At 46.4% G+C, this 57,671-nt stretch carries 53 protein-coding genes (1 of these 53 running past the window's edge); 25 read left to right on the top strand and 28 right to left on the bottom strand.

The genetic code is table 11. From position 1 onward, the window contains the following. The 11 genes from A4U59_RS02485 to A4U59_RS02435 form a co-directional block, all read left to right on the top strand. A protein-coding gene (locus A4U59_RS02485; protein WP_211274892.1) for an FAD-dependent oxidoreductase crosses the window boundary here: on the top strand, positions 1 to 1,187 show its 3' portion. 607 nt of this gene lie to the left of the window's left edge; 1,187 of the gene's 1,794 nt are visible here — the last part of the coding sequence; the start codon falls outside the window, past its left edge; it ends in the stop codon at positions 1,185 to 1,187. 2 nt (positions 1,188 to 1,189) lie between these two features. After that, on the top strand, positions 1,190 to 1,960 hold the full coding sequence (locus A4U59_RS02480) for a heterodisulfide reductase-related iron-sulfur binding cluster (RefSeq protein WP_070119618.1): 771 nt from the start codon (positions 1,190 to 1,192) through the stop codon (positions 1,958 to 1,960). Between the two features lie 56 nt (positions 1,961 to 2,016). Then, complete coding sequence (locus A4U59_RS02475; protein WP_070119617.1) at positions 2,017 to 3,003, top strand: sulfurtransferase; 987 nt, start codon at positions 2,017 to 2,019, stop codon at positions 3,001 to 3,003. Between the two features lie 17 nt (positions 3,004 to 3,020). Continuing rightward, positions 3,021 to 3,725, top strand: coding sequence for a TVP38/TMEM64 family protein (locus A4U59_RS02470; protein WP_070119616.1), 705 nt, complete (start codon positions 3,021 to 3,023; stop codon positions 3,723 to 3,725). A 388-nt stretch (positions 3,726 to 4,113) separates the two neighbouring features. Beyond that, complete coding sequence (locus A4U59_RS02465; RefSeq protein ID WP_070119615.1) at positions 4,114 to 5,337, top strand: ABC transporter substrate-binding protein; 1,224 nt, start codon at positions 4,114 to 4,116, stop codon at positions 5,335 to 5,337. Next, positions 5,318 to 6,187, top strand: coding sequence for an ABC transporter permease (locus A4U59_RS02460; protein WP_070119614.1), 870 nt, complete (start codon positions 5,318 to 5,320; stop codon positions 6,185 to 6,187). The genes A4U59_RS02465 and A4U59_RS02460 overlap by 20 nt, the downstream gene beginning before the upstream one ends. Further along, the gene (locus A4U59_RS02455; protein ID WP_245680476.1) at positions 6,184 to 6,981 is read left to right on the top strand and encodes an ABC transporter permease; all 798 of its coding nucleotides are present in this window, start codon (positions 6,184 to 6,186) and stop codon (positions 6,979 to 6,981) included. The genes A4U59_RS02460 and A4U59_RS02455 overlap by 4 nt, the downstream gene beginning before the upstream one ends. 14 nt (positions 6,982 to 6,995) lie before the next feature. Continuing rightward, complete coding sequence (locus A4U59_RS02450; protein ID WP_070119613.1) at positions 6,996 to 8,048, top strand: ABC transporter ATP-binding protein; 1,053 nt, start codon at positions 6,996 to 6,998, stop codon at positions 8,046 to 8,048. After that, positions 8,005 to 8,589 carry a CDP-alcohol phosphatidyltransferase family protein gene (locus tag A4U59_RS02445; protein ID WP_070119612.1) on the top strand — a complete coding sequence of 195 codons (585 nt, stop codon included), beginning with the start codon at positions 8,005 to 8,007 and terminating at the stop codon, positions 8,587 to 8,589. The genes A4U59_RS02450 and A4U59_RS02445 overlap by 44 nt, the downstream gene beginning before the upstream one ends. Before the next feature lie 9 nt (positions 8,590 to 8,598). After that, positions 8,599 to 10,032: a dihydrolipoyl dehydrogenase family protein gene (locus A4U59_RS02440; RefSeq protein WP_070119660.1), complete on the top strand. Its 1,434-nt coding sequence runs from the start codon at positions 8,599 to 8,601 to the stop codon at positions 10,030 to 10,032. A 261-nt stretch (positions 10,033 to 10,293) separates the two neighbouring features. Beyond that, positions 10,294 to 10,626 carry a KGG domain-containing protein gene (locus tag A4U59_RS02435; RefSeq protein ID WP_070119611.1) on the top strand — a complete coding sequence of 111 codons (333 nt, stop codon included), beginning with the start codon at positions 10,294 to 10,296 and terminating at the stop codon, positions 10,624 to 10,626. Between the two features lie 520 nt (positions 10,627 to 11,146). Here the strand turns inward: A4U59_RS02435 and A4U59_RS02430 are convergent. Then, positions 11,147 to 11,872: a phosphatase PAP2 family protein gene (locus tag A4U59_RS02430; protein ID WP_070119610.1), complete on the bottom strand. Its 726-nt coding sequence runs from the start codon at positions 11,870 to 11,872 to the stop codon at positions 11,147 to 11,149. 331 nt (positions 11,873 to 12,203) lie between these two features. On the opposite strand from A4U59_RS02430, the gene A4U59_RS02425 reads away from it, so the two are divergent. Continuing rightward, entirely contained in the window at positions 12,204 to 14,669 is a 2,466-nt protein-coding gene (locus A4U59_RS02425; protein ID WP_070119609.1) for a CoA-disulfide reductase, read from the top strand. 660 nt (positions 14,670 to 15,329) lie between these two features. Here the strand turns inward: A4U59_RS02425 and A4U59_RS02420 are convergent. The 3 genes from A4U59_RS02420 to A4U59_RS02405 form a co-directional block, all read right to left on the bottom strand. Next, positions 15,330 to 15,509: a hypothetical protein gene (locus A4U59_RS02420; protein ID WP_070119608.1), complete on the bottom strand. Its 180-nt coding sequence runs from the start codon at positions 15,507 to 15,509 to the stop codon at positions 15,330 to 15,332. Positions 15,510 to 15,665: 156 nt separating this feature from the next. Then, positions 15,666 to 16,331 carry a nucleoside deaminase gene (locus A4U59_RS02415; protein ID WP_157888117.1) on the bottom strand — a complete coding sequence of 222 codons (666 nt, stop codon included), beginning with the start codon at positions 16,329 to 16,331 and terminating at the stop codon, positions 15,666 to 15,668. Positions 16,332 to 16,925: 594 nt separating this feature from the next. Then, positions 16,926 to 17,444: a ribonuclease H-like YkuK family protein gene (locus A4U59_RS02405; protein ID WP_070119605.1), complete on the bottom strand. Its 519-nt coding sequence runs from the start codon at positions 17,442 to 17,444 to the stop codon at positions 16,926 to 16,928. 163 nt (positions 17,445 to 17,607) lie between these two features. Between A4U59_RS02405 and A4U59_RS02400 the strand changes: the two genes are divergently transcribed. Continuing rightward, entirely contained in the window at positions 17,608 to 18,708 is a 1,101-nt protein-coding gene (locus tag A4U59_RS02400) for a PQQ-dependent sugar dehydrogenase (protein WP_070119604.1), read from the top strand. Between the two features lie 480 nt (positions 18,709 to 19,188). Here A4U59_RS02400 and A4U59_RS22320 read toward each other — a convergent pair whose 3' ends face one another. The 4 genes from A4U59_RS22320 to A4U59_RS02385 all read right to left on the bottom strand — a co-directional run bounded on the left by A4U59_RS22320 (position 19,189) and on the right by A4U59_RS02385 (position 21,947). Next, on the bottom strand, positions 19,189 to 19,314 hold the full coding sequence (locus A4U59_RS22320; RefSeq protein WP_281183304.1) for a hypothetical protein: 126 nt from the start codon (positions 19,312 to 19,314) through the stop codon (positions 19,189 to 19,191). Between the two features lie 193 nt (positions 19,315 to 19,507). Next, positions 19,508 to 19,696, bottom strand: a complete 189-nt coding sequence (locus tag A4U59_RS02395; RefSeq protein ID WP_070119603.1) for a FeoB-associated Cys-rich membrane protein — start codon at positions 19,694 to 19,696, stop codon at positions 19,508 to 19,510. 15 nt (positions 19,697 to 19,711) lie between these two features. Next, a complete protein-coding gene (gene feoB, locus A4U59_RS02390) occupies positions 19,712 to 21,721 on the bottom strand; it encodes a ferrous iron transport protein B (RefSeq protein ID WP_070119602.1) in 2,010 nt (669 codons plus the stop codon). Position 21,722: 1 nt separating this feature from the next. Further along, positions 21,723 to 21,947, bottom strand: coding sequence for a FeoA family protein (locus A4U59_RS02385; RefSeq protein WP_070119601.1), 225 nt, complete (start codon positions 21,945 to 21,947; stop codon positions 21,723 to 21,725). A 175-nt stretch (positions 21,948 to 22,122) separates the two neighbouring features. Between A4U59_RS02385 and A4U59_RS02380 the strand changes: the two genes are divergently transcribed. Together A4U59_RS02380 and A4U59_RS21220 are read left to right on the top strand one after the other, a co-directional pair. Next, complete coding sequence (locus tag A4U59_RS02380) at positions 22,123 to 22,770, top strand: MOSC domain-containing protein (RefSeq protein WP_070119600.1); 648 nt, start codon at positions 22,123 to 22,125, stop codon at positions 22,768 to 22,770. 157 nt (positions 22,771 to 22,927) lie between these two features. After that, a complete protein-coding gene (locus A4U59_RS21220) occupies positions 22,928 to 23,068 on the top strand; it encodes a hypothetical protein (RefSeq protein WP_157888116.1) in 141 nt (46 codons plus the stop codon). 74 nt (positions 23,069 to 23,142) lie between these two features. On the opposite strand, the gene A4U59_RS02375 is transcribed toward A4U59_RS21220, so the two are convergent. The 3 genes from A4U59_RS02375 to A4U59_RS02365 all read right to left on the bottom strand — a co-directional run bounded on the left by A4U59_RS02375 (position 23,143) and on the right by A4U59_RS02365 (position 25,292). After that, complete coding sequence (locus A4U59_RS02375) at positions 23,143 to 23,364, bottom strand: hypothetical protein (RefSeq protein ID WP_070119599.1); 222 nt, start codon at positions 23,362 to 23,364, stop codon at positions 23,143 to 23,145. 145 nt (positions 23,365 to 23,509) lie between these two features. Continuing rightward, positions 23,510 to 23,692: a hypothetical protein gene (locus A4U59_RS02370; RefSeq protein ID WP_070119598.1), complete on the bottom strand. Its 183-nt coding sequence runs from the start codon at positions 23,690 to 23,692 to the stop codon at positions 23,510 to 23,512. A 295-nt stretch (positions 23,693 to 23,987) separates the two neighbouring features. Beyond that, positions 23,988 to 25,292 (bottom strand): Glu/Leu/Phe/Val family dehydrogenase, encoded by a 1,305-nt coding sequence (locus tag A4U59_RS02365; RefSeq protein WP_070119597.1) that lies wholly within the window; start codon positions 25,290 to 25,292, stop codon positions 23,988 to 23,990. A gap of 780 nt (positions 25,293 to 26,072) precedes the next feature. Here A4U59_RS02365 and A4U59_RS02360 point away from each other — a divergent pair. Together A4U59_RS02360 and ggt are read left to right on the top strand one after the other, a co-directional pair. Continuing rightward, positions 26,073 to 27,227: a M20 family metallopeptidase gene (locus A4U59_RS02360; RefSeq protein ID WP_083270608.1), complete on the top strand. Its 1,155-nt coding sequence runs from the start codon at positions 26,073 to 26,075 to the stop codon at positions 27,225 to 27,227. Between the two features lie 308 nt (positions 27,228 to 27,535). Then, complete coding sequence (ggt, locus tag A4U59_RS02355) at positions 27,536 to 29,218, top strand: gamma-glutamyltransferase (RefSeq protein WP_245680475.1); 1,683 nt, start codon at positions 27,536 to 27,538, stop codon at positions 29,216 to 29,218. Between the two features lie 209 nt (positions 29,219 to 29,427). On the opposite strand, the gene A4U59_RS21215 is transcribed toward ggt, so the two are convergent. The 4 genes from A4U59_RS21215 to A4U59_RS02340 are packed head-to-tail and all read right to left on the bottom strand — an operon-like array spanning position 29,428 to position 33,437. Next, positions 29,428 to 29,592, bottom strand: coding sequence for a hypothetical protein (locus A4U59_RS21215; RefSeq protein ID WP_157888115.1), 165 nt, complete (start codon positions 29,590 to 29,592; stop codon positions 29,428 to 29,430). Between the two features lie 9 nt (positions 29,593 to 29,601). Further along, positions 29,602 to 30,843, bottom strand: coding sequence for a Ger(x)C family spore germination protein (locus tag A4U59_RS02350; RefSeq protein ID WP_070119596.1), 1,242 nt, complete (start codon positions 30,841 to 30,843; stop codon positions 29,602 to 29,604). Next, positions 30,840 to 31,937 carry a GerAB/ArcD/ProY family transporter gene (locus A4U59_RS02345; RefSeq protein ID WP_070119595.1) on the bottom strand — a complete coding sequence of 366 codons (1,098 nt, stop codon included), beginning with the start codon at positions 31,935 to 31,937 and terminating at the stop codon, positions 30,840 to 30,842. Before A4U59_RS02345 ends, A4U59_RS02350 begins: the two co-directional genes overlap by 4 nt. 6 nt (positions 31,938 to 31,943) lie before the next feature. Beyond that, the gene (locus A4U59_RS02340) at positions 31,944 to 33,437 is read right to left on the bottom strand and encodes a spore germination protein (RefSeq protein WP_070119594.1); all 1,494 of its coding nucleotides are present in this window, start codon (positions 33,435 to 33,437) and stop codon (positions 31,944 to 31,946) included. A 164-nt stretch (positions 33,438 to 33,601) separates the two neighbouring features. Between A4U59_RS02340 and A4U59_RS02335 the strand changes: the two genes are divergently transcribed. After that, entirely contained in the window at positions 33,602 to 34,936 is a 1,335-nt protein-coding gene (locus tag A4U59_RS02335; RefSeq protein ID WP_070119593.1) for an amino acid permease, read from the top strand. Between the two features lie 42 nt (positions 34,937 to 34,978). On the opposite strand, the gene A4U59_RS02330 is transcribed toward A4U59_RS02335, so the two are convergent. From A4U59_RS02330 to A4U59_RS02315, 4 genes are all read right to left on the bottom strand, one after another. After that, positions 34,979 to 35,605 (bottom strand): LysE family transporter, encoded by a 627-nt coding sequence (locus A4U59_RS02330; protein WP_070119592.1) that lies wholly within the window; start codon positions 35,603 to 35,605, stop codon positions 34,979 to 34,981. Between the two features lie 171 nt (positions 35,606 to 35,776). Then, positions 35,777 to 36,745, bottom strand: coding sequence for a cation diffusion facilitator family transporter (locus A4U59_RS02325; protein ID WP_070119591.1), 969 nt, complete (start codon positions 36,743 to 36,745; stop codon positions 35,777 to 35,779). A gap of 198 nt (positions 36,746 to 36,943) precedes the next feature. After that, positions 36,944 to 37,939, bottom strand: coding sequence for a DUF4003 family protein (locus tag A4U59_RS02320; RefSeq protein ID WP_070119590.1), 996 nt, complete (start codon positions 37,937 to 37,939; stop codon positions 36,944 to 36,946). A 179-nt stretch (positions 37,940 to 38,118) separates the two neighbouring features. Beyond that, the gene (locus tag A4U59_RS02315; RefSeq protein WP_070119589.1) at positions 38,119 to 38,280 is read right to left on the bottom strand and encodes a YqaE/Pmp3 family membrane protein; all 162 of its coding nucleotides are present in this window, start codon (positions 38,278 to 38,280) and stop codon (positions 38,119 to 38,121) included. Between the two features lie 417 nt (positions 38,281 to 38,697). Here A4U59_RS02315 and A4U59_RS02310 point away from each other — a divergent pair, with 417 nt between their 5' ends. Next, complete coding sequence (locus A4U59_RS02310) at positions 38,698 to 39,249, top strand: GNAT family N-acetyltransferase (RefSeq protein WP_070119588.1); 552 nt, start codon at positions 38,698 to 38,700, stop codon at positions 39,247 to 39,249. A 65-nt stretch (positions 39,250 to 39,314) separates the two neighbouring features. On the opposite strand, the gene A4U59_RS02305 is transcribed toward A4U59_RS02310, so the two are convergent. Together A4U59_RS02305 and A4U59_RS02300 are read right to left on the bottom strand one after the other, a co-directional pair. Next, complete coding sequence (locus tag A4U59_RS02305) at positions 39,315 to 39,881, bottom strand: HAD-IA family hydrolase (RefSeq protein ID WP_070119587.1); 567 nt, start codon at positions 39,879 to 39,881, stop codon at positions 39,315 to 39,317. A gap of 247 nt (positions 39,882 to 40,128) precedes the next feature. Beyond that, positions 40,129 to 41,439: an acetamidase/formamidase family protein gene (locus tag A4U59_RS02300; RefSeq protein ID WP_070119586.1), complete on the bottom strand. Its 1,311-nt coding sequence runs from the start codon at positions 41,437 to 41,439 to the stop codon at positions 40,129 to 40,131. Between the two features lie 468 nt (positions 41,440 to 41,907). Between A4U59_RS02300 and A4U59_RS02290 the strand changes: the two genes are divergently transcribed. Continuing rightward, entirely contained in the window at positions 41,908 to 42,876 is a 969-nt protein-coding gene (locus tag A4U59_RS02290; RefSeq protein ID WP_245680474.1) for a helix-turn-helix transcriptional regulator, read from the top strand. Between the two features lie 108 nt (positions 42,877 to 42,984). Here the strand turns inward: A4U59_RS02290 and A4U59_RS02285 are convergent, their stop codons facing one another. Together A4U59_RS02285 and A4U59_RS02280 are read right to left on the bottom strand one after the other, a co-directional pair. Next, entirely contained in the window at positions 42,985 to 43,887 is a 903-nt protein-coding gene (locus tag A4U59_RS02285) for a pseudouridine-5'-phosphate glycosidase (protein ID WP_425388867.1), read from the bottom strand. Between the two features lie 2 nt (positions 43,888 to 43,889). After that, positions 43,890 to 45,002: a carbohydrate kinase gene (locus A4U59_RS02280; RefSeq protein WP_070119582.1), complete on the bottom strand. Its 1,113-nt coding sequence runs from the start codon at positions 45,000 to 45,002 to the stop codon at positions 43,890 to 43,892. 237 nt (positions 45,003 to 45,239) lie between these two features. Here A4U59_RS02280 and A4U59_RS02275 point away from each other — a divergent pair, with 237 nt between their 5' ends. Continuing rightward, positions 45,240 to 47,273, top strand: a complete 2,034-nt coding sequence (locus A4U59_RS02275; protein ID WP_070119581.1) for a putative bifunctional diguanylate cyclase/phosphodiesterase — start codon at positions 45,240 to 45,242, stop codon at positions 47,271 to 47,273. A 588-nt stretch (positions 47,274 to 47,861) separates the two neighbouring features. Here A4U59_RS02275 and A4U59_RS02265 read toward each other — a convergent pair. From A4U59_RS02265 to A4U59_RS02255, 3 genes are all read right to left on the bottom strand, one after another. Then, the gene (locus A4U59_RS02265; protein ID WP_070119579.1) at positions 47,862 to 48,812 is read right to left on the bottom strand and encodes a CorA family divalent cation transporter; all 951 of its coding nucleotides are present in this window, start codon (positions 48,810 to 48,812) and stop codon (positions 47,862 to 47,864) included. Positions 48,813 to 49,585: 773 nt separating this feature from the next. Then, entirely contained in the window at positions 49,586 to 50,107 is a 522-nt protein-coding gene (locus A4U59_RS02260) for a GNAT family N-acetyltransferase (protein WP_070119578.1), read from the bottom strand. A gap of 211 nt (positions 50,108 to 50,318) precedes the next feature. Continuing rightward, a complete protein-coding gene (locus A4U59_RS02255) occupies positions 50,319 to 50,408 on the bottom strand; it encodes a YjcZ family sporulation protein (protein WP_070119577.1) in 90 nt (29 codons plus the stop codon). Positions 50,409 to 50,720: 312 nt separating this feature from the next. Here A4U59_RS02255 and A4U59_RS02245 point away from each other — a divergent pair, with 312 nt between their 5' ends. Next, positions 50,721 to 51,902: an FxLYD domain-containing protein gene (locus A4U59_RS02245; protein WP_070119575.1), complete on the top strand. Its 1,182-nt coding sequence runs from the start codon at positions 50,721 to 50,723 to the stop codon at positions 51,900 to 51,902. A gap of 197 nt (positions 51,903 to 52,099) precedes the next feature. On the opposite strand, the gene A4U59_RS21210 is transcribed toward A4U59_RS02245, so the two are convergent. Next, a complete protein-coding gene (locus A4U59_RS21210; RefSeq protein WP_157888114.1) occupies positions 52,100 to 52,270 on the bottom strand; it encodes a hypothetical protein in 171 nt (56 codons plus the stop codon). 202 nt (positions 52,271 to 52,472) lie between these two features. Here A4U59_RS21210 and A4U59_RS02240 point away from each other — a divergent pair, with 202 nt between their 5' ends. Continuing rightward, positions 52,473 to 52,910, top strand: coding sequence for a CBS domain-containing protein (locus A4U59_RS02240; protein WP_169823893.1), 438 nt, complete (start codon positions 52,473 to 52,475; stop codon positions 52,908 to 52,910). Between the two features lie 213 nt (positions 52,911 to 53,123). Here A4U59_RS02240 and A4U59_RS02235 read toward each other — a convergent pair whose 3' ends face one another. Continuing rightward, on the bottom strand, positions 53,124 to 54,704 hold the full coding sequence (locus tag A4U59_RS02235) for a sigma-54 interaction domain-containing protein (RefSeq protein ID WP_070119573.1): 1,581 nt from the start codon (positions 54,702 to 54,704) through the stop codon (positions 53,124 to 53,126). A gap of 186 nt (positions 54,705 to 54,890) precedes the next feature. On the opposite strand from A4U59_RS02235, the gene A4U59_RS02230 reads away from it, so the two are divergent. Further along, positions 54,891 to 55,805: a proline dehydrogenase family protein gene (locus tag A4U59_RS02230; protein ID WP_070119572.1), complete on the top strand. Its 915-nt coding sequence runs from the start codon at positions 54,891 to 54,893 to the stop codon at positions 55,803 to 55,805. 187 nt (positions 55,806 to 55,992) lie between these two features. Further along, the gene (gene pruA, locus A4U59_RS02225) at positions 55,993 to 57,540 is read left to right on the top strand and encodes an L-glutamate gamma-semialdehyde dehydrogenase (protein ID WP_070119571.1); all 1,548 of its coding nucleotides are present in this window, start codon (positions 55,993 to 55,995) and stop codon (positions 57,538 to 57,540) included. Positions 57,541 to 57,671: the final 131 nt, after the last annotated feature.

The raw sequence follows: 57,671 nt of genomic DNA, 5'->3' as shown, positions 1-57,671 counted from the left end.
CAGTCATTGTCGCACATGGCGCCCATAAAGGCACAAAGCCTCCAGTTCCTGGTGTTGAAAATGACGGAGTCTTCCATGCGGTTGAATACTTAAAAGAAATCAGTCTTACTCATCAATTTCCGAAGGCCGGCAAAAAAGTCGCTGTCATCGGCGGTGGAGATGTGGCAATGGACTGCGCACGTTCCTCCTGGAGAATCGGTGCAGAGGAAGTATACTTAATCAGCCTTGAAGAAGAAGAGAACCTGCCTGCAAGCAAATTTGAACAGGAAGAGGCACTTGAAGAAGGGGTCGCATTCCTGAACGGTTGGGGAACACAGGAAATCATCGCTGAAAATGGAAGAGTGTCTTCCATTAAGACCAGGAAAGTCAAATCCATGTTTGATGCGGAAGGAAGATTCAATCCTTCATACACAGATGAAGAAAAAACGATCGAAGTCGATACTGTCGTTTTTGCAACAGGCCAGCTCGTTGAAGACATTTCGGGAGGGGTGCTGGAACAAACCCGCGGCGGACGCTATGTGGTCGACCAGGAAACACTGGCAACAAGCGAGCCGAACGTATTCGTTGCCGGTGATGCAAGCGGCGGCGCAATCGTTGTCCAGGCGATGGCACTTGGAAGAAAAGCGGCAAAATCAGCCGGACTTTATCTTCAAGGAAAAGATCTTAAAACAAACCGGATTTTTGAAAAAGAATATTCCTACACAACAAGACTTGATATTCCGCTTCCAAAAGGAACAGAAGACCTGCCAAGGACATCCGGCAACTTACGGCCAGCGGAAGAACGGAAATTGGACTTCATCCAGGCCGACCTCGGCTATACAGATGAACAAGCGGTGAAAGAAGCATCCCGCTGTCTGCAGTGTGAATGCAAGCTCTGCATGTCGGAATGTGTCATGATGAATGACTTCGGCGAGTGCCCGCAGGATATTTTCAAAGACTTCCTGGAGTCAGGCGGCATCGATCCGGTCATTCCATATTCCTGTAACATGTGCGGCGGCTGTACGCATGTATGTCCACAAGACTTCCCGATCGGAGACGTATTCATGGGCATGAGGAAAGACTTCATTTTACAAAACAACGGCAAGTCACCGATGAAAGGCCATAAGGCGATTGAAATGCACCAGATGCTCGGTTTCTCGAAAATCTTTACAACAAAAGCAAAAACAAAAGCAAAAGGAGTGAAGTGATTATGGCACAGAAAATGGGGTTTATGCCGGGCTGCTCACTTCCTTCATATTCACCTGAAGGCGTGCGCAAAACGATGGAATATTTAAAGGAACTGTATCCGGACCTTGCCGGAGTTCAGAAATGCTGCGGAAAAGGCACGAAAGCCCTTGGACAGGAGGATAAGTTCCACGAGCGATTTGACGGCCTGCAAAAGGATATGGATGATGTCGGCATTGAGAATATGATCGTCGCCTGCCAGAACTGCTACAAAACGATTCAGGGAAGCAGCGATACAGACGTCACTTCACTCTGGACATTGCTTCCGAAAGTCGGCCTTCCTGAACATATCCGGGGCAAAGCGAAAGATAGCGATGTTGAATTCGGCATCCATGATTCCTGTTCAACCCGCTATGAAACCGAACTGCAGGATGGCATACGCTGGATCTTGAAGGAACTGGGCTACAAAGTGAAGGAAAGCGAATATTCAAGGGAAAACACGCGCTGCTGCGGATTTGGCGGAATGATTGTTCCGGCCAACCCTGATCTGGCGATGCGGGTCATGGAACGCCGCGGAAACGACTTTGAAACCGATTATGTTGTTGTATACTGTGCGGCATGCCGTTCATCTATGATGAAAGCCGGTAAAAAGTCGTTCCATATCCTTGATTTAATCTGGGGACCTGTCGTATACAAGGACGATGACGCACCGGAAGATGTACTTTCCAATGCGGCGAAGTCATGGATCAACCGTTATAAATCGAAGCAGGTTGTGAAATCGGTTGTTAAATCTTAATCACACTCGGTAATCCTACAATTTTTATAATAATCATTTAAACGGGGGTTCTCAAAATGAACAAAAAACTGGTTGCAAGTGTATCAGTTGTCGCTCTCCTGATTGTCGGGTTCTTTGTTTACCAAAATGTCACTGCTGTCAAAAGCAAGGAAGTGAACCTTTCCGCCCAGCAGGAAAAGATCACTGAATATGCGAACCCGAAAGCACTGATCACGGCTGAAGCGCTGAAAGAGTTGCTTGATGAAAATAAAGAAGACGTTGTAGTCATCGGCACGATGGAATCAAAAGAGGCCATTCCGGATTCATTCGTTGTATGGCGTCCTGATTACTCGGGAACAGAGGCATTCGATTACGACGGCATGGCCAACACGAAAGAAGAAATGGAAAAGCTGCTGAGTGATTTCGGGGTGAAAGAAGACACAACAATCGTCACGTATGCTGGCAACGATCAGCATGACTCAGCCCGCGTGTTCTGGCAGCTGAAAATGCTTGGCCATGATGATGTGCGCATGCTTGATGGAGGTATGCCGGTATGGCTCGGTGCAGGCTATGAAACTGCGGAGCCGGCTAAAATCGGCGACCGTGAAACAACAGACTACAAAGCTCCTGATTACAATCCAGATGCATTCAATGCAAGCCTTGAATTGGTAACTAAAGCAGTCGATAACGACGATTATATCATTATCGATACGCGCGGTGAGGATGAAGAAACAGGCAGCGACACGAAGAAAGGTGCATTCGGCCCTGGCAAAATTAAAGGGGCCAAATGGCTTCAGTACTCTGCTGCAACAACCGAAGAAGGTACATTCAAGTCAAAAGAAGAACTTGAAGAAATCTACAAAGAGTATACTGATTCCGGCAAGCAGCTTATCCCTTATTGCCAGTCTGGTGTACGTTCCGCTTACACATGGTTCGTCTTGACACAGATCCTTGGCTACGAAGATGCACTAAACTATGATGGATCATGGATTGAATGGAGCTACCAGGCTTACGAAAAAGGCAACCAGGACATCATCGACCGTACTGAAAACGGTGAATTCTAAAATAGGAGTCGATTATAATGGCAAATACAGCAAAGGCAAAAAAAGGCAGCCCGCTTAAGCTTCTGGCCGTAATCGGAGCAATCGCCGCCGTATTCCTGATTGCCTGGCAGACGGGAATCCTCGAACAGTTGAAGGATGTAAAAGCGATGCAGGCCTGGTTTGAAGGCTTTGGGGTCTTCGGATATATTGTATTCTTGCTCGTATTCGTAGCAGTAGCGGTATTCATGCTTCCGGCATCACTCTTGACCATTGTGGCCGGCATCACGTTTGGTTCAATCAAAGGCGGCTTGCTCGCCTTGATCGGCGCAACAATCGGCGCAATGGCCGCTTTCTTGATTGCGAAGTACGTGGCAAGAGGTATAATCGTCAATAAGTTTAAAGACAATGCGGTTTTCAAAAAGATTGACCAGGGCGTTGAGAAAAATGGTGAAAGCTTCTTGATTCTGACCCGCCTGGTACCGGTATTCCCGTACAACGTCCAGAACTATGCGTACGGCGTAACGAGCCTATCCTTTGTTAAATTTTCTATCGTTTCATTGATCACCATGGCTCCTGGCGCATTCATTTACGCATACATGGCCGGCCAAATCGTAGCTGAAGGTTTCTCTACTAAACTTCTGCTTGAATTTGCGGCAGCTGGCACCATCCTGTTCCTTGTATCTTTGATTCCAAAGTATATCGCCAAGAAAAAAGGAATCAATATGGAAGAACTTAAACAGTAGCAATAAAAAGCGGCTTTCCACTTTGCCGTATTTATCCAGGGCGTCCTGGTAATGAGAGATTCGGCAGATTAAAGTTTCGCGGGGCGCTCGGCTTTTTGCCGGGCGCTTTTCATTTGAAGGGAGTAGCCGATCTAGAAGTTTTTCAATGGCTTATAGTGACAAACTTCACAAAAAAATCAATTGAACCTGATAAAAAGCGATATTTATCTGTAAGTTTTTTGTATAATGAGCGATGGAGGCAACTCCCGGCACTATTTCAATTGTTTTTAACATTCATAGATTGATATTGAGGATGCTATTTCTTGATTGGAAATTATAGAGGGCAACTGCGGCCTGGGGCGATGGAAGGCTTGTACACCTATACGAAAAACAAAAAAGGGGCACAGAAATGAAGAAACTACTATTAATGATACTCATTTTGGCAATGCTGCTCGCAGCGTGCAGTTCGGCTGAAGAAAAAGACGAATCACAATCAAAACCGGACCTGCTTGAAGCGGATTGGGAAGAGATAACCGAAGAGGCGAGCGGGTCTGAAGTCCACATTTTCATGTGGGGTGGAGATGACGGCATCAACACTTATATAGATGAATGGGTCGCACCGCGCTTGAAAGATGAACACAATATCACGCTGAAAAGGCATCCGATGGACACCGCAGACTTTCTTTCCAAGTTGATGACAGAGAAAAAAGCGGGGAAAGATGATGGAACGATGGATATCATCTGGATCAACGGCGAGAATTTCAAGACGGCGAAAGAGAACAGCCTGTTATACGGAGCCTTCGCTCCAAAATTGCCGAATCTCCAGGACTATATCGGCGAAGACAAGCCATATGTCAACAATGATATGGGGACCAGCATTGATGGCCTGGAAGCGCCGTGGGGCAAAGTCCAGTTTGTGCTCAACTATGATGCGGCAAAAGTAAGCGATCCTCCTGCTGACTTTACGGCACTCAAGCAATGGATTGAAGATAATCCCGGCCGGTTCACATATCCGAATGTATCGGATTTTACCGGAAATGCGTTTGTGCGCCATCTTTTATATGACATTCAAGGCAAAGAAGATGTCCTTCAAAATGGCTATGAAGAAAAATGGCTTAAGGAAAACGGCGCAGAGGCGTGGGATAGGCTCAACGAAATGGAAGGTTCGCTATGGCGGGACGGAAAGACCTACCCGGAAACACTTGCGAAGCTGGATCAATTGTATGCAAACGGGGAAGTGGATTTTACAATGGGGTTCAATGAGCGCCGCACAGCAAGTTTGATTGAGGACGGCGTATTTCCGGAGACAACGGAAACGCTTGTGATCGACCCGGGGTCAATCGGAAACACCCATTATTTGAGCATCCCGTTCAACAGTCCAAATGAAGCAGCAGCCATGACGGCAATCAACTTCATGCTTTCGCCGGAAGCGCAAATCGCCAAGCTTGCCCCGGCTATGTGGGGAGAAGGTTCAGTCATCGATCCGGGAAAATTGATGGATGAACAACTTCAGCGAATGGAAGAACTGGGCGGCGAAACGACCGTGACAGCTGAAGATATCCTGCCTGAACTTGATGCCAGATATGCTGACTGGATTAAGGAGCATTGGGAGAATGAAGTCGTACAGCCATAAAAAATCCAAACCGTACCTGTATGTTGCACCCGCTTTATTATTTGTACTATTAATAGTAGGATACGGATTGTTCATGGCGGGAGCGGAGAGTCTTTCTCCCTCTTCGCCGCTTGCCAATTACAATGCCTTGTTTGAAGACAGGGAATTCATTGACTCCCTTTTGATCAGTTTGCAAGTGGCCTTCATATCGACGGCCCTTTCCATCGTTGTCGGCGTGCTGCTGACAAGGATGATGTTCAAATTGTTCAGCAAAGATTTTTGGAAGTTCATGGCCTGGTTTCCGATGCTTATTCCCCACTTTGTGGCGGCTTATCTTGTTTTTGTGCTTTTTGCACCGAGCGGTTGGTTTTCATCCGTTTTATTTGAAGTCGGCATAATATCTGATATGGGTGGATTCCCGATTCTGGTTAACGACCCATACTATATAGGAGTCATTTTAACTTATATGTGGAAGGAAATCCCGTTTGTTATTCTTATGCTATTGCCCGGCTATCAGGAGCTTGACTTCCGATATGAAGATGTTGTCAGGACGCTCGGCGGCAGCGGCTGGAAAGTATGGAGGACGGTGGAGTTCCCATGGATGTGGCCTGTTCTTCTTGAAATTGGACTTATTTTATTTTCGTTTATTATGGGAGCATTCGAGGTGCCGGCTTTACTTGGCGTCACCTATCCAAAAATGCTGCCGATCCTCGCTTTCCAGTGGTTTTATGAGGGCAGCTGGATAAACCGTCCGATTGCACAGGCACTTATGATCTGTTTGTCGATTGTTACGGTGGCTGGCAGTGTTTTATTGCTCAGCCTGACGCATAAATGGCGCAAAAGGTGGAGCAGGGAGGAGGCACGCAGTTGAATAGGATAAACGGGAAACAATTTGCGATGCTACTTGTTTTCTTCCTGGTTTTTGTGGCACCTTTCCTGCTGCTGCTCATTAAAAGCATCAGTTTTGGATGGGCATGGCCGCAATGGAAACCTGACAAGATTGATTTCAGAGCCTGGCATATTATATTTACAGATCCGGACATTGTTGACTCCATCAAGACGACCATCATAATCGGTACAGCAGTCGTTGTGTTGAATTTTTTGCTCGCCATTCCGGCCGCCGGTGCATTGAGCAGGTATAACTTCAAAGGAAAAACGTTTATTGAATCGGTATTGCTCATGCCCATCCTGATACCTGTTTTGGCGATTGCGATGGGGATGCATTTGACGATGATCAGGCTGGGGCTCGCCGATAGGATGGCTGGAGTCATCCTGATCCATCTGCTTCCGACTCTCCCATACGCCATCAGGATGCTTAAAGCCGGATTTGACAGGTTAAGCATTGAATGGAATGAACAGGCGGCGACATTGGGGGCGCAAAAAGGGGCCGCATTTTGGACCGTCACGTTCCCGTTATTGCTCCCGAGCATCAGAAGCACGGCTTTGCTCGTCTTTGTCATTTCACTGAGCCAGTATGTTCTCACTGCCATAATCGGCGGCGGGCAGGTGACGACGCTGCCGATGATTTATTACCCTTACTTCAACAGCGCTGATGAAGCGGTCATCGCAGGTTTTTCCGCCGTTTTCGCATTGCTGCCTATATTATTTCTCACCATTTTTGAAGGAGCCATTCAAGTTTACTTACAGCTGGTAAAAAGACCATAGAAAGGAAGAGGCAAATGTTTGTCAAAATCAAAGGCTTAACAAAAAAATATTCACATCAGCCGGTCTTTTCATCTCTGGACCTTGAAATCGCCAAAGGGTCCATTATCAGCCTTGTCGGCCCTTCAGGATGCGGGAAATCGACTTTCCTCAGATGCCTGGCCGGACTGGAAGAGGCGACTTCCGGTTCCATTTCCCTTGATGGAAAGGACATCACAGGAGTCAGCACCGAAAAACGTCCGGTCGTCATGATGTTCCAGCAGCCGCTGTTGTTTCCGCATATGAACGTCCTTGAAAACGTCACATACGGATTAAAACACGGGAAAAACCGGGCTTTGAAAAAGGAACGGATGACACGCGGGATGGCGATGCTTGAAAAAGTGGAGCTTGCCGAACTCGCCAAACGGTATCCGAGTCAATTGTCAGGGGGTCAGCAGCAGCGGGTCGCACTGGCAAGGGCGTTGATCATGAATCCATCCTTGCTGCTCCTTGATGAACCGTTCAGCAGTCTCGATCCCACCCTTCGTATCTCCTTGAGGCAATGGGTCAGGAACGTCCTCAAGGAAGAAGGCGTGACCGCCTTATTCGTCACACATGACCGGGAGGAAGCCATGACGATGGGAGACCGCATCGCCATCATGAGTGAGGGGGCGTTCCAGCAGGTCGGCCTGCCCGAGGAAGTGTGCCGTCAGCCGGCAAGCAGCGTCGTAGCTGAAATGTTTGCGGAAGGCCTGAAGCTGGAAACAGGGTTTGTACCTGCAGATCAGCTGGTCCTATCAGATGATGAAGCAACTGGAACGGCCGGCAGAAGGGCTTATCCGGCCCGTGTGGAAAACCGCATTTTTAAGTTCGGACAGCCGTTTTACCATATCATTGTCAATCAACTCAATCAGGAAGTCATGGTTCATTCCAAACAGGAATTTGATACGGGAAGCAACGTTTACATCACTTTTAAAAACAGTGACGTTCAGCATTTCTATGTAAAGAAAGCACATAAACATCAGGAAATTAAAGGAAGTGAGCGGAATGTTAGATACAAGAGCACGCCATCTAGTTCAACCGGCTATTGAGAAAACGGGCAGGGGGCTGTTGAATCTCGGTCTCAGTGCAAACCAGGTGACAACAATCGCATTTATTATCGGGGCATCATCCGGGTTGTTCATTTATTTGGGCCAGCCGCTCTGGGCAGTGGCCGTTTTGTGGCTATCAGGTTTTCTGGATGCGGTAGACGGCACGATGGCAAGGCTGACGAAGCCATCCACGTTTGGCACGGTTCTTGATGTAAGTTATGACCGGCTTGTGGAAATCAGTGTGATCCTGGGTCTGGCTTTCCGATATCCTGAAGCGATGTGGGCATTGCTCCTATTGAGTGTAGCCATCATTTACGCCATGACTATTTTTCTGACGGTGGGTGCCGTAACCGAAAAAAGCGGCATGAAATCTTTCTATTATCAGCCTGGTCTTGCTGAACGGACAGAAGGGTTCGTCCTGTTCACACTCATGATTCTTTTTCCTGAGTTCCTTGTAACCATCACACTTATGTTTCTGGCGGTTGAAGTCTTCACATCGCTGCAGCGGCTGATGGAAGCGAAACGGATTTTAAAAGGATAAGACATGGATATGAAAGAATATCAGGTGATCGTAATCGGAGGCGGTGCCGGGGGCCTGACGGTTGCTGCCGGGGCAGCGAGCCTCGGGGCGACTGTCGCTGTAGTTGAAAAGAGCAAGAACCCGGGTGGTGATTGTCTTCACTCGGGCTGCGTCCCGTCAAAAGCGCTTATAGAAGCAGCCCGGTCCGTTTATGACATCGGAAGGGCAGCAGTTGAATTCGGTTTGGAAATGGACGGAAAACCGTCTTTTCAGGCGGCGATGGAACGGGTTAAAGCTTCCATTGCTAAAATCCAGACTCATGACAGTATAGAGCGGTTTGCCGCGTTGGGCGTCGATTTTTATGAGGGAAGTGCCTGCTTTGCGGATGAACATATAATTGAAATTCACGGAAAAGAGCAGCATCACATCAGGGGGCGGCGGATTATCATTGCAACAGGTTCAAGGCCGTTCATTCCACAAATCCCGGGACTTGACTCCATTCATTATATTACGAATGAAACCGTGTTTTCACTCGAAAGACTGCCCGAACGGATCGTGACTGTAGGGGCCGGGCCGACAGGGCTTGAGGTTTCGCAGGCCCTGGCCCGCCTCGGGGCCCGTGTCACGGTTCTTGAAATCGGGAAGAACTTGCTGCCGGGGGAAGACAGGGGTGTGGTCCAGTGCGTGAAAGGCCGACTTGAGAAAGAGCTGTCTATCAGGCTCGGATGTAATATTATCCATGTGAAAGGGGAGAACGGCGAAACGGTTCTGACCGTCGAGCAGAATGGTGTAACGGATGAAATAAGGGCAGAGGCACTTTTCCTGGCAGCAGGGCGGCTTCCGAATACAGATGGCCTGTGTCTGGAAAAAGCGGGCGTTAAAACGGAAAACGGATATGTGAAAGTGGATCGCTGCATGCGGACCTCAAACAAGCATATATACGCGGTCGGCGACGTAACCGGCAAGTATATGTTTACACATGCCGCCGGTATGGAGGGTAAAATAGCCGTAAGCAATGCAGTGTTCGGTTTAAGCAGGAAAGTGCGCTACGACAGTTTGCCGTGGGTAACGTATACAGACCCGGAAATCTATCACCTTGGACTGACGGAGAAAGAAGCGCGGCTTAAGTACGGCAGCAGTATTGAGGTGTATAAAGCAGCAGCTGGGGATGTGGACCGGTTTATCACAGCAAGAGAAAAAGAAGGCCTCTTGAAAGTAATCACCGATAAAAAAGGAAACATACTAGGAGCCCATGCCGCCGGGAAGGACGCCAGCACATGGATGCAGCAGCTCGTATACGCAAAACACCACAACCGCAAAATCGGAACCATCTCCAGCGTCATCCACCCCTACCCGACCCGGGGAGCCATCATCCAGCAAGCAGCCGACCAATACTGGCGCCAAAAACTGTTCAACGGCCCACTGAACCGGATCTTGAAAAACTACGTGAAATGGATGTTGTGAAAAAAGTGCCTGGCAATTGCGTCGCAATTGCCAGGCACTTTTTGTTGCAGTTTTTTTTCGAGATTTTCAATTATTATTCAAATGCCCAAATATCCCCACCTGATGTTTGAAATCATTATCACGAGGTACACATAGTACCAAGTTGATTCTGCTGGATCTTCTAAGTCTCAGCAGCATGCAGATGTTTAGGAGATTCCAATAAGTGGTAAACACTTACTGTAGGATCAACTAGAAACTATACAAAAAGGAGTGTATTTCATCATGGCAAACAGAAAAGACGATAACCGTGACATGACACTTGAAGAAGCTGGACGTAAGGGCGGAGAAACTACTTCTCGCACTCACGATAAAGAATTCTATCAGGAAATCGGTAAAAAAGGCGGAGAAGCGACATCCGAAAGCCATGACAAAGACTTCTACAAAGAGATTGGTGAAAAAGGCGGAGAAGCAACTGCTGAAAGCCACGACAAAGAATTTTATCAGGAAATTGGCGAGAAGGGCGGAGAAGCCACTTCCCGTAACCATGACCGCGAATTTTACGAAGAAATCGGCGAAAAAGGCGGAAATGCCCGCGCCAACAATGACAATAAATAATATAACCCTTTTGACATGACAATAAATGTAAGAAGCCCCGGTTCCGAATGGACCGGGGTTTTTTTACGGTTGACGGCATTCCTTCAAGGATAATTGTTCTGAAAAGGGCGGAAGGACGAGAGGGACTCCGGGGAAAAGGCTAGAAGTGGACTGGAAAGAAACGGGAAAGCAGACTCCAAATGACGGCAGTAACGCTGGAAATTCATAAAAACTTCTGGCCTCATGCACTTCGTTAAAGACCTAAGACCGAAAACAACCACGCTTTCCGGGACGGGCAGTAAGTCTCATCATAGCTAACGCCCCTGCAGATTCGGGTCTCACCTGTCCATCAGTTCCCACCAGAGTCTCGCAAACCCGAACCGGCCAATATCCAAAACATAATTAAATAACAATCATGTAGAAGAGATCATTCAAAACCACTCAATTTAAGACTGAATCTGAACTATCAATTGATTGATAATATTGATTTTTCCTTCGCACAATATGTAAAACAAAACGGTTCCACCCGGGAACCGTATCCTTAAATCAAATCACTCAATAAATTCCGCAAAGCGCGGACAGGACGAATGTTATTCCGAGTATGCCATTCCACATACTCAAGGGCGAGAACGGCCATAGCAAGCCAGATCAGCCCCGCCGAATAACCGGCAGCAACATCACTCGGATAATGGGCACCGAGATAGATCCGGCTGATGCCAATCAAAATGATGAGAACCCCCGAAGTGATGGATCCGAGCCATTTAGCTGTGCGGGACAACCGGCTGCGCACAATAAAATAAATAGCAAAACCGTAAAACACAAGCGATCCCATCGCATGTCCGCTTGGAAAGCTGTAACCTACAGCATCAATATCGGGATTAATGCCAGGCCTGCTCCGTTCATACGTGCTCTTAAGTATTTTGGTCAGGATTCCGCCGCCGGCCACTCCTATAGCAAAAAACAAAATGCCCCATTTATCCCGATACCTAACCCAGAGAAAAGCGAGGACCATGAGTGACAGTGCAGTCAAAAACCAAACCGACCCGAGCTCTGTAATCAGAATCATCGCCTGGTCGAGCGGCTCACTGCTAATCGATACGAAAAGGCCGACCACTGCCGCGTCAAATCGGATGGTTTCAGATGCCAGGATATCTTCAGCCAGTTCTGAAAAGATAAAGAGGGACAGGCCAGCGGCACCGAGGCCAATCAGCAGCAAGAGCAGCGGAAAACCCGCTTCTTTGAGTTTTTCTTCATGTTGCTGATCCAAAACGTTCACATCCTTTGGCTATACAAATTATTCCGTTGCTATAATGATACTTCCCCGCTCAGAGCTCTCTAAACAGCCAGCCTGAAGCGGGGTGCGAATTTCACTATATAATACCTTCTGCATAGACCTTATCCAATATTCCATGAACTTTTCCATTCGAATTTTCTTCCTGAAATAGCCAACTATATGAATAGATTGTGACAAGTTACACAAACTCTACCGCTCGGTGAGTCATTGTGATATGATTCACAAAGTAAAGATGCTATTTACCCTTACCCGTACCCCATACCAAAAAGAAGAATGAGAAGAATGTGAGAGGAGAACATACATCATGAATAATAAAATCGTAATTGTTGGCGGAGTAGCAGGAGGAGCCACAACGGCAGCACGCCTTCGCCGGCTTGATGAACAGGCGGAAATCATTATGTTTGAACGGGGAGAATATATATCGTTTGCCAACTGCGGACTTCCATACTACATCGGCGGCACAATCCAGGATCGCGATGCTCTATTGGTGCAAACCGTGGAGGGCATGTCAAAAAAATTCAATCTTGATATTAGAAATTTAAGTGAAGTAGTGAGCATAAACAGGGAAAGAAAAATGGTAACTGTCAGAAAAGTTGTGACGGGCGAAACGTACGAAGAAAGTTATGACAAGCTTGTCCTTTCCCCGGGTGCTAAACCGATCAAGCCGAATATTCCAGGAATTGAAGATGCCAAAGAGCTGTTTACACTCCGCAATGTCCCTGATACTGATAAAATCAAGTCATATATTGAAGAGAAAAAGCCGGGCAAAGCTGTTGTTGTCGGGGGAGGTTTCATAGGGGTCGAAATGGCTGAGAATCTCCATGACCTTGGCCTTGATGTCACACTTGTTGAAATGGCAGATCAAATCATGGCACCCCTCGATTACGAAATGGCTGCGATTCTTCACCAGCATTTTGCGGATAAAGGCGTCAATCTGATTCTTGATGATGGGGTCGAACGCTTTGCAAATGAAGGAAAAACAATCCATTTGAACAGCGGACAGAAGCTGCAGACCGACATGATCATCCTTGCAATAGGCGTGCAGCCTGAAAACATGCTGGCTAAAGAGGCGGGTCTTGCCATTGGCAACAGGGGCGGCATAAAAGTGAATGACGCCCTTCAGACGGATGACCCTTCCATATATGCAATCGGAGACGCCATTGAAGTAAAAGATTATATCCTCGGCAAACCGGCGATGATACCGCTCGCATGGCCGGCTAACCGCCAGGGCCGCCTTGTCGCAGACCATATCAACGGCTATGACGTCAAATACAGCGGAACACTTGGCACCTCGATCGCGAAAGTATTTGATATGACGGCTGCTGCAACTGGATTGAATGAAAAAACACTGAAACAGATGGGTATCGAACACGAAGTGATCCATGTGCATCCTGGTTCACACGCCGGGTATTATCCGGGATCGTTCCCAATATCCATGAAGCTCGTCTTTGAGCCGGATACCGGTAAAATCTTCGGGGCCCAGGCCGTTTCTTACGATGGGGCAGACAAGCGGATCGATGTCCTAGCAACTGCAATTAAAGGCGGATTGACCATTTTCGATCTTCCGGACCTCGAACTTGCTTATGCTCCTCCTTTTTCATCAGCCAAAGACCCTGTCAATATGGCAGGGTATGCAGCTATGAACGTCCTTGAGGGCAAAAATGAAACGGTTCAATGGCATGAAATCGATGCTATTGTCGAAAACGGCGCTCTTTTAATCGATGTCCGCGAACCGATGGAATGTGATATGGGGGCGATCAACGGTTCAAAAAACATTCCGCTTGGTGAACTGCGCAATCGTCTCGGTGAACTGCCGAAGGATGAAATGATTTATGTATATTGCCAGGTTGGGCTGCGCGGATATCTCGCCGCCCGTATCCTTGCACAAAATGGTTTCCCTGTTAAAAACCTTGATGGCGGATTCCGGACATATTCCTGTGTATACGATACTGCAGGCCAGAATCATTGTGATACTAATTTTAATGACTCAGGCGTAACACTTGGAAAAGAGGAAGCCGAACAACCAGAAGCTGTAACAGTTCTGAATGCATGCGGGCTGCAGTGCCCGGGGCCAATTATGAAAGTGAATGAACAAATCAAAGTGATGAACGACGGCGAAGTGCTCGAAGTCCAGGCGACGGACCCCGGTTTTGCAAAAGATATAAAAGCATGGTGCGCCAACACGAGAAACACGCTTGTCGGCACCAGCTTTGAAGACAAAACATTCAAAGCGTTCATACGGAAAGGCGCACCGCTGAATGTCCTCTCCGAAAAGCCTTCAAGCCCGGTGATCGAAACGAAGGATGGATCTACGATGGTCGTGTTCAGCGGGGACCTGGACAAAGCAATCGCGTCTTTCATTATTGCATCCGGTTCAGCGGCAATGGGCAAAAATGTGACAATGTTCTTTACATTCTGGGGGTTGAATGTATTGCGGAAAGAACAGGCCGGCCCGATCAAAAAGAACTTCATGGAAAAAATGTTTGCGCGCTTGATGCCTAGAGGCCCGGGATCCCTGCCGCTTTCAAAAATGAATATGGGCGGTATGGGACCTAGATTGATACGTAATATGATGAAACAGAAAAACGTCGACACGCTTGAAGTCCTGATGCAAAACGCACTGGACGCCGGGGTGAGGATTGTGGCTTGTTCGATGTCCATGGATCTTATGGGAATCAAAGAGGAGGAACTTATTGACGGCGTCGAACTTGGAGGAGTGGCTGCATATCTTGGCGACGCAGAAGCAGCTGGATTGAATTTGTTTATTTAAGGTTCTGGCAATTAATAAGGAGGCCCGTCCTGTCGGTAAGCAGTTCCGTTTACGTGGAGAAGCATTATAGTAAGAAGATGAATCAGCATATCAATTACATTGTAATTGGTATGCTTTTTTATTGATATATCAGCCTTCATAAAAAAATTAGAAGGAGACAGCTGACTAAATAACACGTCGATATTCGTGACAACAGATGTTGTCATCGTGCGAATTGGGGTGTTAATTCAGTTGTTGTTTGCTATGTTAATTTGAGGTGATATTCATAGTGTCTTCTTTACAGGGGGTGTCATGGGGACTTCCTCGGCTCAGTGCCTGTAAACAGCTGAATGATCAACATAAAGACACGGAAACCTGTTTTCAATGACTGTAATCAATGAGAATTCAAGATTACAGGCACGGAATCCCGCTTCCGGTGCCTATAAATGAGGCAAAGTCAACAATACAAGCACTGAACGGCAATTCAGTACCCTTCACTCAAAACCAAACCATTCCCCGCTTGAAGGCTCGCCGAATCGGGCAAGTTTTCTTTATAAGATTGTTACACATGCTATACGGAAACCTTCCAGGGAAAAATCAGCCGGAATAAAACAAGCCAACGAAACAAAGGGCCGCTCTCAGTTTCAATGGGAAAGCGGTCCGGGTGTTAACGGCTGTTTTTTACCTTTTCTTTTTAAAAAGTTCAAGGGTCAACGCATGAAGCTCTTCATCACTGATTATGCCGGTCAGCCTTTTTCGGACAAGTTCCTGGATTTCTTCGGTGATGGGAAAATCACTTACCGCCATATTCACATCATATTCCTGGAGTACCTTTTCGATATCTTCTTCCCTGATGGACATGCCGTCTCCTCCTGTCGAGGCGTTTTTTCTGCGAAGCTGCTATTGCGATTCGCTCTTGATACCATATATATCACCGCTGGATTCTTCATATACAAGCAAATGAAGAACTTTTGGTGACAGTAATTTCTCACCTATGTATATTTGGCGGCACATAATTTATTCCGCATGGACCAGCTTTTTCATACATTGAATTTCGGATGACACGACGGTGAAGATTTTTTCGGCAGGCATGTCCCGGTATTGCTCTAGCTTCTTCACGCCGCCCCAGTCCCGTCCAAGTTGAACGGCCTCCGGATAATCTTCTTTCATTCGATTATGGACCTGGGCTCCTTTGGCATACGATTTGCTGATATCGAAATACACTGTAAAAAAGGCCGATACATCTTCAAAGTGAGGTACCGGGCCGATCATCTTAATTGGTTTCCGGCTTAGATATGGAGTCGTACCGCAAAGGTTTGTGCTGCCGCCGTACTTATCGAAGGCCCCGAACTGCAGATTGCGGAGGCCGGACATATAAAACGCGCTGAAACAGAGCGGGCAAGGCTCTAAGCTTGTGTACAGCGTATAGCCTTCTGTGTCCTGATGGATACGGTTATCTAACTTTAACAGGGCATTCACTTCCGCATGTGCCAGCTCATTGTGAGAGACCGGTTCAATTTCTGAATACTGAAAAACGGTGCTTTTTCCGGTTGAAACGATGTTTCCAGATTTGTCTGTGACAAATGCCGCAATCGGCCTGGCCCCGTCTTTGAATGCCTCCCATACGAGTTCGAAACATTGCTGCCATTCCTGTGATAATTCATTCCACAACTGTACCACCATCCCTTTCATTTACCCTATTGTTTATTATAGAAGAATAGTTGGTTGAAGAGGAAATTTAAATTTGAAAAAAATAGAAGTTTTAATCGCTTTCAAAAGCGGAATTTAAACAATAACAAACTGAATTTCAAAATTCGCGAAAAGTATTTTTATATGTGGTTCAGCCAGACCATAATGGTGATAAAACAAATCGCAATACCGTTCGCTTTCAGCTGAGGAAATAGTAGCACTCTCCGTTCGTTCCTCGCGGCGGGAACCTGATAGCTTGGATTAGCCGCAGGAGCTTCGCTGATTTGAATCGGTTTGTCAAGTAATGCAGCAATGTGATTTACCACAGCCTTTATATTAAGGAGGAACTCTCCCATGGAATGTGTCTATTGCGGAAGAAAAGCCGCCAGCAGCTGTGCTCAGATAAGAAAGCCGATTTGCCGGCGCTGCAGTGTCCAAAAAGACGGAATTAAGTTCAGCAATATCCAGGCAATGGAAAAATTCTTTCAAAATAATCACCATGACAGCATGTTCAGAACCCCATATTAAGCAAAGATAAAAGCGGCCTGCGCATCGGCCGCTTGTTTCTTTGGAATCGTTTCTCTGCAGTTACTTTGTTTCACGATGGGCATAGCTTGAAGCGGCATAAGAGTCAGGTTTGATTCTGACGCCAATGCCCATCGAATCAATCCGCCTTGTCATCTCGCCGATTAAGTTGCGGGTCAATCCTTTTTTGCCGATATCGAGGTGGACTTCAAATTCGAGGCTTGCGCCTTCATCTTCGTAAGGTGCAATCAGCTCCGCGAGATCTTCTATCGGACCCATCGCAAACCGGTAGGCGACTTCCTGGCTTAACGTTGTCTCCTTTGAAATTTTTTCTTTTAAACTGGTAATGCGCCTTTTTTCATTATATTCGCGGAGGCACCCCCATGCCCCCTTGCCGATGCGGTGCAAGTGGATTGCAGTGATGAAACGGGTATAATCGCGATGCACGTGCGAATCGGTACCGATTGATAACCGGTATGCGGCGCGCGGGTCTTTTATAATGAAATCTTTTATATGGCTGAAAACATCGTCAAAATCCATGTCCTTACTTGTCCCGTTGTAAAATGGTGCTTCAATATACATCGTGTCACTCCATTTTTTAAAAAGTGCGGATACTATAATTTATGGCAGCCTGCAGGAAATATGTGCAAGGTTTGTGGCGGACGCCTAAGATAAAGGTTTCAAACATATGATTTGAACATTCCGCGGCTTCATTCCTATAGTGAATAAAAAGGGGTGAGCGAATTTGTATAGATTACTTGTTTTATTGCTGATACTTGCGGCAGCCGCCGGCTGTTCTGAAGAAAATGAAACGGCGAAAGAGGCTCCAAAGCAGCAGAAGGAATCAAGTATGGAATCTGGCAATGACAAAGAGAGCCGGATTCCGGATGCTGAAGTGCTTGCATCCAATCTGGATATCCCGTGGGATATCGCAAAAACTGAAGACGTTTTTTTTATCAGTGAGCGGAACGGAAACATAACCAGAATCGACTCGAATGAAAAAAGGGAGGACATGGCGCTCAACCTTGAAAAAGAAATATCGGCACGCGGAGAAGGGGGACTGCTCGGTTTTGTCCTGCATCCTGACTATCACAAAAATCAAAGGGCAATCATCTATTATACCTATCAAGAAAGCGGTGAAACACTGAACCGTATTGTTGCGGTCGAACGGAAGGAAAATGAATGGGTTGAAGAGCAGGAGCTCCTCGGTTCCATTCCAGGTGGCCGGATTCATAACGGCGGCCGCATCGCAATCGGACCTGACGGTTATCTGTATGCGGCAGCAGGTGATGCCGGAGAAGCGGAGGCCGCCCAGGACCCCAGTGTGTTAAACGGGAAGATTTTAAGGATTGCCCTGGATGGTTCGATCCCATCAGAGAATCCGGTTGAAAATTCACCGGTGTATTCATATGGGCACCGCAATCCGCAGGGACTGGCCTGGAGCGAAGAGGGAACCATGTATGCAGCTGAACATGGCCAGAGTGCCCATGATGAAATCAATAAGATCGAACCGGGCAAAAATTACGGATGGCCTGTCATTCAGGGAGACGAGCAGCAAGAAGCAATGGAGACTCCTGTTTTCCACTCCGGCAATGAAACATGGGCTCCGTCCGGACTTGGTTATTATAGCGGCAACCTTTATGCGGCAGGACTAGCAGGACGCCAAATCAGGAGGTTTGACCTTAAGAAACAGGAGTCATCTGTCTTATTCGAAGGAGCAGGGCGGATCAGGGACATCTTTATTGAAGGCGATGGCACAATGTACCTCATCACCAACAATACGGACGGACGCGGCAATCCGGATGAGGATGATGATCATTTGCTGAAGGTTGACCTGGGGGAATGAGTCTGGTTGGCTGGATGTGACGTGTTGGAGCTTGTGGATGTTGAGGAGTTTGGCCATGAAACGTATGCCAAATTGTCTTGTGCTCGGCCTGAAACGGGCTTGTTAGGGCGAGAAAAATCCTTGGAATGGCTTGAAAATCGCTGTTTGGCGTGAAAAGTCGGAGCTTCGGCGTGAATAAGCAGCTGTTAGGCGTAAAACCGTCGTGCTTCCGCTTGAAAGGGCCGGAATATGGCGCGAAAGCTGTATCCGGCCTTTCTGTTCTGCGCAAATAAAAGGGTGTCGGCGTGAACCCTGCATGATCTGGCATGAACGCCCAAATTATGATGGGAAACGAAGTCATCGGCAGGCTGCCAGTCCCGTTTCCCGTAAAAAAGGCTGTTGGTTTTCAGAAGAAATCAGCCAACAAAAAAAGCTGGCGAAACATATCATAACGCCAGCTGATCAGGGGTGTGTGCTTTAGGGTGAGACGGCCAAAAACAGTTACTTCCGCGGGTTTTGGATTCCTGTTTGACGGTATTGGGAAGTGTTTAGCGTATTCTGTCCGGTTTGCTGCTGTTCCGCATCTTTTTTAAATGCTTCCATTCCTTTGCTGAAAATGATGGTCATGTTACCGACCTCCCGTATAAAAGTAGCCGCGTCTGAAAAACGAGTGTAGAAAAAATCCAGCAGCACAATTTTTATGCTGTTAGTGCGTTGTTTCCGTTTTTTGATTTCCTTAAACTAGAAAATATGAATTTTCTTAAATTTTTTTCATATATTGGAAAACAAGCCTCCCGCGATGACGGAAGGCTTGTTTTTGTTATTTATGGTCGGCTGTGCTGCAGGTGCTGTTGTTTTCGATCGTTCCTTCAGGGCAGCACTGGGATGTGCAGGAGTCTTTGATCGAACAAGCTGCGCATTTCCCTTCTTTGCTTTTTTTGATATAGCGGAACATTGCCCAGGCTGCATAGCCGAATATCGCTCCGCCGATGATCAAATTGACTAACATAATACCCCTTCTTTCCTAAGATAGCCCAATCAATTTTCCTCCTTGATAGATGATGAGCGAGAGGAAGTAGGCGATGACAAGTGCATATCCGATTGAGAAGGCGGTCCACTTTTTTGAGCCGGATTCCTTCATGATCGTGGCGGCAGTTGCAAGGCACGGGATGTACAGCAAGATGAAAACCATGAAACTGAATGCAGCAAGCGGTGTGAAATGTTCGGTCATCAATCCTTGCAATGCAGCTGCATCAGGAACGAAATAAATAATATTCATTGTGGAAACGATGACTTCTTTTGCCAGGAAACCGGTCATCAATGCTGCGCCTGCCTGCCAGGTTCCGAAGCCAAGCGGTGCAAACAGCGGGGCAATGATGCCGCCGACCATAGCCAGAAAGCTTTCGTCCATCGGTACATCGATTCCTCCTGGACCGGCATAGGACAGGAGCCAAATGATGACGGAACCGGCGAAGATGAACGTACCGGCTTTTTTAATAAATCCTTTTCCTTTTTCCCACGTGCTTCTCCACAACGTCCTGAATTGCGGTACACGGTATGGCGGCAATTCCACGAAAAAGAAAGATGTTTCACCTTTCAAAATGGTGGATGAGAACACTTTGGCGAGTATGAAAGCGATGACGATGCCGAGAACATATAAAGAAAAAACGACAAGTGCCTGGTACTTGGCGAAAAAGGCGCCCACAAAGAGAGCATATACCGGCAGCCGTGCCGAGCAGGACATGAGCGGTGTAAGCAGCAGAGTCAGCAGCCGTTCTTTCGGCTGTTCGACCGTCCGGGCTGCCATGACACCCGGTACGTTGCAGCCAAATCCGATAATCATCGGGATGAACGCTTTGCCGTTCAAGCCGATCATATCCATGACTCTGTCCATGACGGTGGCGACGCGGGCCATGTAGCCGGAATCTTCAAGAAACGAGATGAAGAAAAACAGGATAAAGATTTGCGGTACGAAGACGAGAACACCGCCAACTCCAGCGACGATACCGTCAAGGATAAGCGAATGGATGAAAGCCGAAGCACCGACTGCCCCCAGGCCGGCGGTGATCCACTCAGTCAGCGGGCCTGACATGAATGTGTCAAGGGCGTCTGACAACGGAAACCCGAGCCAATCGAACGTCAGCATGAACATTAAGTACATGAAGCCGAGGAATATCGGTATGCCGAGGTATTTATTCGTGACAATCTGGTCAAGTCGGTCGGTGAATGTTTTTCGTTCAGCTTGATCTTGAACAGTGGAATCCTTTATTACTTGATCAATATATTGCTGGCGGACATGATGGATATATTCATGGAGCGACTTTGCTGTTTTACCCGCAATGATTTTTTGTTCAGTTTCAGAGTGGAGTGTTTCGAGCCACTCATTTGGAATGGAATCCTTCAAGTATTCTTTAACCTGTTGGTTGCCTTCGAAATATTGGACGGCAATCCATCTTTTTGAAAGGTTCGGGAAGTCAGGTGCCCGTTCAATGAATTGCTGAATCGCAGATTCCACATGAATGCCGTAATCCAGTTCAAACGGCCTGGCATTCTCTCCGTCAAAGGCATGGAGTTGTTCCGATAATTCTGTGATTCCCCGGCCGCTTCTGGCGCTGATGGATGTTACCGGGACGCCGAGCTGCCTTGACAGCTTTTTTTCATCTACCTGGATGCCGCGGGCTTTGGCGACATCAATCATGTTTAGGCCGATGATGACGGGTTTTCCGAATTCCAAAAGCTGGACGGTCAAGTGCATGTTACGGTGCAGCTTTGATGCGTCAATGATATTCAATGATTGCGAAAAATGCTCGGTGAGCAAAAACTGGGTGACGACTCCTTCATCACGTGAGAGGGGATTTAAAGAATAGACTCCGGGAAGATCAATGAGCTCGCCTTTTTTATTGCGGAGCAGGCCGACTTTTTTTTCGACAGTCACGCCGCTCCAGTTTCCAACGTATTCATAGGAGCCCGTCAAGCTGTTGAACAATGATGTTTTACCTGTGTTTGGGTTTCCGAATAATGCAAACTGAGTCATATTATGATTCCACCTTTATGCCGTGCGCTTCTTTTCGGCGGATGCTGACACACTGGTCATTGGCAGTAATCATGCATGGTCCTCCGAATGGCATGCACGATTTCATGCAGATTTCAGACCCTTCTTTGATCCCCATATCAATCAGCCTGCGTTTCAGCATATCATTTACGGCAACAAATTCTAGTATCCTGGCTTTATCGCCAGTTCGCAGTGAATCTAAATACATAACGGCAGCCCCTCGCTTTATAACAATGATAATCTTTCTCATTTGATAGTTTTACTATAGCACCAATTTTAAGCAAGAGAGCAGGGGAACTGTAACAATTCCGTGAACCTGTTATGTCAATTCTATAAACACCGGCGAAATGGACCTGCTATACTGGAATGAAGGGGGATGTGCCATGAGTGAATATATTGTAAGAAACATAAGTATCGCCGAACCGGAAGAAGTCTCGTTCAACGGAAAAACCTTTCGTTCAGGTATTCATAAAAAGCCGGTAACCGAAACGGCATACATCACAAAAACGAATATCAAGGGAGACGGGCAGGGGGACATTGAGAACCATGGCGGCCTTGATAAGGCAGTGAATGCGTATTCCTATGACCGGTATTCCTATTGGGAAAAGGAATTGGGGCGAAAACTCGGCCCTGCTGCGTTCGGTGAAAATTTGACAGTTGAAGGCTTAACGGAAACGAATACATATATCGGGGATACCTTTCAAATGGGGAGTGCGGTGCTGCAAGTTTCAATGCCGCGGAAACCGTGCTGGAAACTCGGTTATAAACTAAGGCGGAAGGACGCGGCACTGCTTGTTGAACAAACGGGGTTCACTGGTTTTTATTTAAGGGTGTTGGAAGAAGGAAGCGCAAGGCCTGGTGACAGAATGAAACTTGTGAGCAAGGATCCTGTGGAAATCGCTGTCGCTGAAGTTGCCAGGATCTGGTTCCACGACAACGACAACCGGCAGGGAATTGAGCGGGTTTTGCAGGCAGAAGCGCTGGCGGTAAACCTGAAAGAACGCCTTGTCAGGAAACTGGGAGAGTTGTAGTCAGTTTTTTGAAAGTAATGAGGGAAAGGACATGCATTATCTAAATTGCATACATAGAAATCCGGGCTTGAATCGAAATATTTATTTTCTTCGGTTGCACCGCTTTATTGGATGCTGAAAAACACGGTAGTGCTGTAAAAAGCACTGGGTAAATTACATGCAGCACCTGCACCCTGTCCGCTCGTTCGTTACCGGACTGCATGACCGGATGCTGTTTGAGGCAATGGATATTGATTCAGTGCCGGAGAGCTTCCGCGCGATCTGGTTACCGGCACTGCTCATGTCCTTCAACAGCTAAACTAATGTATATAATCATCATGTTGTATGAGATGGAGGCTTGATTCTGCCGGCAGTCACCGGCCCCAAATACAGTTACAGATACCGTTCCAGCTGCACAATCATTTGCTGAAACCCATCCTTATCAACGAAATCATCCACGCGCCAATTCTGGATAACCCACTGCGCCAACTCTTCCGGAGTATCAAACATCTCTCCATCTATGTCGCCATTCCGAACCATATACCGGTGATTTCCGTCATCAACCGTAACAGCAGATGAAACTGGGCTGTTATGACTTTCCAGATGAAATTCCATACTTAATTCCTCCATTCTTATACGGGGTTACCGTTGTTTGGGCAAATCAACAAAAAATGAACCTTTGTAAAATTTTTTGGTGATTTTGGTGCCTGGCAATTGCCTGGGACTTCCCAGGCAATTGCCAGGCATTTCAGTTCGCATGTCAGTCCTCTTTTGATGAGCGGATTTCTTTGCCGGAGCGGCCCTGTTTGGAGTTGCGGTTGGCGCCTTTCATCGGGTTTTCACCGTTGGCAAAGTCGGCGGAGAATTCGGTGTCCGGCATGCTTTCGGTTGGGGTGTTGTTGTTTTTGCTGGCAGCGTTGCGGAATGCTTTTCGTTTTGTCATGATCTTGCCTCCTCTGGATCTGTTGTCCTTATTTTTTGAAGGTGGCGGGAGATTCATGCATACAAAAATACATTCCATATAAAAAACCGCTCATGTAAGGCGGCGGGAACCCTTATTGCCCTCCTGTAACCAGGACCACCGGGATATGACAGGGCTATTTCCTGGTACCTTAAGGCGGACTTCCACACCTGAAAGACGGCGGCTATCGAAGGTCAGCTTTTTAACAAAACAGAACGGAAACGGCAAAAAGGACCACCCTTGAGCGGGTGGTCCCTAACATAACGATACCTCATTTTTATGCTTTGCAATTAATCGGCATATTCCAGTCTTTGATCCAGCCGCGGGCTTTCATCGCTTCGGCCAGCCGGCCGACACCGACAAGATATGCCGCATCCCGCATGTGGACTTGCTTGTTTTCTTTCATGCGGAAAACATCGTCAAAGGCGTCCGTCATTTTTTTATGAAGTTTTTGATTGACTTCATCTTCCTCCCAGGAATAATGCATCATATTTTGCACCCATTCAAAGTAAGATACGGTGACGCCGCCCGCATTGCAAAGGATGTCAGGAATAATGAAGACTCCGTTTTTCTCCATGGCTTCATTTCCTTCAGGCGTTGTAGGGCCGTTTGCCGCTTCTGCGACAATTTTCGCTTTTATTTTTGACCCGTTTTTGGAATTGATCTGGTTTTCAAGTGCTGCTGGAATCAGAATGTCGACATCAGCAGTAAACAGATCTTCATTTGACAGGCTCTCATAATCTTTAAAGCCGTTGACGGTGCCTGATTCTTTTGCATATTCAATCAGGTCATCGATGTCGAGACCTTCCTCATGATACACACCGCCGCCTGCATCGGTGATTCCGACCACTTTCACGCCGCGTTCTGCCAACAGCTTGGCCGTGATCGAGCCGACGTTTCCGAAGCCTTGAATAACAGCAGTCATTTTATAGAGGTTCAGGTCAAGCCGTTTGGCGGCTTCTTCAATTGTAATGACAACACCCCGCCCGGTTGCTTCGACACGGCCTTCAGAACCGCCGAGTATAATCGGTTTGCCGGTGATCATGCCAGGGACATTTTTGCCTTTGAGGCGGGAAAATTCATCAAGCATCCAGCCCATGATTTCCGGGGTGGTGTTTACATCAGGCGCTGGAATATCTTTTTCAGGCCCAATGATCGGTTCAAGCTCCCGTATGAAACCTCGGCTCAGTTCTTCGAGTTCCCTTTCCGAAAGTTCCCGCGGATCAACGATGATGCCCCCTTTTCCGCCGCCGTAAGGTATTCCCATAATCGCCGCTTTCAACGACATCCACATGGAAAGTGCCTTGACCTCATCTTCATTGACAGCGGGATGGAAGCGGACACCACCTTTCGTCGGCCCGAGCACATCAATATGCTGCGAGCGGATTCCTTCAAACTCACGATATGTGCCGTCATCCATCCGTACTGGGATTGAGGTTTTCATCAATCGCTTCGGTTTCTTCAAAACCTCATAAAAAGCCTGCGGCAATCCAAGTGTTTCAGTTGCTGTCTCCATCAAATTCTGGACAATTTCAAAAGGATTGTTTATTTCTACACCGTTCTTTCTTTCCTTCACTGCCATTTCCGATTTAACTTTGGCCTCCACTTTCTGGTTATGTTCGGCTGTTTTTTGAACGATAGTAAATCCCTCCTAACAATTTCATACGTCCTCTTATTGATTATTCCATTCCACTAAAAATCCCAAACCCTCGTTTTTTTCATTAGCTGACTTGATCAAGCACCTTCTCATGAGTCTGGTGTCAATGTTCACCTGTGCTGCCGGTCAGGGTATTGACGGCGAATCCTAGTTGACAGGGGGCAGGGCAATTCTCACGCCAGTTTCAGGCTCCAGGTTTGTCATGTTCATGTTCCCTCAGAGGGTTGGATAAGAATCTTCGGGAGGTTATTCAACGTCCTGTGGGAGCAGCGGGGCAGCAGAGCCCCGGCAGGAGCGTAGCGACGAAGAGACTCAGCACCCGCCCTGCGGCAAAGAAGACAGCGTGAGTGCGACCGGAGGGAAGCAGGAACGGATGCCGCCCTTGTGACCGTGGTGAAAGCGAGCCCCAGAAGCGCAAATATCCATCAGGTTTATTCCACTAAATGGAAACAGATGCTTGGGTTTTAAAGTCCATTGTTTTTGTTCCTTCTTTGAATGTTTTTTTTAGGGTTTAAACATTCTGTGTGTTTCGTATGTCATTTCACCTGTTTTTTTACATTTTCCCCCATGATATCGGATAAAGATGAACGTTTTTATTTCTGAAAATCCATGCTGAGAAATGGTTCCGGTGAACCTAACGTTTATTTCATCATGATAAAAGGGAAAACAGGTCAATAAAAGAAGAAAACAAGGAGGCACGTTGCTATGGCGGAAATTGAAAACTATCTTGAGAAGCATATGCCTGAAATGACTGATATGCTTGAGAAGCTTGTCAATATGGACAGTAACTCTTACGACAAAGAGGATGTTGATAAAGTTGCCGCCCTCATTAAAGAAAAATTTGAGGAAATCGGAATGTACGTGAAAGTCCATCATGAGGCGGAAGTAGGCAACCATCTTGAAGTCAAAGCCGAAGAGGACAGTGAGCCTAAGATCATCATCATTGCTCACATAGATACCGTTTTTCCAAAAGGCGAAGCGGAAAAGAGACCTTTTGAAGTCATCGGCGATAAGGCATACGGACCGGGTGTAAGTGATGAAAAAGCGAGTCACGTTTCTGTATTGTACGCCCTGAAAGCTTTAAAAGATGCTGGTTCTGACGCTTATAAAAATGTCCATGTCGTCTTTAACAGTGATGAAGAAATCGGATCCCATTCATCAAAGCCGATTATTATGGAAGCCGCAGAAGGTAAAGCATATTCCCTTGTTGTGGAGTCAGGCCGGCCAAAAGATGCCATCGTATCTGAACGAAAAGGTGTCGGCCGCTTTGAAATAGACGTTACCGGTAAAAGTGCACACTCCGGGGTGGAACCGCAGCGCGGGAAGAGCGCAATTGAAGAACTGTCACATAAAGTATTAAAACTCCAGGAATTGAACGAGTATGAAGAAGGACTGACGGTAAATGTCGGCCTTATTGACGGGGGCACTTCAACTAACACAGTTCCGGGCCATGCGGAAGCACAGGTGGATGTCCGTGTTGAAAATGAAGAGCAGGCTGAAGAAGTCACAAAGGACATCATGAACATCGTCAATGAAGACCATGTGGACGGGACTGAAACAGAAATGAAAGGAAACATAGGCCGTCCTCCGATGGAAAAAACGGAAGAAACCGAAAAATTGATTGACGTCATTGAAGATGTCGGTGACGAACTTGGCATGAATATCCGTGATGTGGATACAGGGGGCGGTTCGGATGCCTCATTTACGGCATCTGATGGAATTCCGACAGTTGATGGCATGGGTCCCCTCGGGGAATTCTCGCACAGTGAAACGGATGAATATGTGGATTTGAAAACGTTTCCGAAACGAACAGCATTACTTGCAAGAACAATCGAAAGGCTCACGGCTAAATCAGGGTGAGGCAGTGACTTACTGCCCATCCTTTTTTCATAGTTAAGGAAATTATAAAATGTTTGCGTTGTGGATAAAAAGCCAGAAGGGAGTCATCCAGCTCCAGGCGCCAGCGGCTATCGTCATAAGCGGTGATCCCCTCCGGAAGGAAAGACCATCTTCCGGAGGGTACCCCCGCTTATGTACGCGCTAAGCGGGCGCCCTGCGCTTTTGTTCTTGTTCATACCTTTTGTTGGTAATTGCATTTTGTACACATGATTATCTTAATATCGGGGTAAAGGACAATAACTTAATAAGTGGGTAAAAGGAGTGTCCTCGTGGATATAGATAAAATTATAGCGAATCAAAAAAGCTTTTCTAATGAAAGCCAACATACAGCCAAAGGGAAATACGGAATGGCAGCAAGTGCTGCCAGGGAAGCGACAGAAGCGGGAGCAAAGGTGTTGGAAGAAGGAGGTACTGCTGTCGATGCTGTCGCTGCGATGCAGTTCGCTCTGGCAGTAACCGAAGGGATGAATACAGGCCTCGGGGCCAGCGGGTTTTTGACGGTATATGACAGTGAGAAAGATGAAACATGGGTGCTGGACGGCCATTCAAAGGCACCTGAAGGCGCTGTTCCAGAATTATTTCTTGATGAAAACGGCGAAGAAATCCCATATGTACCTCGGTCCCTGAGCGCAAAAGCAGTAGGGATTCCAGGAATACTCCGTACTATGGAAATCGCAGTCAATCGTTTTGGCCGCAAGAAGATCAGTGAGTTGATCCAGCCGGCGGTCGAACTTGCCGAAAACGGGATTCGTGTCAACTGGTTCTGGGAGAGCGCGATTGAAATGATGCGCCATCGTATGGATGATCGTACAAAAGCGCTGTTTATGCCGGATGGGATTCCTCTTGTCGAAGGGGATCACATCAAACAGACGGACCTGGCCAAAACGCTGCGCATTCTTCAGGAAAAAGGCATCGATGCCTTTTACGAAGGCGAAATTGCCGATGCGATAATAGACGTTCTGCAAAGCCGGAAGGGCATCATGACGAAAAAGGATTTACGCAATTTTGAGGTTTTTCTTGATAAGCCGATTTACAGTAAGTATAAAGGAATGCAGCTGGCTGCTCCTTCACCTCCGAATGGGGGAGGCCTATCGCTTGCTCAGTTGCTGGGAATCATTGAGCAGCATGACATCGGTCAATATGGCGTGAACTCGTGGCAAAAATATTTTCTATTAGGCGAAGCCATGCGTATCGTGTTTTCCGATAAGCTGGCATATGTCGGCGATCCGGATTTCCTGGATGTGCCGATGGATGGACTGCTGAATGAAGAGTATATAAAAAAACGCAGTGAACTGATCGATTTCAGCTACCGCAACCCTGATGTCGAGTTCGGTAATCCATGGGCGCACCAGGAGGGGGATCCGGATAAGGAAATCGTCCATGAACCGCTGGCCGAAAAAGGAGAAACGACCCACTTTACCGCTGTTGACCGGTGGGGAAATGTTGCTGCATGCACGTCATCACTTGAGCATAAATTCGGATCAGGCATCATGGTTCCGGGATACGGATTCCTGTTGAACAATGACCTTACTGACTTCAGTCCGGAACCGAACAGTGTTAACGGCATCCAGCCAAATAAACATGGTGTCAGCACAAAGTCGCCTTCCATTTTATTTAATGAAGGCAAGCCGTTTTTGACGCTTGGTTCCCCCGGAGGACCAACCATCGTCGCCTCGGTTCTGCAAGTTATCATTCACCTTCTTGATTACAAAATGGATCTGAAGGATGCGATTGAAGAACCGCGCATTTATAACAGTATTGGCCGGGTCGTCCAGTGGGATTCGGGAATCCCTCAAGAAGTAAGGGATAAGATGCTTGAAAAAGGTTTTCATTTTCCGGAGTTTCCTAAGCATATAGGCAATGTCCAGGCGATTCTGATCGACCAGGATAGAGGCGAAATGTATGGAGCGGCCCAGTCATCAAGGCCGGGTGCCGCAATTGGATTGAATTAGGTCGAGAGAGAAGGTGGGACAAAACTAAACTGCCCAACTAATAGACGAACAATTTCATGTCAGGAAAGCTATAAAGCAAAAAAATCCGAACTAATGCGAAATTCTCTTTTAAGGGCTTCGCAACATAGTTCAGATTTTCCTTTGACTAAAAAACTTTTGTCCCAGCCTCTTCTCTTATGGTCAGGTTAACGGAGTAAGACCTGTCCCGGTCACTTAATAATAGTGAGAATTACAAACGGGGCGGCAAGCACTGCAAGTCCAAGCACAATCACCGCACTTCCGCCAAGTTTGTTTTTTTCTGAAAAAATGATCCTTGCAAAGTTGAACGTATAAACAGCTATTAAGAATGCAGCAATCACGATCAAAATATTCATGCCATTTAATCAATCCCTTATCTCGTTCAGATTGGATTCTTTAACAGTTTTACCGAAGGTCAGAGAATTAATCGTGAATTCAACTTTTACATCTGCATTAGGATATATGTTATTCATCCAGTCTGCCTTTTCGTATTCACTGATGGTTTTAAAGTGTTTCCGGACATACAGGGACCAGTAAAAAGGTTCGCCTTTATATTCTTTTTGTGTCTTTTCGATAAATGCAGCAGCTGTTTTTTCAAGGTTTGTTTCGATATGCTCTTTTAGTTTCTTCTGTTTTTTCCGGTCGCTGGAATAATCGGTCATACTCGGGACAGCCAGAATTTCAACATCCATAGGTATTTCGGCCCTTATGACCGCAGTGCCTTTGGGCCTGTATTTTACGTCCACTTTTGTCCGGTCCGGTTTTATGACACGGGCTGTTATCCTAAAATCTTGTTGATTGGGGTCCGGATAGGTTACCATAAAATCCTCTACCCGAAACGTGTTATCGAGCCACATCGACAATCTTGTAAGCTCACCATTTATTTTATCGATCATGATTCCTTCTTTAAAAACGGCCGAGCCCATGAATTGAGTCTGATTCCCGCCCTCCTGGGGAATTTCTCCTGCCAAAAACTCATCTTCAAGCCCATCATTTATTTGATTTTCCGGATCAGAAGTGGCATATATGGCCAAAAACAGATCGGCATCCCCTTCGGTGATCTGTAAAAAGCGATGGAGATCGGAGTACGGAATAATTCCCGTCTCCCTGGCCCTGTTAATAATAAATTGAAAAAACTTATGCGGCCGGGTTTCCAGCTTCGGTTTATTGTTATTTATAAACTCACTGGCTGGTTCCTTACTGACAACAAGCTGGACATTCCGCCGCAGTTCTTTTGATCGGAGGATGCTCTGGATCACCCTAATAAAATCATCTGAACGGGCAAGTTCCTCTGAAACAATCAATACTTTGACATGGTCCAGCGTGATCCGGCGCGCAACAAATGAATTGGCTGTATTTTTGGCTGACATGAAATCGTTCGCAGTAAGTGTGACAGTTTCATACGGCGGTTCATTTCCTCCGGTGCCCATTAGAGATGTGGCTTCGGGATTTCCAATTTGGAATGTCACCCGCAGTTTCCCCTTCTCTTCCATTGCATCCAGGCCTACAGCCATCACATAAGCTTGCTGCTCGGGTTCCTGTTTATCAAAACAGCCGGCAAGGAAAAGGAGGGGGAAAATGAGCAGCAAGATTTTAAAATTTTTCATGTGTTCGTCACCCTGCCTTTCCACTTGGCAGCAAGCCAGAGAATAACAGGTAGTGCAAGCAGCGGTGCTGAAACCGTATTTAAGAGCGCATCCCGATAGAACAGAACATTCACAATGGCGTTTTCCGGCACTAAACCGGCAGTCAGGATCAAAAACGCAAACGGAAGGAGTAAGGGCTCAAATTCTTTGATGTTGAAAACAGCTCCGAAAATCCATACTGAAAAATACAAATAGATAATAAAGCGCAGGATTGCGGCAAAAAGCCAGAAACCGAGAAATAGCGTCTCTATATTAGGGAAAAATTCGCCAATGGAAATGATTTTCGTCAATTCGTGAAAAGGGAAGGCCAGTTTGTCAATTGATTCATAGTCAAAAATCGTCGTATATATGAAATAAAAGAGAGCTAACTCCAGCGCAACTGTCACAAAGCCGATATAAGATGCCCTATGATAACTTTTTATACTTTTAATGGAGGGGTAAGCCATCGTCAGGAAAATAAGCTCACTGTAAATGGATGCTTTTTGCACCCCTTCTTTCAGAAGCGGGCCAATCCCATCGCCGAAAATCGGAAATACACGCAGGAATATAGCTTCTTTAAGAGCTAAAATGATGAGGAAAAGAACCGACAGCTTCACATACGGCAGAACGACAAAAGATGAATACCCGATGACCTCGAATCCTTTTTTTGCACCGAAATAACAAGCAGCGATGAATATGAAGTAAATGACAATAATTGGCGACTTGGGAAAATAAATGGTGTTGACCTCGTCGACATAATTCCGCATATCAATGGCGGTAGCTGAAAAAGCGGTCAAAAACAAAAACAAGCCCACAATCATGCCAAGCGGCTTACCCAGCAGATGATAAATGAGTTCAACCAGGTTCTTATTTTTAAAGCGTTTTAATGTAGAAAGAAGCAGCATCAAAAAAGGGAGAAAAACAGCAAAAGAAATAAGTGGAATCATCCAGAAGGCGTTTTTCCCATTCTGGGCAAGCATGGAGGCTGTCATATCAGAAAGTTTCGTTCCGATAAGCAGGATGATGATTGCGAACAGTTCTCTTCCACCTATCTTGTCTTTATCCACTCGATCCACGCTGCATCACTCCCTCATTGGCCCTTTTTTCTTGACATCACGCACTTTCAAATAACCCGGCCTGAATTTCTCCTTTTGAAGAATATTTCTGAAGACAGTATCTTTTGAAGATACATAATAAGGAGTTAATGGCGCAAGGAACGGCACACCAAACGACTTGATCGACACGATATACATATTCCAAAGCAAAAACGCGATTGAGAGTCCGAGCATCCCATATAACGCTGCCGATAATATGAAAATGAACCGGGACAGCCGCAGCAAAAAGTTGAAGCTGACATCTGTCATGGCGAATGACGATAATCCTGATAATGCAGCTACAATGACAATAATTGGGCTGATCAAGTTGGCCTGAACGGCCGCCTGCCCCAGTACGAGCGCTCCGAAAATGCCGATGGTCGGGCCTAATGTTGCCGGAAGCCTAAGGCCCGCCTCACGGATCAACTCAAAGGCAAACTCCATTATGATGACTTCAAAGACGGTTGGAAACGGCACTTTCTCGCGGGCACTGGCAATTGCAAGCAATAAATCAGGCGGAATCATTTCACTGTGAAACGTTGTGATCGCAATATATAAAGCCGAAATGAACAGCGTAATAAAAAAAGCGCCGACACGTATGAACCTGGAAAAGTTCCCAAACAGGAAACGCAAGTAGTGATCTTCCGGTGAGTGGACAAAAGACCAGAATGTCACCGGCACGATTAGACAGGCAGACGAGTTGTTCATCGCCAATACGATATACCCGTCTTCGAGGAAGGCAGCAGCCCTGTCCGGCCGCTCTGTATACAAAACTGTCGGCGCGATGGAATACGGCCTGTCTTCGATGTATTGCTCAAGCATTTCTACGGTTCTCACGCTATCCGCGTCAATGCTTGTTATCCGGTCCTTGACGGTTTCGAGCACGTCATTATTCGCAAGATCTTTAATATATAAAACGGTAACATCCGATTTGGTCCGTGAACCGACGGGGATTGTCTCAGCGATCAAGTTCTCATTCGGAAGCCGTTTCCTTAGAAGCGAAAGGTTAACAATGGAAGATTCGGTAAATGCCTCTTTCGGCCCGCGGATGGCATTTTCGTTTTCAGGCTTGTCAATCTTCCGGTGCTGGAATTCAGCCGTTCCAAATGAATAAGACTTTTTGTCACTGTCTGTAAACAGGACGGCATTGCCGATGAGAATATCATCTGTTATTTGTGAAAAGTCATCCAGTACGCTTACCTTGTCAACCGTCACTCTTGAGGGGATATCATCCTCCGAACGGTTTTTGTCCAAAAGCGGCTTAATCACGTTTTGCTGGATAACGCTGTCATTCACAATGGAAGCGAGATAAAACAGGGCGGCCTTCTTTTTGCCACCGTCCAGTGAGAGCATCCGGCACTGAAAGTCACTGTTCACCGGATACGAAAATCGTTTTTTCACTTCATCGATATTTTGCTGGAAGTGTCTATATACAGGGGTGAAGTCTGATTGTTTCGGTTTATTTTTCAGAAAACGGAACATGGCCCATACCCTCCGTTAGATGACTTACCCGTTAGCTTTACCAGCTGTGGCATATTTATGTAACTCGGCGTGTCCTATAAAAGCATTTTTAATGATCCGGCGGATGTCTACATAAATAGGTGCACCCTGTCACAGATTAAGACAGGATAAGTGGAGGGAATGACATGGAAAAAAAGAGCACTGGAAAAAAAGCAGGGGAGAATCTCGCCTGGTGGCAGCTATCATTAATTGGAATCGGATGCACGATCGGAACAGGTTTCTTCCTCGGCTCCAGTATCGGAATCCGTATGACTGGGCCATCCATAGTATTCTCATTTATGCTGGCTGCGCTGGCAACTTATATCGTTTACGATGCCCTTGCTGCCATGACGGTTGATCATCCGGAAAAAGGCTCTTTCCGCACCTATGCGAAAAAGGCTTACGGGAGATGGGCAGGATTCAGCAGCGGGTGGGTGTACTGGTCTTCTGAAACGCTTATAACCGGAAGCCAGATTACGGCGCTTTCTTTGTTCGCAAAGTTCTGGTTTCCCGACTTGCCGCTCTGGGTGTTCTCCATCTTTTTTGGGGTCCTGGGGCTTGTTGTATTGCTGACAGGCGTTAACGGGTTTGAGAGGCTCGAGAATGTGCTCGCGGTGGCCAAGTTTGCCGCAATTGTGATGTTTATTGTCATTGCTGGCGCTGCTTTGCTTGGATTTATTGACGGGGGAGGGGACCGGCCCGGAATTCCGGGATCCATTGTTGAGTATTTTCCAAACGGTTTCAAAGGGTTTTCGACTGCACTCATATTTTCTTTTTATGCGTTTGGAGGCATTGAAGTTCTCGGGCTGATGGCCAGCAAACTCAAGAACAAGGAAGATGCACCGAAAGCAGGCAGCCTGATGCTTTTGGTTTTGATGGTGATCTACGTTCTCTCAATCGGACTTGCACTGATGCTTGTTTCATGGAAGACATTTAAAACGGATGAAAGTCCTTTTGTCATTGTGTTGGAAGGATTCAAAATCCCGTACATGAGCGATGTGTTTAACGGCGTTTTCATCATAGCCGGATTCTCCACGCTTGCAGCCGCATTGTTTGCGGTGACGACAATACTTGTCACGCTGTCAGAAGATGGCGATGCCCCTAAACTCTTTTCGAAAAAGACAAAGAAGGAGATTCCGCTGTTTGCAATCGGGCTTACCGCTGGGGGGCTGGCAGCTGCAAGCATTGTTTCCCTGCTGCTGCCGGAGAAGGTGTATGAATATGTCACGACGGCAGCCAGCTTGATGATTTTGTATAACTGGGCCGCCATCCTGATGTCTGTCCAAAAGGTGATCGACCTGAAGTCATGGGGGCATATTAAAAGAATATTCGGCTTCCTGCTCATCGCTTTTGCAATCGGCGGATCCATGTTTGATAAAGTGAGCCGCATCGGATTTTTCATCAGCATCGGATTCCTATTCACCATTATCCTGGTCACCTATATCATGACGCGCATTTGGAAAAGAGCCGAGAAAGCGTAAATAGGGCGGACATTGCCTCAAGGCAATTCCCAGGCAATTTTTTCACTGAAACAGCACTTTTGCAGCCTGCAGACCGAAATAGGTGCCAAAGCCGATGAGAGTCAGGCCGGCACATCCAGAAAGTACTTTCAGGAGGCGATCGGTTAAAATGTGCCGGAAGCTGCTTGAGAGTATCGCTGTGCACAAATCAAACAAAAACAGGCCGACGAAGATGCCGCTGCTGTACAGCAGCGTTTCATATGTACTGTACGATGAGGCTGTTTTTGCAAGGACCGATCCGTAAATGCCAAGCCAGAAAAGGATGCTGACCGGATTTGAGATTGAAATGAGAAACCCGAAAATATAGCTTTTGAACGGAGTATCACTGCTGCGGGACTCGTTTATCGAGATTTCACTTGTGGTCATCAGGCTCTCAATGCCGGTATATACGAGCACAAAAAAGCCGAACAGCCAGAGGAGGGTCTGGATGAACGGTGTATTCACTAATTGCGAAACACCCAGATAAATAAGAATCATGAACAAAATATCAGCCGACATCGCTCCGAGGCCGACCATCCAGCTGCTGAAAAACCCATTTTTAATTCCTTTTTCCATCTGGGCGATAATGACCGGGCCAAGCGGGATTGACAGGGCCAGTCCGAGGACGACATAACTGAAAAAAATGGACACGGCAGACATCTCCTTTTCATTTCGAAAAATGGCATGTACCCTATCCTATTCAGTCAAGCCAGCCTGTACAACTGGTAATTCAGAAAAGGAGAACGCCTTTTTTCTCTGTTACATACATAAAAAAGCACCGCCTGGCAGATTAGCGCAGGCAGTGCAACTTTTCTCACACCGTTATTCTTTTTCTGTCTTGGAGTCAAGCTTCCACGTCTTGACATCATCCGTTTCCACGATCCCCATTTGAACATCGCCGATATCAGGGTCGTTCAAAAGCGTATCGCGAATCCGGAACTTGATGTCATCTGCATCCGCAAGTGAAAGGCCTTTTTTGAGTTCGATATATGTTTCGACATGATAGACTCTTCCTTCCTGAAGAATCCGCATTTCCATAATATCTACCACTTCTTTTTCAGACAGGATATCTTTTGCAACCCGGTCCTGAATCGCCTTGGGCGCAGCTACACCAATCAATCCCATTGTGTTTTCGTAACCGATTTTTATTGCGATTCCAATAAGCAGGATACCGATGAGCAATGTGCCGACACCATCAAGCAAGTAAAAGCCTGTTGTATGGGCAACGACAATCGCTATCAGTGCGATTAAAGCTCCGGCTGTCGCAATGATATCTTCATAAAACACGAGCCGTGTCGGCGGCGAAGCGTAGCTGACATTTTTAAACGCTGCCGGAACAATTCCAAAGCCGCTCGCTTCATTCCTGCTTTCGTTGACAATTCCTTTCATCGCCTTAATGAGCACAAATCCATCTACTAAAATTGCCGCTATGAGAATGAGCACATTCAGCCAAAGATTACTTGAAGCTTCAGGATGCTGGATGAGTTCCCAGCCGTGCAAAATCGTTTCATAGGCCATGATGGATACGACAATGACGGCCACAAGTACGAACAGGTTGACAACACGGCCGAAGCCTGCCGGGAATCTTTTTGTCGGTTCTTTTTCTGCAAGGGCACTCCCGAAAAAAACGAATGCCTGATTCGTTGCGTCAGCAACTGAATGCAGTGTCGTCGCCATCATCGTACCGCTTCCGCTGATAAAAGCAGCTATTCCTTTTAGCAGCGCCAGTCCTGTATTTCCCAGTGCGGCTGTGCCGGCAGATGTGTTCCCTTTTTTTAATAGCTCTAACATCGTTTCACCTCTTACTCTGTCTTTTTTATCGGATGTTTACTGCTATTTATTTTCCCTATTTGCTTTTTTGAAAACATTAGGATTCGCTCGTGGCAATGCGGATTGCAGCCGATGGGTCATTGGGTGTTACCGGGAAAATCTCCGTAACTGCAACTTGATCATTAACTATTCCCGTCCATGTCTGCTTCCAGTTCCTGCCTATGAACCGCTGTTGGAAGATGAAGCGGCTGAGGCACCTGCAACTGCTGCAATCAGGGCTGCCTGCTGTGCCTGGATAACGGCTTCGATTGTTGTATAAATACCTGTTTCGAGCACGCCTTTATCTTCAAGTTTTTCACTCAAAAGAATATTCACTCCCATCATAAAATTCATATCCTTATGCCATCTGAATAACTTATCGTCAAGCAGCTGGTCAGCGATTTCACGGACGGTGAGAATCGTGTTTGTCCGGTCTTCAAGAAGGGAGAGCAAGCCTATCGCAGGATAATATGCCGGTTTAGGGCGAATTCCAGCGTCATGAAGTGCATCGAATACTTGCTTGCTCCTTTCAATCAGAACCCTGGTGTCTGCCTGCTGGTCGATCGATAATATATGGCTTAAAAATTGCAGGTCATTTCCTTTTCGGAATCCCTGGTCATTCAAATTGCCGTAAAAGAATTCAATATGCTCCATTATTTCTTCAACTGGTTCGCTGCGTTCTGTAAGAAGGACAGCAAGCGGATAGTCTGATGAGGAAGTAAGGAAGAAATGCCTGGAACGCATGCCTTTGTAGATTGTGAGAGATCGTTCAATTTTCTGATGATAGCCCTCACCATCCGGCTCAGAGCTCAGCATGACCAGTGCGGATAGATAGGTGAACGCACCGCGGCTGAATCCCCCGTCTGTCAGATGCCGGTATAAGCTAAGAAGATCCTCGATTTTCTCTTCGGGTTTCTCAAAGCGGACATCAAGCATAGCTGCTGCGGTAAAACGCTGATATGAGTTCAGGGTTGAAAACATCCCGGCTTTCTTCTTTATGGCGTCACTCAGCGCGATAAAGCGTTCCATTTCAAAAGGCTTACCGTTAATGATATACATCGAAGCGACAAGCATAAGTGCACGCGGATCAGAGACTTTCCATTTCAATTGTTTCTTGAGCTCGCCATAAAGGCGTTTGTAAGAATCGACTTTGGCTTGCAGGCCTTGTTCAAGCATGTGACCACATCCTCTTTTTAAAATGGTTTTTATGTAAATGCATGAGCTTCAGTATTTATACGATTTTCCAAGGCCGAATGTTTCAAAAAAAGCAGCGGAAAAAGGCTTTCCCGCTGAATGGGACAAGCCTTCGGTGAATGATTGAATATCAGACTCTTTAGTTCTGGATGGTTCGATGATTAAACCGCTTCCTGCCGGTTTTTCACAACAAGGAACGCATGGATTGCACCAGGCAGCCAGAAAATAGAGGTCAAGATGAGATTAAGCAAGGCCTTCATAGGCTTGCCAGTCAGAAGCACCGCAAGCGGAGGCGCAATCAAAGCGAGTAAATACATAAGCATACCAGTTTCAACCTCCTTTTCTTACTGTTTACCACCGTCATAGGCAAACCAATCTGGAAATTGTGCATGTGTACAAAATTTGATTCAGGGCGGAGATTTTCAGCAGGAAAAGTTGCCAGGCAATTGCCTGGCAACTCAAAAACGGCAGAGTTCCGTCCCTTTTCTTGACCACAGTGTGTCCGATGGTGAATCCGTTTCGGCATTTTTGCACAATATAAAATGATACCTTGTACAATCGTATATATTCCTGTAGTACACAACTCGGGCCGGGCAGTATCTGCTTTTTCCTGTTGCGCCAATCATGAACGTTTCTTTACAAAAACAGGAGAATAAAGGAATAAGGGCAGCTTGTAAAGAAATAGTAAGAGTAAATGTCAAATCATATTGTGAAACTTAAGCCGCCGGGAGGGAGCAGAGATGATTAAAGAAAAAGTGCGTTTGCTGCCATTTCACACGTCCGATCCTTCTTTTGATGCAGTTGTGAGGCTATTCAGCGACAGTTTTTTTGATAGGCATTACACTGATCGTGATTTACAAGAGGCGAAAGAAAACATCCTTAAACATTCAAAAAGACCGGGATTCAGAGGATTCACCGCTTTTAACAGTCAAGGGGATGTCATTGGATTCATTTACGGGTATGCATCATTGCCGGGACAGTTTTACCACAGCCAGCTGAAGAAGGCACTTGATCCTGAAGCAGGTGAAGAATGGCTGACGAACTCGTTCGAACTGGTTGAGCTTGCTGTTGATAAACAGTTTCGCCGCCGCGGTGTTGGAAGCCATCTGCACGATGCCCTGCTCGGGCGGCTGCCGTGTGAAAAAGCCATATTGACAGTCGGCAAAGGCAATGAAACAGCACGCCAGTTTTATTTGAACAAAGGCTGGGAAATCCTCTCATCTGAAGCGATCGTCATTCCGGGGATTGAGCCGCAGACCATTATGGTTAAACGGCTGAAAGACCCTTTGTAATTCAAAGGTTAAAAAGGCAGAAGCAGTCTCGGGTTGAGAGACGTTCTGCCTTTTGTTTTGCAAACTTATAAACCGGGAACCGAACCGAAGAAATCACGATAGTCATTTACATAATAATCAGCGCCTTTTTCCTTGTTTTGAAACAGGCAGGTTTTGATGCCCAGTTCCTGTGCCGGCTTAATGTCAATTGTACGATCCCCGATTACGAGGTCGAGGTGATATTTTTCATGGAGATACCGGTAAGCTTCCGGATCGGGTTTGCGCGGGAAGCCGTCTTTTTCGGTTACAATTTCGGAGAAGTACCGAAGCCAATCGTGATGCCGCAAAATGGCTTCCACCTCGGACCTGTCCTTATGTGTCATGATAAGATTTTTGTCGGCCCGTTTGAGAACTTCCTCGACACCGGGGAAAGGCTGCGGATCATGCACCGGAATATCAGCGATTTTATCATAGATTTCCTTGACCTGTTTTTTGGTGAGTGCATAGTAACGGATTGCGTGAGAAAACGAAACTTTGAGCTTTCGGTAAATTTCGTTTTCATCCGTTGAAGGCCCGATTACATGTTTATATATTGCTGTATAAGTCGGGTATGTATTAAATAGGGTTCCATCGAAATCCCATAATAAGTTCATGTTTTCCGCTCCTTTTTGCCGAATAATAATATATTTACCAGGACAGGAGATTTAAAACATTACCGCTTTATCATTGGCCCGATTTAAAATCGCTATACATCAAAAGAAAGGAGGGGGCGAAACAGGCTCCCTTCCTTTGTAATTATTGTGCAACTTGCCAAAAATGAATTGAGATGGAAAAAAATCAGCTGAAAAAATGCCTGGCAATTGCGAAGCAATTGCCAGGCATTTGATGGGTATTTCAATTCTAATCTGCGAGTTGTTCGCGGTATTGGTCTTTGACTAAGGCGGTCAGTCCGATGTTGTCGAGGTATGGGGTAGGTGCCAGGAATGTGACGGTGACGACGCCCGGATGCCGGCCGATTTCAATTGAACCTGTTATAGTGGCGCGGTTCATGATTTCGGGTGCTGTTACGCCAAACAGGTCAGCAGCGCGTTTTAAGCCGTTTTCGGTCGCTTCGTTAAGGTTGGCACCGGTTCCGATAAAGGAAATCGGCAGGGACTCCTCAAGCTTCCGGACACCCCACTGGGAAGCAAGGTTTTTAGCCTGGGTCCGTTCTTTTTTGGTAATAGGTTTTGCAAGGTATGGAAGATCATCGGCGGCCGGCAGCAGAATCGGACCTTCAATATCAAGATCCTTCAGCACTTTTACCTGCATATTCACAATGCCGGCGACATCTGTCGTATGGCCGGCGATTTCACCGTCGCCCTGCATGGCGTGCATATCACCAAGATAAACACCGCCGCCCGGCACTTTCACAGGGCAAATCAGGATTGCCCCTTCTCGGACCCGGTTGATATCCATATGGCCATCCGTCCGGTCTTCAAGCTGCTCCTTAGTGATGCCGTATTCATGCGGGGCATCGATCAAAAACTGGCCAAAGTCCCCGGCATTGTGGGAATCGGGCAGCGCCCGTTTCGGAGTCGTTCCAAGCTGTCCGAGGAAAGGACGAAGTCTGGCTACCGTTCCGACAAGGTCATGAGGAGCGAAGGTCACGACCGGATTTTGGACGGAGTTCTCAGGTGTTGACATGAACGTGCGGCCGTCAAGCGCAATTTCCTCGGCTGCCTCTTTTGACAGGGTGACACCAATTGTCCTGCTCGAATCAAAAGCGATTGTGTAGCCATTCGTAAACACGAAAGGAGTGATATCGGCGCCGCAATTGCTGCAGCGGATTGCTTCAGGCCCTGTACCTTCAATTTTAGTTTCCGGGTACATCGTGCCGCATTCAGGACATTTCACCGCAACAAACGGATCACCAAGGAAGCGGCCGTCCACCGGCTTGTCATTCCCGGATGATGTGGCAAGGGATGTGACCTGGATTGACTTTAGCCGGATCGCAATCGCATCGCCCACTTCAGCTCCTTCGACAAAAACCGGCTTTGTCACTTCATGGCCGCCCCTCAGGCATGGGGTGATCATCGGTCCCCAGCAGCCAGGAGTTGTATTGGCGATAATATGCCCGCCGTCCTTGACAGGCCCGAGCATCCCGCCTTCCGGATCCAGAATTCCATTCGTAAATTCATTCACATAAACCGTTTGTTTCGCTTCGCTCATGTCGTCTCCTCCTTAATTTATATCCTTCTCTATCAGTCTATTAAAAAAAGGAAAGGGATACAATTTTGGGTGCATCAGAGCTGCAGGAATTTGTGTTTCTGCCAAGGTAACTGGGAGAAACAAGAGAAGAGCGGGACTGAATTTACAATATGATACAATTGATATCAGATTAACATGTAGTAGAAAGGCTATGTTAAAGCATATTGCTAATTTTGCTGTTGTTGATAGGAGCCGCATGTGCGGGACTCCAGCAGAAGCAGCGGGAAAGGTGAGGCCCGGCTGCAAGAAGGAGACGTACGCCCTGTGGCAAAGAAGACAAGGTTTATGCAGCCGAGGGAAGCAAGAACGGCTGCCGCACTTGTGCCATTGGTGAAAGTGAGCACCTGAAGTGGGAATCAACAGCTTCGTTTTACAGAGCTAATAGAAAAAAGAGGTGGTTCCATGCCTGTTTCGGCATCTCATCGCATATTGGAGTTACGGGAAATTTTGTTGAACGAGACAGATGAACTCCATGAGCTGTCTGTTGAGGATCTGATTGGGAAATTGAAGCTTGTTTTTGGTGAAGAGTTTGAAGTGGATAAGCGGGCGATCAAGCGGGATATTAATGCTCTGAACGATACCGGTTTTGAGGTGATGGAAAATACCGGTGAAAAAGGCAAGAAGCTCTACAGCCATCAGGATCCAATCTTTGAAACATATCAGCTTCGTCTCCTCGTTGATGCTGTATTGAGCGCGAAGTTCATAACAGAAGATGAAACTGACCGGATTATCAGCAAGCTGAAGCTTTTGACAAGCCGGCATATTGCCAAAAGCTTGCCGAGCCCGCTTATTTACAGCCAGCCCTCAAGTGTTGATTATAAACAGATTAAATTCAATATCGATAAAATCCATACAGCCATCTCCGACAGCAAGCATCTGAGATATCAATACGGTACATATAACGCCCGCAAAGAATTCACTCTCCATCGTGATGGTGGATGGTATGATGTCCAGCCGTATGCATTGATCTGGAATAATGATTTTTATTATTTGATCGGAAAATTCATGAAGACAGGGGAAATGCGCCATTACCGGGTGGACCGCATGCGCGATGTGAAAGTCAAAGAGGAGCAGCGTTTTAAAAAAGAACTCTTTGATATTACCGCTTACGTAGGTAAAAGCTTTCAGATGTTCAGCGGGGAGGAGGACTGGATAAAAATCCGGTTCAGCAATATCTTGATCAACCCCGTATTGGACCGCTTCGGCATGGGGGCTGATATCCGTCCGGCTGATGAGGACCATTTCATCCTTTCAGCTAAAGCATCAGTGAGCGACGGCCTGATCGGCTGGATCCTGAACTGGGGCAGCAAAGCGAAAGTAATCTCCCCGCCATCCCTTGTCCAAAAAATGACAGAAGAAACCAAAAAACTGCACTGCCTGTATTCCGGAGAAGAATAAAAATGCCTGGCAATTGCGTCGCAATTGCCAGGCACCGTTCTGTACGGTTTTTTTAAAACTTCGTCCATCTGCACAAATCCGCCCTAAGACAGGCAATCACTCTCCGTCTTACATGTTCACAGCGATGGATGCTGCAATTTGGGCGTTGTTTTTGACTAGGGCAATGTTTGTTTCAAGGCTTTTGCCTTCTGTCAAATCCTTTACGCGGCTCAGGAGAAACGGTGTGACATCTTTGCCGGTGATATTCCGTGCCTTTGCTTCGGCAAGGGCATTTTCAATGACCGAGCTGATGAAGTCCTCACTGAGTGCATCTTTTTCAGGCACAGGGTTGGCGACTACAATGCCTCCTTCAAGGCCGAGTTCCCATTTGATCCTGATCAGCTCAGCCGCTTCTGCCGGGGTGTCCACCCGGTAGTCAATCGGGTGCCGGCTAGATCTTGTATAAAATGCCGGCAGCGTATCCGTACCGTAACCAAGGACAGGCACTCCGTGTGTTTCCAGATATTCAAGCGTCAGGCCAAGATCTAAAATGGACTTTGCGCCTGCACATACTACTGCAACATTTGTCTGGGCCAACTCCTGCAGGTCTGCCGAAATATCCATCGTTTCTTCCGCACCGCGATGGACACCGCCAATGCCGCCTGTCGCAAACACACTTATTCCGGCAAGCTCTGCACAAATCATTGTGGCGGCAACAGTCGTCGCACCGTTTTTCTGCTTTGCCAGCAAGTAAGGCAGGTCACGCCGGCTGGCTTTAATGACATTATCGGCTTGCGCAAGATACTCGATTTCTTCTTTTGACAAACCTATTTTTATTTTGCCGTCTAGAATGGCAATGGTGGCCGGTACGGCACCGTTTTGCCTGATGATTTCCTCTACCTCAAGTGCTGTGTCCACATTTTGCGGATAAGGCATTCCATGCGAAATAATTGTAGATTCAAGGGCTACGATAGGGCGGTTTTCACGGTGTGCAGCCGCAACTTCTTCTGAGTATGAAAGATAAGAATCGATATTCATGGTTTGATTCCTCCAAAATAGTATTGGTATGTTTCCTGCAAAGAAAGCTCATTCAAATCGCGGGAGACGGTATCTTCCGTCTGCAGGGAATGAATCGAGCAAGCCATGCCGTAGCGGCACGCTTCGCCGAGATCCATGTGCCTGTTCAGCCCGTAAAGGATGCCTGCCACAAGGGCGTCGCCAGCCCCTGTCACTTCCCGGATTTTTTTTAGGGAAGGAGCCTGCAATCTGCCGTAGGAAGCCGAGCGGTCAAAATAAAAAAGCCCTTTTTTGCCAAACGTGATCACCACGTTTTCGACTCCTCTTGAAAACAGGGAAGCCGCCGCCTTCTTAAAATCCTCTTCGTTTTCAAGCGTGATGCCCGTCATCGCTTCTATCTCGTCGCGATTTGCTGCCAGGAGTGTAATGCCTTCCAATCGATGAGGCAATTTTTTCACTTTGGGAGCCGAAACAGGCGCAACGCAAAGGGGCACGTTGCTCTGGCCGCAGCGTTTGATGACATGACTGATGACTTCGCTTGAAAAGTTCGTGTCGATCATGACAAAACTTGATGCGGCCAGGATGTTCCAGCGCCTGTCGATATCAGAATCCTCGATGCGGTCATAAATTCCCATATCAGCCAGGGCTACAATCATGTCGCCGCTTTCGTCAAGAAGTGCTGTATACGAACCGGTTGCCGCTTCGTGAATCGAATACGACGGGCTGATGTCCATATGTTCTTTGGAGCTGTCAAGCAGCCACTCTCCATCCGGATCTTCACCAACGACAGTCAAAAGAGAGACAGGCATGCCAAGGCGGCCGAGGTTTTCTGCGACGTTGCGGGCGACGCCGCCTTTTGCCTTTTTACTGGTCACCGGATTCGAGGTGCCCCACTGGATGTCGCCATGAATCCATGATTTGCGGTCGACATTCGACCCGCCGATACAAGTAATCAATCTTTCTTCCTTGGGCACGTAAGCCCTTCCGATAATTTCCCCTTTTTTCATAAGGTTGGAAATATAGCCTGCGACAGCGGAACGGGAGAGTCCGAGCTGTTTTGAGAGCTGGTGCTGTGTCACAAAAGGGTTATCTTTAATCATCGACAATATCTTTTTTTCGTTCTCATTCATGACCGGGCCCCCTTATTAAATATCCCATAAACACTTGTCTATATTATAAACAAAAGTTTAGAATAGAGCCATCCTATATCAGCAAAATATTTACATACTGTTACTAAATGGTCTTATAGGCCTATACGAGATGCTGCTAACAGGTGTATCATGAAGAAGAAGGCTATTTTTTCAAATCGAAATGGGTTTAATTGCCCATTTTGCAGTAGGTGTCCGCATAAATGGAGGTTTGACAACATGGGGGATGAGCTGGTCTTTTTATTTCTTGCAGTTTTAATGAATATGCTGCTTATTTTCGGAGTGTTTCTGCTTCCGAATATGACGCGGGAAAAATGGATGTGTACATATGCACAGGCGCTGTTTCTTGCACTTTCGCTGTGGGTGACTGCCGGTTTTTTGCTGCTTGCCAGCGGACATTCGCTCGCTTTTTTTGACGTATACCCGGAATTGATTTTTTCTTTCGTTTTTTCTTTTTTGATTTATACGGTGTTCACTCATTTCTTGGGAAAAATATTGGCAGTTGATTCTTCTTCAAGGTACACGGGCTTATTGAGTGTTGTTTATGGTACGGTAACTGTGATGCTGCCTGCGTATGTATTAAAAGAGTACAATCATGCTGAGATCGAGTGGGAATGGAAAATCCTCATCGTAAGTATGCTGTTGTATATAATTACGTTTTTCCTCCTTGTCAGGGTTTTGAAACAGGTGAGGGTCGACCAGCTCCGCAACCGGCGAAACGTACCGCTTTCATTTCAGGCTGTTTTTTCTTTCCTTGCTGCAAGCGGAGTGATCGGCGCCTGCCTGACAATGCTTGAGGCATCTGGATTGGGTGAAAACAGAGATGATTTTATTGTTGAGCTGCTGACGGTCTTTTTGCTCATTCTTTTAGCCATGAAGTATGGTGAAAAACAGTATAAGGAAAAGCAGGCTGAACTCGAGGAAAATAATGAAAAACTCGAATTTTTGGCCCATCATGACCCTTTGACGGGGCTGCCGAATCGGATGGCGATTCAGAATCAGATCAAAATGACCATTAAAAGCCGGAAACCTTTTTACCTGCTATTCCTCGATCTTGATTCATTCAAGATGATCAATGATTATTATGGCCACCAGCACGGGGATACCGTCTTGAAGCAAATGGGCATCCGGCTGAGCAAAGCACTGAAGCATAAGGGAACGGTTTCACGTGTCGGCGGGGATGAGTTTGTCATCCTGCTGCCGGGGGATGAGGCAAGGCTTCATGATATACTGGATCAATTGATCCGTGTGGTCACTTTGCCCATCAGCATTGATGGGAAAACGGTTACCATCACAACGAGCATGGGGGCAGCCTGTTATCCGAAACATGGGCGGACCGCTCCCGCTTTGATGAAGTACGCCGATTTGGCTATGTATCATGCGAAAGACTCCGGTAAAAACCAGTACCAGATCTATTCAGAAGAAATGTTGAAAGAGAGCAACAAAGTTGTGGAGTTAAAGACAGATCTCAGACATGCGTTAACGAAAAATCAATTTCGGATTCTGTACCAGCCCCAGATTGATTTGCGCTCTGGAACGATTACCGGGTTCGAAGCCCTGCTCCGCTGGAAACACCCGGGACGCGGTGTGATTTCCCCCGTTGCTTTTATTCCGCTGGCCGAAGAAACAGGGGATATCGTTCCAATCGGCGAATGGGTGCTCCGGAATGCGGTAAGAGAACTTCAAAACTGGCAAATTGTTTATAAGAAACAATTGAAAATGGCGGTTAACATATCCATAAAACAGCTTGAGCATCCGAATTTTATACATACAGTGGAAGACATACTGAATGAAACGGCTCTCGATCCTTCCCTTTTGGAACTCGAAGTTACGGAAAGCCTGGCAATGAAAAATGTTGAGTATGCCCTTGAAGTCATTGAAAAGCTGAGGGAGTTTGGAGTCCATGTATCGATTGATGACTTCGGTACTGGCCATAGTTCCTTAAATTATTTGAGGCTCCTCGGCATCAAGCATATTAAAATTGACCGCACCTTCATCAAAGATATCGAAGAAAAAAGTGAAAGCAGGGAAATCATCAGGGCGATTCTGTCAATTGCGAGGCATTTGCGGCTTGATGTTACAGCTGAAGGGATAGAGACAGATGAGCAGCTGCAATTTTTACAGGATCTCGACTGTTCGTACGGACAGGGATATCTGTTTGCCAGACCGCTTGAACGCAAACACGCCGAAGCCTTTTTGAAAAGAGAAGCGGAAACGGCGGCCACTACCCATAAATCGGGGAAACGGCCTTGAATAAATTAAATAATATGAATATGTTCATATTGGTTTCCGAAAAATGAAGGAAACAGCAGGAGTCATTGGATAATGTTTCAATTTCAAGAATAATGCTCTATTTATCAGGTTGGGAAACGCGGGATGAATAGCGTACGCTTACATTATCCTGTAGTAATTCATTTTTTCTCCACCTGTTTAGGTGACTGCAAACAAAGTTTGCAGTTTTTTTTTTTTTTTTTTCAAACCCTGACAGTTTTTATGTACGGACATTTAAGAAAAACTGATGTCAACTATATTTCAAATAAGTGCCTAAAACATATTGATAAAGGCAAGAATAACACCAACCGGATCTTATCGGTAACAGTGAATCCACTTCATTTTACAAAACAATGGGCGGCAGGATTGATTGTTTTTGTCCAAATCAGTAGGCTGAATAAAAGCAATTCGAATCAGACAATTTACAGAAACGCTCCAAGTTTTTTACACTAGGAGCGTTTTTCTATGTTCTTCATCATACGGATTTGGTTGGTGAAACTACTGTTGTTTTCCGTTCTATTTTGTACCTTTGTTCAAAACCGCACCCGTTAGTATGTTCAGGCAGGGTATCTACTTATCATCAAAAAAAGAAAACTTTTTTGGTTTTTTGTCTTTATTTTTTAAAATATTGCCAGTCCAGCCTTTTTTCTTAAGCCACAAAAAGATGATTGTAGAAATGATTGCCATCAAACTCAGAGATGCCCAATACCCCCACTTCTCGTCCAGTTCAGGCATATATTTAAAGTTCATCCCCCACAATGCGCCAAGCGCAGTTATCGGTGTGATCAGCACTGTGAAAACGGTCAATGTTTTCATGATTTCGTTGGCCCGGTAGGATACCAGTCCGTTATTCAGTTCGCGCAGGGTGTCAAGATCCTTTTCAAAGTTGTGGATAAGCATTTCAAACCGGCTGAAACGGGATTTCACCAATTGATATTCTTTTTCTTCGGTCAGTTCGTCAAGATAAGCTTCCTCAAGTGTGGCGTAAAGCTCTTTGAGTCCCAACTCCAAATCGGCCCAGCGCATTAATTTGTAGCGGAAATTGTAAATTTGTTCAAGGTGATTTACACGCCGGTTCTGGCTGACCCTTTCATGTACCCGTTTGATGTGATCACCGGTAGGCTGCAACTCAAGCAGAAAGCTTTCTAAAATATCTCCGAGAAGGCGCAAAAGACCCTGTGGTGCAGAGCCGGCGTTTGAAAACTGTTTTACCGTATCCTTCTTTTCGATCGTTTTAAGTTTCGAGAAGTCCAGGCCGATTGTGATCAGTTTTTTCTTTGTCACATAGATATAACAGGGCATATCCCTGTCTTCTTCATAATCATACGTAATCAGGCTGGATACAGTTGCATGTTCTTCGCCCCATGAGAGAACTTGAGACACGAATTCGCTAAATTCTTCATTTTTTGCTCTGTCAAGCCAATCAGGCAAATGGGGATCATCCATTGAGTCTGCGGCTTTTTCTGCTTCCTCTAAATTGTCAAAATTATGCCATTCCCAATTGTTAAAATAATATTCCATAATAAAGTTCCCCTTTTTGCTCAGGTCTACTTGCTACAACGTAATTCCCCTGTAAAGAAACAATCAAACACTGCGGCTTAATGTAACAAATTCCATGCACCATTCATTTTCATCTGTGTGGGTTGTATAAAAGAAATACGAAAAAAGCATAACAGATGCACCGGCGCGAAAGTTGTGATGTACGGCGTGAAATGTGGGGTAGTGACCGTGAAATGTGCTGAGTTTGGCGTGAAAAACACGGAGTCCCGCGTGAAAAGGGCACTCCCGCAACGCAGCTATATGGGTACGGCGTGAAAAATGGTTATCCGACGGGAAATGAATGAGCTTGTTAGAAAATGGATTGTCTTTATAAAAGGCTGTGTTAAAGCACAATGTTGATTTTTTCACTAGTTGATTGGAGTGGAAGGTCCGAGATTCCTGCGGGATTAGCGGGACAGGTGAGACCCCGCAAAAGCGTCAGCGATGAGAAGGCTCACCGCCCGTCCCGCGGCAAAGAAGACACCGTGAGTGCGACCGGAGGGAAGCAGAAACGGATGTCGCACTTGTGCCCTTGGGTGAAAGCGAGTACCTGCAACGGAAATCAACACTAGCGTTTAACAGAGCCTTATAAAAAAAGCCCGGCCATAACTAACTGCTTAACTCTATAGATCATGTTCAGAAAGCCGTAAAATAAAAAATCCGAACCAATGCGAAATTCCATTTGAAGCTTCGCAGCATAGTTCGGATTTTTTTGATTAAAATATTTTTGTCCCAGCCTTATCAGGAAATGCTGTCTAATTCATATCCGTCCATTCGATTTTACCGGACTTGTTTTCAAAATCAAGGTCTATTTCAAAATTGTGTTTAGTATAAAAATGCTCAAGGCGATCGACATGATCCCAATCGCGTGCAGCGATATCACCGGTGATATACTGGATGTTCTGGTCCCTGGCGATTTCTTTCAGGTGATCCATCAGCACTGTCCCATATCCTTTTCCTTCAGGTCCGCGGATGTCGCCGATATGGATCGTGTTTTTATCCCTGTATTCGGCATGGATGGAAAAATCCCAAGATCCCCGGAAAGAACGGCTGCACTCATTCAGCATGACTTTGCAAATATTGCCGTCATCGACAGCTGATACAATAACCCAGTTATCGTCTTTTGCCTGGTCAATGCCGAGGACCTGCCGTTTTTTGGCGATATCTTTCATGTTTTGCTGTATCCTGAACATTTGAATCTCCAATTCGTCCAATTCTCTTTTCAGCTCTTGCGGATCTTTTGATTCTTCCGTTTCCGCCAGCTTGCTGAGCAGCATCAAATCCTCCTCTCTTTCGAAGTAATGGTGTTATGCATACATTATAATAAGGATAAAATAGCAATTTCGTTCATTGCCTGGAGCTTCGGCCAGGCACACAGTTACCCATTCTAACGCATGACCTGCTTAATTTGCAAACGCTATGTTTAACATATGTACAGATATACAAGAGCCCTCATCCGCAGATGGGGGCTCTTGCATTTTCATCATTTTAGTACCATGAGGCACCGACGATGATGAGGAGGATAAACAGAACAACGATTAAGGCGAATCCTCCACCGTAACCAGAGCCGTAACCCATTCATTAACACCTCCTTAGTTCTTACACTATTACATTATGCAGACCATGAAGATTCGTTTGGACAAATGGGAATACAACTCAAAAATAGGCTGGAATGGTGGATAGGAATGCTGTGTGATTGCCTGGCAATTGCCAGGCAATTTTCAATCATTTTGGAAAGGATTTTCCAGGTGTGCCGTTTTTGGTATGGGTCAGTTGGTATGATGCAATTGCAGACAGAAGAGTAAAAGAAAACTTCCTTCAATGGAGGAACAGCTTGGCATCTGGAGATGATTTGCTCTTCAAACTGAAATATATCAGGGGGGAAGAAAAATGAAAAAAGGTATTGCTGTCATTTCAATGTTTGTGTTGATTATGTTGGTCAGCGCATGTGGAGCGGAAGAGAGCACGATGGAATCAAAACAGGCCAACGGCGGAAACACGGAGGAGAAAGTGAAGGAAAAGGAAAATCTGGATGAGGAGGAGGAAGCGGCAAAAGAATATTATGAAGCGATGTTTGCTGACGAAGAAACCCAGAAAGCGTATATAAATGACTATATACACAGCGAAACACAAGGGCTATATGAATTATCCGCCGGAACAGTGACTGAATCGGATAAAGCGAACAGCCAGAATCCAAAGGTGATCGAAAGTATTTCAGGTAAAGAGGATGGGGAAGAGTGGAAGGCCGTTCTTGTTCATTTGGATGACAAAAACGGCGATTTGAGAGAAAACATTCATGCTTATGCAAAAGATGATGAAACATTTAAGCTTTTTATGGTTCTTTCCGGAAATGCAGAAGATCAAGATATGAAGGAAAGTTATGAAGAGATGAGAGGCCGCTTTGATACACCGGTGCCAGCAGAAGTGAAACAGCGGCAAAAAGAGGAGGAAGGCAAAGAAGCTTCTATAGAAGTCATAGAAGAGACATATGCAGCATGGGAGGACAGTATCGATACTGTATGGGCGCATTATTCAGCAGTTATCAAGAATACAGGCAACGCGCCGGCTGCACTTGGTGCCCTCCAAATTAACTTTAACGGAACAGACGGCAGCATCCTCGGAACCGCACAAATGTTTTCGGCAACACCTGATGTCATTATGCCGGGTGAAACAGCTTATATCAGCGAGTCGACAATAATGGAAGGCGCATCAAGTCCTGATGAATTCAAAAGCGCTGACATCAACCTTGATTTCAGTAAAACTGCGGAAGAGCCAATGATGCTCGAAACGGACAGCATAAAGCTGAAAGAGGGAGATCCCGAATACGGAACCCCATACATCGTTACGGGTATGGTATCAAACCCGACGGATCAAAAAGCGGACGATATCAGGATTTCTGCAGCTTTGTTTGATGAAGCCGGTAATTTCCTCGGTGTTTTGGATGGGGGGATTGAGGTGAGTCTAAATCCTGGCGGAAAAGCAGGCTTCCAATTGAACTATCCTGAGCTGCCGGCTGAGATCGCCGGAAAAGCGGCAGAAGCAAAAGTAAAAGCGTATAATTGGTCGTTTTAATTAAGAAGCCTTGCCCGGGTGATTGTTCGGGCAGGGCTTATTTTTCACGGTATAGGAGTATAAATTGTCAGCAAAGAAACATTTCGATTTTTAGAATATAGATTTAAACAGCAGTGCTCGCTGGCGTCTAGTTCCAGGCGCCAGTGGCTATCGTCATAGGGGGGACGCCTTGCACTTTTCTTACAGCAGGGATAATTCTAGACAGACAGCCGCTGCAAAATAAACGATCCAAACATGACAACGAGTGAAATCACAAGCGCTGTCTTCGTCCGGCTGCCGCTTTCATATTTGTCATCCACAATGCGGATCGCAGCGATACAAAAACCTGCAAATCCGAAAAACATGAACACAAGCAATAAAATGGACATTGATCTTAGTCCTGCCTTTCCTTAAATAAACTGTTTCGGATTATAGCATAAGCTGACACTATTCAGCCAACCTGTCAAACTCATTCATGCTCCAGGTTTCCGGGATTCAGAGAAGACAGGATACGTGTGCCAATCTCTTTTTAAGAATGGATTGGAAGAAAAATGGGTAATGAATATATACCACCATTTAAGGAGGGATACTTTGATACCAAAACTGGAAGAAATCATGACTAAAGATGTTCGCACGGTTGCACCTTCGGCAAATATTACGGAGGTCGCTAAAATAATGAAAGAAATTGATGTCGGCGTTGTGCCGGTTGTGGATCAGGATCAAGTGGTAAAAGGGGTCGTAACTGATCGTGATATCGTCGTAGCGGGTCTTGCTGAAAAAGGAAGCGCAGATTTTGCTGCAGAAGAGGTAATGACAACAAATCCGGAGACATGCCCACCAGATACGGATGTAAATGATGCATTCCGTCTCATGTCAGACGAGCAAATCCGCCGCTTGCCTGTTACTGATCAGAACAACAAGCTTGTTGGCATAGTATCAATCGGCGACCTGGCTGTTAATGACAAAGGTGAAGTCCGGACAGGGTTTACGCTCGACCATATTTCCCGTCCTTCCCACCCCAAACAATAACTCATAATGAAAGAGAGCCGAGGCATTGGCCATCGGCTCTTTTTTCTGACCCTGTTTAATCTTCGTGTCACAACCGCTTCTGATCCCCGAATAAAAACCTGCCCGTAAGCCCCTGCCTTATCAACTGAAAATTCAACCGGAAAAGCTGCTCCAGAATCAGTAATGTGGTTTACCAATTGAAGAATCTCCCAAGTTATTTAAGTGTAAGTCAGACTAAAGGCCATACTTTTTGATTTTGTTATATAACGTAGCCCGGGAAATTCCAAGCATTTCGGCTGCAGCCGATTTATTGCCGTATGTTTTCATGAGGGCCTGTTCGATTTGTGTTTTTTCATCGGGGGCCGGGATATCCGGAACGGTTTCAAACGATTCAGTAGCGACAGCGACCGATGCTGCGCTGTTTTTTACAAAATCCCGCGGCAAATGGCGGGCAGATATGGCTTCGCCGTCACACAAAATCATCAGACGCTCCATAATATTTCGGAGCTGCCGGATGTTGCCCGGCCAGTTATGATGCAGCAGGACATACATGAGCTCAGGAGCCATTACCGGAATCGGTTTCGAATACTTAACGGAAAACTCCTGCATAAACAGCTGGATGAGATGAGGCAGGTCTTCAATCCGTTCCCGGAGCGGCGGGACATGGACCGACACGACATTAAGCCGGTAATATAAGTCCTCACGGAAATGGCCGCTTTCAATCATTTCATCGACATCCCGGTTCGTTGCCGATATAATCCGAACGTCCTTTATCGAAATAGGCTGTGTTCCGCCAATCCGGTAAAATTGCTTCTCCTGCAGGACCCTCAACAGTTTCACCTGTAAATCAAGCGGCAGTTCACCGATTTCATCCAGAAACAGACTCCCGCCTCTTGCGGCGTCCAGTTTCCCTTTTTTTCCGGTTGTGTTTGCACCGGTGAATGCCCCTTTTTCGTATCCGAACAATTCACTTTCAAACAAAGAAGGCGGGATTGCTCCGCAGTTGATATCAATGAAAGGCCCATCCGCATGGCGGCTTTCGGCATGGATAGATTGGGCGAACAATTCTTTTCCGACGCCGCTTTCCCCGGTGATCATGACCGGAATATCGGAGACTGCGACTCTTTCAGCGAGTTGGATGGCTGACAATAGTGCGGGGCTTCTGCCTTTTATCCGTGCAAACGGTTGGTCGGAAGCATGGCCGTTTTCCATCTGGGTTTCAAGATCACGCACATAAGCTGTCGTCTGGGAAAGCTCGTTGCTGAGCCTGACCATGTCGGTGATATCATGTTCGACCGATATGCCCCCGATAATATGATCATTCATCCGGACCGGCGATGCGTTGATAAGCACATGGACATTTTCGCGGGGGTGGTGATACTGGCGGCGGACTTCCTTGCCTTCTGTCACAACCGACATGACTTTGATGTTATCTTCAAGAAAATAATCCGTAATCGGCTTCCCAAGAATTTCGCTTTCCGGCCATTTGAACATATCCTGTGCCCGCTCGTTCCAGGATATGATGTTGCCGCCCTGATCAACCGCAGTAACGGCATCTTCAATCGTTTCCAGCAACGTATTGTAATAGGAAGATGAGATTTTCCATTGCTGGAAAATCACCCTGATGAGTGTTTGATAGGGAACGGCCCCGACGAATTCACCGCTGCTGTTTTGGAGGGCAATATCCCTGCCGTCATCAATTTCTTTCACATCCGATAACTGGCTGTCTTCTGGATAGATTGTCATAAAATTGGGGTCATAATGTTTATCCCATGGAATAGACAGGGAAGAGAGAAGAAAGTCCTGATTAAACATTTATGTAAACCCTCCTATACAGTTAGTTTACACAGAACTGTAAAATGTATTATTCGTTAAACACTATTGTTAATTCTATTGTAAGGATTTATCCGATATTTCTCAATTAAAAAAATTGGCACAATTGTTGCAATAGAAACAGGTGTAAGCGGATTCATAATCCAGATTTTTTGTGAGGTGGATAAAATGATTGAAAAGGTTACAAACAACCTGTTTTCTTATGCTTCGCAAAGCCGGCCGTTGAATGCTATGGCAAAGAAATGGGGGCTGAAACTTGGCGCTTCCCAGGTCGTTGCCGGTATGGATATTCCGAGTGCCATGCAAAAAGTGAAAGAACTTAATGCCAGGGGGATTCACTGCACACTTGATCATTTGGGCGAGTTTGTTTCAACTGAACCTGAGGCGAGAGAATCGGCGAATTACTGCGTGAACACGATTGAGGCGATTGCCGATCACGAAGTGAACAGCCATTTGTCGGTGAAGCTGACACAAATCGGCCTTGACATTTCTTATGATTTCACCCTGGAAAACATGAGGCGAATTGTCAGCACCGCCGCCCAATACGGCATTTTTGTAAGGATTGATATGGAAGATTACTCGCACTGCCAGATGACCCTCGATTTATTACAAGAACTCCGCAAGGACTTTGATAATGTCGGAACAGTCATTCAGGCTTACTTATATCGTTCAGCAGAAGATATCGACCAGCTTAATGGAGTGTCCCTCCGCCTTGTAAAAGGTGCTTATAAGGAATCCCCTGAAGTTGCATTTCAGGATAAACGGAAGGTGGATGAAAATTTCTTTTCAATCATCAAACAGCACCTGGACAGCGGCAGCTATACAGCGGTCGCATCCCATGACCATACTATCATTGAAAAAGTGAAAGCTTATACAGAAGAGCGGGGCATAACGAGGGAGCAGTTTGAATTTCAGTTCCTTTACGGTTTCCGTACAGAGCTGCAGGAAACACTCGCACAGGAAGGCTATAAGGTCAGGGTCTATGTGCCGTTCGGCGATGACTGGTTCGGTTTTTATATGAGAAGGCTGGCCGAGCGCCCGCAAAATATCGCATTTGCTCTGAAAGGCCTGTTCTCGAAGTAACACTTCCCGAGGATGATGAAGCATTGATATTTACAAAAGTGTAAATACTGGTGTACAATGTTTTTACACTATTGTAAATATAATGATAGTTTCTTAGATTGCCGATCTGGCTAAAAATAAAAGGAATGCAGATTGGCACAAAATTTGCATTATTAAGACAGGTAATAAAGAAGAAAGGGGTATGTCCATGTTTACACCATACAGACACGAACCATTCACAGATTTCAGCGCAGAGGAAAACAAACGAGCCATTGAAGAAGCCGTTAAGAAGTTTGAAAATTCACTCGGCGAACATTATGATCTCGTCATTGGCGGTGAACGGGTTTCCACCGAGGGCAAACTCGTTTCTTACAACCCTTCAAATAAGGAAGAGGTAATCGGCACCGTCTCAAAAGCGACACCCGAACTGATCGACAAAGCATTTGATGCTGCCGAAGAGGCGCTAAAGTCATGGAGAGACTGGGCACCGAAAGCACGTGCCGAAATCCTTGTCAGGGCTGCTGCCATCATGAGACGCCGCAAGCATGAGCTGTCAGCTGTCCTCATAAAAGAAGCAGGGAAGCCGTGGAAAGAGGCAGATGCCGATATTGCCGAAGCCATCGATTTTCTTGAATACTATGCTCGTCAGATGGTTGAACTTGCGGACGGCAAGCCGGTGAACAGCCGTGACGGCGAGAAGAACGAATACATTTATACACCAACAGGGGTAGCCGTAGTCATTCCGCCATGGAATTTTGCTGGGGCAATCATGGTCGGCACAACCGCCGCTCCTATCGTTACCGGCAATACAGTTCTTTTGAAACCGGCAGAGCCGACACCGCTGATTGCGGCCAAGTTCGTTGAAATCCTTGAGGAAGCAGGCCTGCCAAAAGGCGTTGTCAACTTCGTGCCGGGCGATCCGCTTGAAATCGGTGACTATATGGTTGACCACCCGAAAGCGGCACTAATCAGTTTCACTGGTTCAAGAGCAGTCGGAACCCGCATTTACCAGCGTGCCGCCGTTGTTCAGGAAGGCCAGAATCATTTGAAGCGTGTCATTGCCGAGATGGGCGGAAAAGATACGGTCCTCGTTGACAAAGATGCCGATCTTGATCTTGCAGCTGAGGCTGTGCTTGCCTCTGCCTTCGGCTTCTCCGGCCAGAAATGCTCAGCGGGGTCACGTGTTGTCGTGCATGAAGAGGTATATGATGAAGTTCTTGAAAAAACTGTTGCATTGGCGAAAGAACTGGAAGTCGGCAATCCTGCTGAGAAAAATTACTATATGGGACCTGTCATCAACCAGAAAGCGTACGATAAAATCATGGGCTATATCGATATCGGCAAGGACGAAGCCCGTCTAGTCGTTGGCGGTGAAGGGGATACGTCCAAAGGATACTTCATCCAGCCGACCATTTTTGCGGATGCCGACCCGAAAGCGCGCATTATGCAGGAAGAAATTTTCGGCCCGGTTACAGCGTTTGCCAAAGCAAAAGACTTTGATGAAATGCTTGAAATTGCCAACAACACAGAATACGGCCTGACTGGTGCCCTGATTTCACGAAATGCCGAGCACATCGAACGCGCCAAGCGTGAATTCCATGTCGGCAACCTGTACTTCAACCGCAATTGCACAGGAGCCATCGTCGGCTACCAGCCATTCGGCGGCTTCAAAATGTCCGGTACAGACTCCAAAGCGGGCGGTCCGGATTACCTGGCACTTCACATGCAGGCGAAGACAATCAGCCAGATGTGGTAAGAGCAGGTAAATAACGTTTGAATCAATTATTACCCGTATGCACTTAATTGTGTATACGGGTTTTTTTATTGTTAAGGAAATAATAAAATTTTTGCGTTATGGATAAAAAGCGAGAAGGGAGTCATCCAGCT

The organism is Bacillus marinisedimentorum, from assembly GCF_001644195.2.
In the GTDB taxonomy this organism is placed as follows: Bacteria; Bacillota; Bacilli; order Bacillales; family Bacillaceae_O; genus Bacillus_BL; species Bacillus_BL marinisedimentorum.
This window is presented reverse-complemented; position numbering and strand designations above follow the sequence as displayed.

What these genes read in the sequence shown, in the direction of transcription:
- A4U59_RS02480 (WP_070119618.1), top strand. Translation starts at nt 1,190, where the DNA reads ATGGCACAGAAAATGGGGTTTATGCCGGGCTGCTCACTTCCTTCATAT.
- A4U59_RS02475 (WP_070119617.1), top strand. Translation starts at nt 2,017, where the DNA reads ATGAACAAAAAACTGGTTGCAAGTGTATCAGTTGTCGCTCTCCTGATT.
- A4U59_RS02470 (WP_070119616.1), top strand. Translation starts at nt 3,021, where the DNA reads ATGGCAAATACAGCAAAGGCAAAAAAAGGCAGCCCGCTTAAGCTTCTG.
- A4U59_RS02465 (WP_070119615.1), top strand. Translation starts at nt 4,114, where the DNA reads ATGAAGAAACTACTATTAATGATACTCATTTTGGCAATGCTGCTCGCA.
- A4U59_RS02460 (WP_070119614.1), top strand. Translation starts at nt 5,318, where the DNA reads ATGAAGTCGTACAGCCATAAAAAATCCAAACCGTACCTGTATGTTGCA.
- A4U59_RS02450 (WP_070119613.1), top strand. Translation starts at nt 6,996, where the DNA reads ATGTTTGTCAAAATCAAAGGCTTAACAAAAAAATATTCACATCAGCCG.
- A4U59_RS02445 (WP_070119612.1), top strand. Translation starts at nt 8,005, where the DNA reads ATGTTAGATACAAGAGCACGCCATCTAGTTCAACCGGCTATTGAGAAA.
- A4U59_RS02440 (WP_070119660.1), top strand. Translation starts at nt 8,599, where the DNA reads ATGAAAGAATATCAGGTGATCGTAATCGGAGGCGGTGCCGGGGGCCTG.
- A4U59_RS02435 (WP_070119611.1), top strand. Translation starts at nt 10,294, where the DNA reads ATGGCAAACAGAAAAGACGATAACCGTGACATGACACTTGAAGAAGCT.
- A4U59_RS02425 (WP_070119609.1), top strand. Translation starts at nt 12,204, where the DNA reads ATGAATAATAAAATCGTAATTGTTGGCGGAGTAGCAGGAGGAGCCACA.
- A4U59_RS02420 (WP_070119608.1), bottom strand. Translation starts at nt 15,509, where the DNA reads ATGTCCATCAGGGAAGAAGATATCGAAAAGGTACTCCAGGAATATGAT.
- A4U59_RS02415 (WP_157888117.1), bottom strand. Translation starts at nt 16,331, where the DNA reads ATGGTGGTACAGTTGTGGAATGAATTATCACAGGAATGGCAGCAATGT.
- A4U59_RS02405 (WP_070119605.1), bottom strand. Translation starts at nt 17,444, where the DNA reads ATGTATATTGAAGCACCATTTTACAACGGGACAAGTAAGGACATGGAT.
- A4U59_RS22320 (WP_281183304.1), bottom strand. Translation starts at nt 19,314, where the DNA reads ATGACCATCATTTTCAGCAAAGGAATGGAAGCATTTAAAAAAGATGCG.
- A4U59_RS02395 (WP_070119603.1), bottom strand. Translation starts at nt 19,696, where the DNA reads ATGTTAGTCAATTTGATCATCGGCGGAGCGATATTCGGCTATGCAGCC.
- feoB (WP_070119602.1), bottom strand. Translation starts at nt 21,721, where the DNA reads ATGACTCAGTTTGCATTATTCGGAAACCCAAACACAGGTAAAACATCA.
- A4U59_RS02385 (WP_070119601.1), bottom strand. Translation starts at nt 21,947, where the DNA reads ATGTATTTAGATTCACTGCGAACTGGCGATAAAGCCAGGATACTAGAA.
- A4U59_RS02380 (WP_070119600.1), top strand. Translation starts at nt 22,123, where the DNA reads ATGAGTGAATATATTGTAAGAAACATAAGTATCGCCGAACCGGAAGAA.
- A4U59_RS21220 (WP_157888116.1), top strand. Translation starts at nt 22,928, where the DNA reads ATGCAGCACCTGCACCCTGTCCGCTCGTTCGTTACCGGACTGCATGAC.
- A4U59_RS02375 (WP_070119599.1), bottom strand. Translation starts at nt 23,364, where the DNA reads ATGGAATTTCATCTGGAAAGTCATAACAGCCCAGTTTCATCTGCTGTT.
- A4U59_RS02370 (WP_070119598.1), bottom strand. Translation starts at nt 23,692, where the DNA reads ATGACAAAACGAAAAGCATTCCGCAACGCTGCCAGCAAAAACAACAAC.
- A4U59_RS02365 (WP_070119597.1), bottom strand. Translation starts at nt 25,292, where the DNA reads ATGGCAGTGAAGGAAAGAAAGAACGGTGTAGAAATAAACAATCCTTTT.
- A4U59_RS02360 (WP_083270608.1), top strand. Translation starts at nt 26,073, where the DNA reads ATGGCGGAAATTGAAAACTATCTTGAGAAGCATATGCCTGAAATGACT.
- A4U59_RS21215 (WP_157888115.1), bottom strand. Translation starts at nt 29,592, where the DNA reads ATGAATATTTTGATCGTGATTGCTGCATTCTTAATAGCTGTTTATACG.
- A4U59_RS02350 (WP_070119596.1), bottom strand. Translation starts at nt 30,843, where the DNA reads ATGAAAAATTTTAAAATCTTGCTGCTCATTTTCCCCCTCCTTTTCCTT.
- A4U59_RS02340 (WP_070119594.1), bottom strand. Translation starts at nt 33,437, where the DNA reads ATGTTCCGTTTTCTGAAAAATAAACCGAAACAATCAGACTTCACCCCT.
- A4U59_RS02335 (WP_070119593.1), top strand. Translation starts at nt 33,602, where the DNA reads ATGGAAAAAAAGAGCACTGGAAAAAAAGCAGGGGAGAATCTCGCCTGG.
- A4U59_RS02325 (WP_070119591.1), bottom strand. Translation starts at nt 36,745, where the DNA reads ATGTTAGAGCTATTAAAAAAAGGGAACACATCTGCCGGCACAGCCGCA.
- A4U59_RS02320 (WP_070119590.1), bottom strand. Translation starts at nt 37,939, where the DNA reads ATGCTTGAACAAGGCCTGCAAGCCAAAGTCGATTCTTACAAACGCCTT.
- A4U59_RS02315 (WP_070119589.1), bottom strand. Translation starts at nt 38,280, where the DNA reads ATGCTTATGTATTTACTCGCTTTGATTGCGCCTCCGCTTGCGGTGCTT.
- A4U59_RS02310 (WP_070119588.1), top strand. Translation starts at nt 38,698, where the DNA reads ATGATTAAAGAAAAAGTGCGTTTGCTGCCATTTCACACGTCCGATCCT.
- A4U59_RS02305 (WP_070119587.1), bottom strand. Translation starts at nt 39,881, where the DNA reads ATGAACTTATTATGGGATTTCGATGGAACCCTATTTAATACATACCCG.
- A4U59_RS02300 (WP_070119586.1), bottom strand. Translation starts at nt 41,439, where the DNA reads ATGAGCGAAGCGAAACAAACGGTTTATGTGAATGAATTTACGAATGGA.
- A4U59_RS02280 (WP_070119582.1), bottom strand. Translation starts at nt 45,002, where the DNA reads ATGAATGAGAACGAAAAAAAGATATTGTCGATGATTAAAGATAACCCT.
- A4U59_RS02275 (WP_070119581.1), top strand. Translation starts at nt 45,240, where the DNA reads ATGGGGGATGAGCTGGTCTTTTTATTTCTTGCAGTTTTAATGAATATG.
- A4U59_RS02265 (WP_070119579.1), bottom strand. Translation starts at nt 48,812, where the DNA reads ATGGAATATTATTTTAACAATTGGGAATGGCATAATTTTGACAATTTA.
- A4U59_RS02260 (WP_070119578.1), bottom strand. Translation starts at nt 50,107, where the DNA reads ATGCTGCTCAGCAAGCTGGCGGAAACGGAAGAATCAAAAGATCCGCAA.
- A4U59_RS02255 (WP_070119577.1), bottom strand. Translation starts at nt 50,408, where the DNA reads ATGGGTTACGGCTCTGGTTACGGTGGAGGATTCGCCTTAATCGTTGTT.
- A4U59_RS02245 (WP_070119575.1), top strand. Translation starts at nt 50,721, where the DNA reads ATGAAAAAAGGTATTGCTGTCATTTCAATGTTTGTGTTGATTATGTTG.
- A4U59_RS21210 (WP_157888114.1), bottom strand. Translation starts at nt 52,270, where the DNA reads ATGTCCATTTTATTGCTTGTGTTCATGTTTTTCGGATTTGCAGGTTTT.
- A4U59_RS02235 (WP_070119573.1), bottom strand. Translation starts at nt 54,704, where the DNA reads ATGTTTAATCAGGACTTTCTTCTCTCTTCCCTGTCTATTCCATGGGAT.
- A4U59_RS02230 (WP_070119572.1), top strand. Translation starts at nt 54,891, where the DNA reads ATGATTGAAAAGGTTACAAACAACCTGTTTTCTTATGCTTCGCAAAGC.
- pruA (WP_070119571.1), top strand. Translation starts at nt 55,993, where the DNA reads ATGTTTACACCATACAGACACGAACCATTCACAGATTTCAGCGCAGAG.